This is a genomic window from Paucibacter sp. JuS9 (assembly GCF_044043925.2).
GTDB lineage: Bacteria > Pseudomonadota > Gammaproteobacteria > Burkholderiales > Burkholderiaceae_C > JAUASW01.
Window position 1 is genome coordinate 1,245,236 of record NZ_CP194172.1, and the last position, 55,702, is coordinate 1,300,937.

At 65.4% G+C, this 55,702-nt stretch carries 51 protein-coding genes (2 of these 51 cut by a window edge); 29 read left to right on the forward strand and 22 right to left on the reverse strand.

The genetic code is table 11. From position 1 onward, the window contains the following. The 4 genes from ABT392_RS05500 to ABT392_RS05515 form a co-directional block, all read left to right on the forward strand. Positions 1 to 610 carry the 3' portion of a TonB-dependent receptor gene (locus ABT392_RS05500; protein ID WP_334277228.1) on the forward strand. Its footprint begins 2,264 nt before the window's first position, so only the last 610 of its 2,874 coding nucleotides appear in the window; the start codon falls outside the window, past its left edge; its stop codon occupies positions 608 to 610. Between the two features lie 80 nt (positions 611 to 690). Continuing rightward, on the forward strand, positions 691 to 2,205 hold the full coding sequence (locus ABT392_RS05505; protein WP_334277227.1) for a tryptophan halogenase family protein: 1,515 nt from the start codon (positions 691 to 693) through the stop codon (positions 2,203 to 2,205). Between the two features lie 111 nt (positions 2,206 to 2,316). Next, on the forward strand, positions 2,317 to 3,588 hold the full coding sequence (locus tag ABT392_RS05510; RefSeq protein ID WP_395386383.1) for an alpha-amylase family glycosyl hydrolase: 1,272 nt from the start codon (positions 2,317 to 2,319) through the stop codon (positions 3,586 to 3,588). Next, positions 3,588 to 4,358, forward strand: a complete 771-nt coding sequence (locus ABT392_RS05515) for a sugar nucleotide-binding protein (RefSeq protein ID WP_395386382.1) — start codon at positions 3,588 to 3,590, stop codon at positions 4,356 to 4,358. The genes ABT392_RS05510 and ABT392_RS05515 overlap by 1 nt, the downstream gene beginning before the upstream one ends. Here ABT392_RS05515 and ABT392_RS05520 read toward each other — a convergent pair. From ABT392_RS05520 to ABT392_RS05540, 5 genes are all read right to left on the reverse strand, one after another. Then, a complete protein-coding gene (locus ABT392_RS05520; RefSeq protein WP_334277224.1) occupies positions 4,346 to 5,104 on the reverse strand; it encodes a substrate-binding periplasmic protein in 759 nt (252 codons plus the stop codon). The two genes, ABT392_RS05515 and ABT392_RS05520, sit on opposite strands and share 13 nt — an antisense overlap. Before the next feature lie 81 nt (positions 5,105 to 5,185). Continuing rightward, the gene (locus ABT392_RS05525) at positions 5,186 to 6,181 is read right to left on the reverse strand and encodes a cytochrome d ubiquinol oxidase subunit II (RefSeq protein WP_395386381.1); all 996 of its coding nucleotides are present in this window, start codon (positions 6,179 to 6,181) and stop codon (positions 5,186 to 5,188) included. Next, entirely contained in the window at positions 6,178 to 7,521 is a 1,344-nt protein-coding gene (locus ABT392_RS05530) for a cytochrome ubiquinol oxidase subunit I (protein ID WP_334277222.1), read from the reverse strand. Before ABT392_RS05530 ends, ABT392_RS05525 begins: the two co-directional genes overlap by 4 nt. Positions 7,522 to 7,524: 3 nt before the next feature. Further along, positions 7,525 to 8,091: a GbsR/MarR family transcriptional regulator gene (locus ABT392_RS05535; RefSeq protein WP_334277221.1), complete on the reverse strand. Its 567-nt coding sequence runs from the start codon at positions 8,089 to 8,091 to the stop codon at positions 7,525 to 7,527. A gap of 112 nt (positions 8,092 to 8,203) precedes the next feature. Next, the gene (locus ABT392_RS05540; RefSeq protein WP_334277220.1) at positions 8,204 to 9,112 is read right to left on the reverse strand and encodes a LysR family transcriptional regulator; all 909 of its coding nucleotides are present in this window, start codon (positions 9,110 to 9,112) and stop codon (positions 8,204 to 8,206) included. A 130-nt stretch (positions 9,113 to 9,242) separates the two neighbouring features. On the opposite strand from ABT392_RS05540, the gene ABT392_RS05545 reads away from it, so the two are divergent. Then, positions 9,243 to 10,241: a zinc-dependent alcohol dehydrogenase family protein gene (locus ABT392_RS05545; RefSeq protein ID WP_395386380.1), complete on the forward strand. Its 999-nt coding sequence runs from the start codon at positions 9,243 to 9,245 to the stop codon at positions 10,239 to 10,241. Positions 10,242 to 10,247: 6 nt separating this feature from the next. Here ABT392_RS05545 and ABT392_RS05550 read toward each other — a convergent pair whose 3' ends face one another. From ABT392_RS05550 to ABT392_RS05585, 8 genes are all read right to left on the reverse strand, one after another. Then, entirely contained in the window at positions 10,248 to 10,490 is a 243-nt protein-coding gene (locus ABT392_RS05550) for a glutaredoxin family protein (RefSeq protein WP_334277217.1), read from the reverse strand. A 9-nt stretch (positions 10,491 to 10,499) separates the two neighbouring features. Next, entirely contained in the window at positions 10,500 to 11,387 is an 888-nt protein-coding gene (locus ABT392_RS05555) for an aldo/keto reductase (RefSeq protein ID WP_395386379.1), read from the reverse strand. Further along, the gene (locus ABT392_RS05560; RefSeq protein WP_395386378.1) at positions 11,384 to 13,786 is read right to left on the reverse strand and encodes an alpha-amylase family glycosyl hydrolase; all 2,403 of its coding nucleotides are present in this window, start codon (positions 13,784 to 13,786) and stop codon (positions 11,384 to 11,386) included. Before ABT392_RS05560 ends, ABT392_RS05555 begins: the two co-directional genes overlap by 4 nt. Then, the gene (locus tag ABT392_RS05565; protein ID WP_395386377.1) at positions 13,783 to 15,354 is read right to left on the reverse strand and encodes a glycoside hydrolase family 13 protein; all 1,572 of its coding nucleotides are present in this window, start codon (positions 15,352 to 15,354) and stop codon (positions 13,783 to 13,785) included. The genes ABT392_RS05560 and ABT392_RS05565 overlap by 4 nt, the downstream gene beginning before the upstream one ends. Beyond that, entirely contained in the window at positions 15,351 to 16,241 is an 891-nt protein-coding gene (gene malG / locus ABT392_RS05570) for a maltose ABC transporter permease MalG (RefSeq protein WP_334277212.1), read from the reverse strand. The genes ABT392_RS05565 and malG overlap by 4 nt, the downstream gene beginning before the upstream one ends. Before the next feature lie 95 nt (positions 16,242 to 16,336). Then, a complete protein-coding gene (gene malF / locus ABT392_RS05575) occupies positions 16,337 to 17,953 on the reverse strand; it encodes a maltose ABC transporter permease MalF (protein ID WP_395386376.1) in 1,617 nt (538 codons plus the stop codon). Positions 17,954 to 17,967: 14 nt separating this feature from the next. Beyond that, positions 17,968 to 19,152 (reverse strand): maltose/maltodextrin ABC transporter substrate-binding protein MalE, encoded by a 1,185-nt coding sequence (gene malE, locus ABT392_RS05580; protein ID WP_395386375.1) that lies wholly within the window; start codon positions 19,150 to 19,152, stop codon positions 17,968 to 17,970. Next, positions 19,149 to 20,267 (reverse strand): ABC transporter ATP-binding protein, encoded by a 1,119-nt coding sequence (locus ABT392_RS05585; RefSeq protein WP_395386856.1) that lies wholly within the window; start codon positions 20,265 to 20,267, stop codon positions 19,149 to 19,151. The genes malE and ABT392_RS05585 overlap by 4 nt, the downstream gene beginning before the upstream one ends. A gap of 309 nt (positions 20,268 to 20,576) precedes the next feature. Between ABT392_RS05585 and ABT392_RS05590 the strand changes: the two genes are divergently transcribed. Genes ABT392_RS05590 through ABT392_RS05610 form a run of 5 tightly spaced genes read left to right on the forward strand, consistent with a single transcriptional unit; the run spans position 20,577 to position 29,467 of the window. After that, on the forward strand, positions 20,577 to 23,066 hold the full coding sequence (locus tag ABT392_RS05590; protein ID WP_395386374.1) for a glycogen/starch/alpha-glucan phosphorylase: 2,490 nt from the start codon (positions 20,577 to 20,579) through the stop codon (positions 23,064 to 23,066). 27 nt (positions 23,067 to 23,093) lie between these two features. Further along, a complete protein-coding gene (gene glgB, locus ABT392_RS05595; RefSeq protein ID WP_395386373.1) occupies positions 23,094 to 25,289 on the forward strand; it encodes a 1,4-alpha-glucan branching protein GlgB in 2,196 nt (731 codons plus the stop codon). Continuing rightward, positions 25,286 to 27,379 carry a glycogen debranching protein GlgX gene (gene glgX / locus ABT392_RS05600; protein WP_395386372.1) on the forward strand — a complete coding sequence of 698 codons (2,094 nt, stop codon included), beginning with the start codon at positions 25,286 to 25,288 and terminating at the stop codon, positions 27,377 to 27,379. Before glgB ends, glgX begins: the two co-directional genes overlap by 4 nt. Before the next feature lie 27 nt (positions 27,380 to 27,406). After that, positions 27,407 to 28,921 carry a 4-alpha-glucanotransferase gene (malQ, locus tag ABT392_RS05605; protein WP_395386371.1) on the forward strand — a complete coding sequence of 505 codons (1,515 nt, stop codon included), beginning with the start codon at positions 27,407 to 27,409 and terminating at the stop codon, positions 28,919 to 28,921. A gap of 60 nt (positions 28,922 to 28,981) precedes the next feature. Then, positions 28,982 to 29,467 (forward strand): carboxymuconolactone decarboxylase family protein, encoded by a 486-nt coding sequence (locus tag ABT392_RS05610; RefSeq protein WP_334277205.1) that lies wholly within the window; start codon positions 28,982 to 28,984, stop codon positions 29,465 to 29,467. On the opposite strand, the gene ABT392_RS05615 is transcribed toward ABT392_RS05610, so the two are convergent. Beyond that, positions 29,457 to 31,400 carry a glycoside hydrolase family 13 protein gene (locus ABT392_RS05615; RefSeq protein WP_464970930.1) on the reverse strand — a complete coding sequence of 648 codons (1,944 nt, stop codon included), beginning with the start codon at positions 31,398 to 31,400 and terminating at the stop codon, positions 29,457 to 29,459. The two genes, ABT392_RS05610 and ABT392_RS05615, sit on opposite strands and share 11 nt — an antisense overlap. Before the next feature lie 383 nt (positions 31,401 to 31,783). On the opposite strand from ABT392_RS05615, the gene ABT392_RS05620 reads away from it, so the two are divergent. Both ABT392_RS05620 and ABT392_RS05625 read left to right on the forward strand, forming a co-directional pair. Continuing rightward, a complete protein-coding gene (locus ABT392_RS05620; RefSeq protein WP_464970931.1) occupies positions 31,784 to 34,303 on the forward strand; it encodes an alpha-1,6-glucosidase domain-containing protein in 2,520 nt (839 codons plus the stop codon). Positions 34,304 to 34,424: 121 nt separating this feature from the next. Next, positions 34,425 to 35,603 (forward strand): tetratricopeptide repeat protein, encoded by a 1,179-nt coding sequence (locus ABT392_RS05625; protein ID WP_395386367.1) that lies wholly within the window; start codon positions 34,425 to 34,427, stop codon positions 35,601 to 35,603. Between the two features lie 14 nt (positions 35,604 to 35,617). On the opposite strand, the gene ABT392_RS05630 is transcribed toward ABT392_RS05625, so the two are convergent. Then, entirely contained in the window at positions 35,618 to 35,953 is a 336-nt protein-coding gene (locus tag ABT392_RS05630; RefSeq protein WP_334277201.1) for a YkgJ family cysteine cluster protein, read from the reverse strand. 53 nt (positions 35,954 to 36,006) lie between these two features. Between ABT392_RS05630 and ABT392_RS05635 the strand changes: the two genes are divergently transcribed. Next, positions 36,007 to 36,462, forward strand: a complete 456-nt coding sequence (locus tag ABT392_RS05635) for a copper chaperone PCu(A)C (RefSeq protein ID WP_334277200.1) — start codon at positions 36,007 to 36,009, stop codon at positions 36,460 to 36,462. Positions 36,463 to 36,474: 12 nt separating this feature from the next. After that, positions 36,475 to 37,143, forward strand: coding sequence for a cupredoxin domain-containing protein (locus ABT392_RS05640; protein WP_334277199.1), 669 nt, complete (start codon positions 36,475 to 36,477; stop codon positions 37,141 to 37,143). On the opposite strand, the gene ABT392_RS05645 is transcribed toward ABT392_RS05640, so the two are convergent. Both ABT392_RS05645 and ABT392_RS05650 read right to left on the reverse strand, forming a co-directional pair. Further along, positions 37,140 to 38,588 carry a serine/threonine protein kinase gene (locus ABT392_RS05645; RefSeq protein WP_395386366.1) on the reverse strand — a complete coding sequence of 483 codons (1,449 nt, stop codon included), beginning with the start codon at positions 38,586 to 38,588 and terminating at the stop codon, positions 37,140 to 37,142. The genes ABT392_RS05640 and ABT392_RS05645 overlap by 4 nt on opposite strands. Positions 38,589 to 38,593: 5 nt before the next feature. Next, positions 38,594 to 39,337, reverse strand: a complete 744-nt coding sequence (locus tag ABT392_RS05650; RefSeq protein WP_395386365.1) for a metallophosphoesterase family protein — start codon at positions 39,335 to 39,337, stop codon at positions 38,594 to 38,596. Between the two features lie 118 nt (positions 39,338 to 39,455). On the opposite strand from ABT392_RS05650, the gene ABT392_RS05655 reads away from it, so the two are divergent. Next, entirely contained in the window at positions 39,456 to 40,256 is an 801-nt protein-coding gene (locus ABT392_RS05655) for a substrate-binding periplasmic protein (protein WP_395386363.1), read from the forward strand. Positions 40,257 to 40,271: 15 nt separating this feature from the next. On the opposite strand, the gene argF is transcribed toward ABT392_RS05655, so the two are convergent. Both argF and ABT392_RS05665 read right to left on the reverse strand, forming a co-directional pair. Further along, positions 40,272 to 41,234: an ornithine carbamoyltransferase gene (argF, locus tag ABT392_RS05660; RefSeq protein ID WP_334277195.1), complete on the reverse strand. Its 963-nt coding sequence runs from the start codon at positions 41,232 to 41,234 to the stop codon at positions 40,272 to 40,274. Next, positions 41,231 to 42,445 carry an aspartate aminotransferase family protein gene (locus ABT392_RS05665; RefSeq protein WP_334277194.1) on the reverse strand — a complete coding sequence of 405 codons (1,215 nt, stop codon included), beginning with the start codon at positions 42,443 to 42,445 and terminating at the stop codon, positions 41,231 to 41,233. The genes argF and ABT392_RS05665 overlap by 4 nt, the downstream gene beginning before the upstream one ends. Positions 42,446 to 42,638: 193 nt before the next feature. Between ABT392_RS05665 and ABT392_RS05670 the strand changes: the two genes are divergently transcribed. Beyond that, positions 42,639 to 42,971, forward strand: a complete 333-nt coding sequence (locus tag ABT392_RS05670) for a DUF3579 domain-containing protein (protein WP_334277193.1) — start codon at positions 42,639 to 42,641, stop codon at positions 42,969 to 42,971. Between the two features lie 128 nt (positions 42,972 to 43,099). Then, complete coding sequence (locus ABT392_RS05675; RefSeq protein WP_464970932.1) at positions 43,100 to 43,825, forward strand: alpha/beta fold hydrolase; 726 nt, start codon at positions 43,100 to 43,102, stop codon at positions 43,823 to 43,825. A gap of 93 nt (positions 43,826 to 43,918) precedes the next feature. Here the strand turns inward: ABT392_RS05675 and rpsT are convergent, their stop codons facing one another. Then, entirely contained in the window at positions 43,919 to 44,215 is a 297-nt protein-coding gene (gene rpsT, locus ABT392_RS05680) for a 30S ribosomal protein S20 (RefSeq protein ID WP_334277191.1), read from the reverse strand. 137 nt (positions 44,216 to 44,352) lie between these two features. On the opposite strand from rpsT, the gene murJ reads away from it, so the two are divergent. From murJ to ABT392_RS05725, 9 genes are all read left to right on the forward strand, one after another. Then, positions 44,353 to 45,912 carry a murein biosynthesis integral membrane protein MurJ gene (gene murJ / locus ABT392_RS05685; protein ID WP_334277190.1) on the forward strand — a complete coding sequence of 520 codons (1,560 nt, stop codon included), beginning with the start codon at positions 44,353 to 44,355 and terminating at the stop codon, positions 45,910 to 45,912. A gap of 18 nt (positions 45,913 to 45,930) precedes the next feature. After that, complete coding sequence (locus ABT392_RS05690; protein WP_334277189.1) at positions 45,931 to 46,800, forward strand: SirB1 family protein; 870 nt, start codon at positions 45,931 to 45,933, stop codon at positions 46,798 to 46,800. Between the two features lie 64 nt (positions 46,801 to 46,864). Next, the gene (locus ABT392_RS05695) at positions 46,865 to 47,926 is read left to right on the forward strand and encodes an AI-2E family transporter (protein ID WP_395386361.1); all 1,062 of its coding nucleotides are present in this window, start codon (positions 46,865 to 46,867) and stop codon (positions 47,924 to 47,926) included. Positions 47,927 to 47,943: 17 nt separating this feature from the next. Then, positions 47,944 to 48,624: a DnaA regulatory inactivator Hda gene (hda, locus tag ABT392_RS05700; RefSeq protein ID WP_395386855.1), complete on the forward strand. Its 681-nt coding sequence runs from the start codon at positions 47,944 to 47,946 to the stop codon at positions 48,622 to 48,624. Further along, positions 48,621 to 49,289, forward strand: a complete 669-nt coding sequence (locus tag ABT392_RS05705) for a histidinol-phosphatase (protein ID WP_334277185.1) — start codon at positions 48,621 to 48,623, stop codon at positions 49,287 to 49,289. Before hda ends, ABT392_RS05705 begins: the two co-directional genes overlap by 4 nt. Next, on the forward strand, positions 49,286 to 50,845 hold the full coding sequence (gene pcnB / locus ABT392_RS05710; protein WP_334277184.1) for a polynucleotide adenylyltransferase PcnB: 1,560 nt from the start codon (positions 49,286 to 49,288) through the stop codon (positions 50,843 to 50,845). Before ABT392_RS05705 ends, pcnB begins: the two co-directional genes overlap by 4 nt. Position 50,846: 1 nt before the next feature. Next, entirely contained in the window at positions 50,847 to 51,359 is a 513-nt protein-coding gene (gene folK, locus ABT392_RS05715; protein ID WP_395386360.1) for a 2-amino-4-hydroxy-6-hydroxymethyldihydropteridine diphosphokinase, read from the forward strand. Between the two features lie 117 nt (positions 51,360 to 51,476). Beyond that, positions 51,477 to 52,124, forward strand: a complete 648-nt coding sequence (locus ABT392_RS05720; RefSeq protein WP_334277182.1) for a DUF47 domain-containing protein — start codon at positions 51,477 to 51,479, stop codon at positions 52,122 to 52,124. 10 nt (positions 52,125 to 52,134) lie between these two features. After that, complete coding sequence (locus ABT392_RS05725) at positions 52,135 to 53,148, forward strand: inorganic phosphate transporter (RefSeq protein WP_334277181.1); 1,014 nt, start codon at positions 52,135 to 52,137, stop codon at positions 53,146 to 53,148. 58 nt (positions 53,149 to 53,206) lie between these two features. Here the strand turns inward: ABT392_RS05725 and ABT392_RS05730 are convergent, their stop codons facing one another. Continuing rightward, the gene (locus ABT392_RS05730; RefSeq protein WP_395386359.1) at positions 53,207 to 53,650 is read right to left on the reverse strand and encodes a TM2 domain-containing protein; all 444 of its coding nucleotides are present in this window, start codon (positions 53,648 to 53,650) and stop codon (positions 53,207 to 53,209) included. Next, positions 53,647 to 54,222, reverse strand: coding sequence for a GNAT family N-acetyltransferase (locus tag ABT392_RS05735; protein ID WP_395386358.1), 576 nt, complete (start codon positions 54,220 to 54,222; stop codon positions 53,647 to 53,649). The genes ABT392_RS05730 and ABT392_RS05735 overlap by 4 nt, the downstream gene beginning before the upstream one ends. A 185-nt stretch (positions 54,223 to 54,407) precedes the next feature. Here ABT392_RS05735 and rpsP point away from each other — a divergent pair, with 185 nt between their 5' ends. The 3 genes in view from rpsP to trmD are tightly spaced (at most 28 nt apart) and all read left to right on the forward strand, a layout consistent with a single transcriptional unit that may run on beyond the window. Continuing rightward, positions 54,408 to 54,662 carry a 30S ribosomal protein S16 gene (rpsP, locus tag ABT392_RS05740; RefSeq protein ID WP_334277178.1) on the forward strand — a complete coding sequence of 85 codons (255 nt, stop codon included), beginning with the start codon at positions 54,408 to 54,410 and terminating at the stop codon, positions 54,660 to 54,662. Next, positions 54,663 to 55,271, forward strand: coding sequence for a ribosome maturation factor RimM (rimM, locus tag ABT392_RS05745; RefSeq protein ID WP_395386357.1), 609 nt, complete (start codon positions 54,663 to 54,665; stop codon positions 55,269 to 55,271). 28 nt (positions 55,272 to 55,299) lie between these two features. After that, a protein-coding gene (trmD, locus tag ABT392_RS05750) for a tRNA (guanosine(37)-N1)-methyltransferase TrmD (protein WP_334277371.1) crosses the window boundary here: on the forward strand, positions 55,300 to 55,702 show its 5' portion. Its footprint extends 392 nt past the window's final position; only the first 403 of its 795 coding nucleotides appear in the window; it begins with the start codon at positions 55,300 to 55,302; its stop codon lies off the right edge, out of view.

Genomic DNA, 55,702 nt, shown 5'->3' on the forward strand with positions numbered 1-55,702 from the left:
CTTCAAGCCCTACACCAGCTCGAAGACGCCGCTGCCGACCACCGGCCCGTACGCCGGTTCCACGCAGGGCTTGCTGACTCGCCCGATCAATGGCTCCGGCGGCAACATCAACGGAGTCGAGCTGGCTGTCAACGTGCCGCTGAACTTCGTCTCTTCGTGGCTTGATGGCTTCGGCGTGATGCTGAACCACTCGCACACCTCGAGTTCGATCGCACTTCCGAAGTCGGGCTTCAGCCTGGAAGACGGCGACCGCGTCCCGGACAGCATCCCGCTGCCTGGCTTGTCGAAGAACGTCACCAACCTGCGCTTCTACTACGAGAAGGCCGGCTTCCAGATCGCCGTGGCTCAGCGCCATCGCTCGGACTTCCTGGGCGAAGTCAGCAACTTCCAGGATGACCGTCAGCTCGCCTTCATCAAGGCCGAGTCCATCGTCGACCTGCAGTTGTCCTACGAGTTCCAGTCGGGCTGGCTGAAGGGCCTGTCCATCATGGCTCAGGGCAACAACATGACGAACTCCGAGTTCCAGCGCTACACGACCGACCGCAATGCCGTGACCGAGAAGATCAAGTACGGCAAGACCTATCTGTTCGGTATCAACTACAAGCTGTAAAAAGAGTCCTCGACTTGACCCCCGCCCGGCTCAGGCCCGCGGGGGTTTCTTTTTGTTCGAGGCAATAGCAGGAAGAGATCATGCAAACCCCCATCAAGACCGTCGTCATCGTGGGCGGCGGTACCGCCGGCTGGATGACGGCCGTGGCCATGGCAACCGTCTTGCGCGGCCGCTACAAGATCCGGCTGGTCGAGTCGGACGAGATCGGCATCGTTGGCGTCGGTGAGGCGACGATCCCGATGATCCAGCGCTTCAACAAGACCATCGGCCTTGATGAAAACGAATTTCTGCGTGAGACGCAGGGCACCTTCAAGCTGGGCATCGAGTTCGTCAACTGGGGGCAAGTGGGCGACCGCTACATGCACGGCTTCGGCCGTGTCGGGCAAGACCTCTGGACCGTGCCCTTCGAGCAGTACTGGCGCAAGATGCGCGCCGCCGGCAAGGCGCGACCGCTGGAGGAGTACTCGATCACGCGCATGGCCTCCAAGGCCAACAAGTTTCTGCCGGCGCAGACCGACCTGCCGAATTCGCCGCTGGGCGAGATCGCCTACGCCTATCACTTCGACGCCAGCCTCTATGCGCGCTACCTGCGCAAGCTGTCTGAAGCGCGGGGTGTCCTGCGCACCGAAGGCAAGATCTCGCATGCCACGCAGCGCGCTGCCGATGGCCACATCGATGCTGTGGTGCTGGAGAGTGGCGAGCGTGTGGAGGGTGACCTTTTCGTCGATTGCTCGGGCTTCCGTGGCCTCCTGATCGAGCAGACGCTCAAGACAGGCTATGAAGACTGGACCCACTGGCTGCCGTGCGACCGCGCGCTGGCCGTGCCATGCGAATCGGCCCCGGTGCTGACGCCCTACACCCGCTCCACGGCGCACAAGGCCGGCTGGCAATGGCGCATTCCGCTGCAGCACCGCATCGGCAACGGCCATGTCTATTGCAGCAATGCGATCAGCGACGACGAGGCAGCAGCCACGCTCCTGGCCAATCTCGACGGCAAGCCCCTTGCCGAGCCGCGCATGATCAAGTTCAAGACCGGCATGCGCAGCAAGAGCTGGAACAAGAACGTGGTTGCCATCGGCCTCTCAAGCGGCTTCATGGAGCCGCTGGAGTCCACCAGCATCCACATGATCCAGGCTGCGATCCAGCAACTGATCGACTTCTTCCCGGACGAGGGCTTCAGCGCCCGCGACACCGAAGAGTTCAATGCCCAAAGCCGCTTCCATTACGAGCGCATCCGCGACTTCATCATCCTGCACTACCACCTGAACCAGCGCAGCGATTCGGAGTTCTGGCGTGGCTGCGCCAACATGGCGATCCCGCAGACGCTGAAGGAGAAGATGGACCTCTACCGCACGCGCGGCCGCCTGTTCCGCTTCAACAACGAACTGTTCACCGAGGTGGGCTGGCTGCAGGTGATGGAAGGCCAGAACCTGGCGACCGATGGCTACCACCCGCTGGTCGATGTGCAGAACGAGGCCGGCATCGCTGAGTTCCTCGAAGGCGTGCGCGAAGTGATCGGCAAATGCGTGGACGTGATGCCCGATCACGCGGCCTATATCGCCCAGCATTGCAAGGCGATGCCGATCAAGATGTAGCCGGTGCCCGAGGCGCTGGCAGGCTGAGAGGTTGATTCGATGCTCCTGCGTTCCCTTCTTTCCCGCGGCCTGGTCGCGGCGTCCTTCCTTGCTCTCATCTCGCCCAACGCCATGAGCCAAGCATCTGCTGCTGCCGCGCCCGACATGCCCCATGTCGAGTGGTCTCGCCAGGCCAGCATCTACCAGGTCAATATCCGCCAGCACACGAAGGAGGGCACGCTGCGTGCCTTTGCGGCTGACCTGCCACGCATTCGCAAGATGGGCGTGGACATCCTCTGGTTCATGCCTCTGCAGCCGATTGGCAAGAAGGAGCGCAAGGGAGGACTTGGCAGCTACTACTCGATCAGCGACTACACGGCGGTGAACCCCGAGTTCGGCACGCTGGATGACGCCAAGGCGATGGTGAAAGAGGCGCATGCGCTGGGCTTCAAGCTCATCCTCGACTGGGTGCCCAACCACACGGCTTGGGATCATCCCTGGACCACCCAGCACAAGGATTGGTACAAGCTCAACGACAAGGGCGAGATCTTCCCGGTCACCTTTCTTGAGGGCGCCGAGCCTGAGTACTGGACCGACGTGGTGGCGCTGGATTACCGCAGCGAAGGTCTGCGCAAGGCCATGATCGCGGCGATGGCGTTCTGGCTGAAGGACGTGGGGCTGGACGGTTTCCGATGCGACGTGGCCAGCCTCGTCCCGACCGACTTCTGGGAACGCGCCCGAAGCGAGCTCGACAAGATCAAGCCCGTCTTCATGCTCGCCGAGTCCGACAAGCCCGAGCTGCACCGCCGTGCCTTCGACATGAGCTACAGCTGGGACCTTGCCGATGTCTTCAAGGACATCGGCAAGGGCAAGGCAGGTGCGCGTGAAATGCAGGCCTGGCTGAAGGCGCAGAACGAAGGCACGGCGGCCAAGGTCTATCCAGGCCATGCCTATCGTATGCGCTTCACCAGCAACCACGACTTCAACTCCTGGCATGGCACCGACGCGGAGCTGTACGGCGATGCCTATCAGGCGCTGGCCGTCTTGAGCTTCACCTTGCCCGGCATGCCCTTGATCTACGGCGGCCAGGAAGCGCGCCTGGGCAAGCGCCTGGCCTTCTTCGAGAAGGACCAGGTGGCGTGGCAGAACTATGAGCTGCAGGGCTTCTACACCGAGCTGCTGGCCTTGAAGAAGAACAACCCGGCTCTGGCCAACGGCCAGTACGGTGCCAAGGCCGAGCCGCTCGACACCGGCAACGACAAGGTCTTCGCCTTCCGTCGCCAGCAGGGCGGCAATGTGGTGACCGTGGCTGTCAATCTTTCGGCGGCCGAGCAAACCTACCGTCTGGATGGCGCGATTGAGAAGCTGGCGCCCTGGCGCTGGGCCATCGCAGCCAAGCGCTGATGCCAGGCCGCCTGCTGATCACCGGCCTTGGCGGCACGCTGGCGCCGCACCTGGCGCAAGCTGCAACCGCGGCTGGTTGGCAGGTGCTGGGCTGGGATCGAAACCGGATACCGGTGGACGATGAAGTGGCCGTGGCCGCACATCTGCAAGCCAGCCGGCCCGATGCCATCGCTCATTTGGCGCTCGGCGCTGTGAGCTGGGGTGCGATGCTGGCTGGACATGCGGCGAGGCAATCGCTGCCGTTCCTGTTCACCAGCACGGCCATGGTCTTTCATCATGAGCCTGATGGCCCGCATGGGCCTGGTGACGAGCGCACGGCGCAGGATGAATACGGCCGCTACAAGATCGAAGCCGAAGACGCGATCCGCGCCGCCTGTCCCGCCGCCCGCATCGCCCGCATCGGCTGGCAGATCCATGAAGTGAGCGAGGGCAACAACATGCTCGCGACGCTGGACGGCTGGCAGCGCGAGCAGGGCCGCATCGCAGCCAGCAGTGCCTGGGTGCCGGCCTGTTCATTCATGCCAGACACGGCGGTGGCCTTGCTCCAGTTGCTGCAGGACGACGACGGCGCCGGCCAGACGGTGCATCTGGACAGCAATGCCGAAGAAGGCATGAGCTTCGACAGGCTGGTCGCTGCGCTCGCTCGCCGCTTTGATCGCCAGCACTGGCGCATCGAGGTCAACGAGGACTACCGGCATGACCAGCGCCTGGCCGACCCACGCCCCGGCCGCATGCCCGGCCTGTCGCAGCGCCTCGATCAGAAGCCGTAGCGCTTGCGTATCGCCGGCAGGGTGCCATCGGCTTCAAGTGCAGCCAGCGACGCGTTGATCTGCGCGAGCAGGTCTGCCGATACCGTCTTGCGGCTCAGCATCAGGCTGACCGGCAAGCGCTGCTCGGGCAGCGGCGTGCGAGTCACGGGCGTGCCTTCAAGTCTGCCGATGTGGATCAAGGTGGGAATGTCGCCAATGATCAGGCTGGCGCGGCCCCGCTGCAGCATGGCCAGGCCACGCTTCGCGCTGTCGTAGGGCTCGGCCAGGCCGGCGGGCCGCAGCCTTTCGATCAGCCCATCCAGCTCGCCGCCGGTGCGGAACTTGGGCACCAGCACCGGAATGCGGCGCGTGATCAAGTCGCTGAACGCCTGCAGCGTTGCGAACTGCTCGCGCTGCGCTTCCAGGCTCATCAGGCCGATCAGCTCGTGGCGGTAGGTGCTGGTGAACCAGGCCTGCTCCTGGGCATGCTCGGGAACGCTAGCGGCCGGTACCAGGTCCAGCTCGCCGGCCGCCATCATCTGCGGGCGCCGCCGCCGTGGCGTTTCGGGCACCAGCTCCAGCTGATAGCCGATGCGCCGCAAGACGGCCTCGATCAGCTCCACGTCCAGGCCGACGCCGCGCTCGCCCTCCATGTAGACATACGGCGGCCACGCGGAACGCACCATGCGCAGGCGGCGCGCCTGGGCGAGGCCGATGGCCGGCATGCCCGGAATCAGGAGGCTGGCAAGGAGCTGGCGGCGGAGCATGGTGATGCGCGCTCAGGATGGCAGGGACGCGCCCATTGTGAGCCCGCCCCGGCGCCACGACCAGGGCCTTGCATCACCTGTTCAGGCGTAGCTGAGTTCGCTGGCCTTGCCCCAGAAAACGCGGTAGGCAAACACGGTGTATCCGAGGATGGCTGGCACCGTGAAGGCGCAGCCCCAGAGGATGAAGGCCAGCGACTTGGGCGCAGCTGCGGCCTGCCAGACCGTCATCTGGTCTATCAGCACGTAGGGATAGAGGCTGTAGGCCAGGCCCAGCGAACCGAGCAGCATCACCAGCACCATCAGCGCGAATGGCAGCCAGCAGAGCGTGCCCAGCACGCGGTGCGAGTTGAGCAGGGCGCGCAGGCCCAGGAGCGAAAGGCCGGTCGTCAGCGGAATCGGCAGCAGCGCGATCAGTTCGGGCATGCGGAACCAGCGTGCCGAGACCGTGGGGCTCACCAGCGGCGTGGCCAGCGAGATCAGCGCCAGGCCGATCACCACGGCCGGCCACGCCAGCTTGGCCCGTTTCACCGCCAACGCCTGCAGCTCACCCTCGGCCTTCATGATCAGCCATCCGGCGCCCAGCAGAGCGTAGGCGGCAGACAAGGCCAGGGCGATCACCGCGGCGAAGGCGGTATAGGTCCTGCCCTCCTGGAAGCCGGTAATGTAGCGCGCCAGCATCCAGCCCTGCGCCAAGGAAGCCATCAAGGAGCCGGCCATGAAGAGGCGGTTCCACAAGGGCTTCCATTGCGCATGGGCCTTGACGCGGAAATCGAAGGCCACGCCGCGCAGCGTCAGGCCGATCAGCATCACTGCTACCGGCAGGTAGAGCGCACCGATGATCAAGCCGTGTGCCTTCGGAAAGGCCACCAGCAAGATGCCCACGCCCAGCACCAGCCAGGTTTCATTGGCATCCCAGAACGGGCCGATGGAGGCGACCATGCGGTCCTTGTGCTCGTCGTTTGCGCCCACCATCAGGAGGCCCACGCCGAGGTCGTAGCCGTCGAGCACCACGTAGATGAGCAGGGCCAGGCCCATCAGGCCCATGAATACAAGCGGCATCCATTCAGCGGCGTTCATGCGGGGCTGCTCCCAGTCGCGAGGTCGACCTTCTTCTCGGCCATGTACTTGATGACCGACACGTAGGCCACGATGAGTCCGAGGTAGAGGACCAGATAGCCGGCGAGCGACAAGGCAATGGTCGGCGCTGGCGTCTTGGAGGCCACGTCCGCGGTGCGCAGCAGGCCGTAGACAATGAAGGGCTGGCGGCCGATCTCGGTCACATACCAGCCGGCCAGGGTGGCCAGCCAGCCCGAGAAGCTCATCAGCGCCAGGCCGCGCAGGAGCCAGCGGGGCAGGTCGTGCGCAACCCACTGTCGACGCTTGTAGAGCCACAAGCCCACCCAGCTGAAGGCCAGCATCAGGAGGCCGGTGCCCACCATCACGCGGAAGCCGAAGAACAGCGGCTTGACCGGCGGATGCGCGTCCTTGAATTCATCGAGGCCGCGGATCTCGCCCTCGGCGTCGTGAGTGAGGATCAGGCTGGCGAGCTTGGGCACCGGAATCTCCAGATGGTTGCTGCGCGTCTTTTCATCCGGCCAGGCGAACAGCAGCAGGGGCGCGCCGCGCTCGGTCTGCCACACGCCTTCCATCGCGGCGATCTTGGCGGGCTGGTGCTTCAAGGTGTTGAGGCCGTGCATGTCGCCGACCCAGATCTGCAAGGGGATGAGGATTGCACCCAGTGTGAGCCCCACGCGCAGCACGCTGGCCGTCCAGACCTGCGGCTTCTTCTTCAGCAGCTGCCAGGCACTGACGCCGGCCAGAAGAAAAGACACCGTCAGGCCCGAAGCCAGCAGCTTGTGCGAGAGGCGGTAAGGGAAGGAGGGGTTGAAGATGACCTCCGACCAGTCCAGCACGTGGAACTCGCCGTTGATGATCTCGAAGCCCTGCGGCGTCTGCATCCAGGAGTTCAGGCTCAGGATCCAGAAGGCCGACAGCGTGGTGCCGAAGGCGACCAGGAAGGTGGCGGCGAGATGCACCCGCTCGCCAACGCGGCCATGGCCGAACAGCATCACGCCGAGAAAGCTCGCTTCCAGGAAGAAGGCGGTCAGCACTTCGTAGCCCAGCAGCGGCCCGGCGATATTGCCGGCCTTCTCCATGAAGCCCGGCCAGTTGGTGCCGAACTGGAAGCTCATCGTGATGCCGCTGACCACGCCCAGCGCGAAGGAGAGCGCGAAGACCTTGGTCCAGAAGCGGTAGGCCGTGAGCCAGATATCGCTGTCGGTCTTCAGCCAGCGCCAGCGGAAGAACAGCAGCACCCAGGCCAGCGCGATATTGATCGTGGGAAAGAGGATGTGGAAGGAGATGTTGGCGGCAAACTGCATGCGCGCCAGGACGAGTGCGTCCAGGGCATCGAGCATGGTTCAGCCCTCCCTGTCGGTCTTGGCTGCGGGCTTGATGCGGCCGGTGAACTCCAGCAGCTTCTGCACCTTGGAGCCCATCTTCATCAGCTGTCCGAGCGTCTGCGAGTCGAGCCGCTGCATGTCGTCGAACCAGCTGCTCATCAGCTCGATCAGGTCGTGCATGCCGCGCATGCGTTCCTGCGCGATGCGGTCTTCCTCGGTATTGGGGGACTCGAGCAGCGCATTGCGCAGCATCGACAGGGTGGGCTCGATCTCGCGGCGGCGGCGCTCCTCGGCCAGCGTGCGAAAGATCTCCCAGGCGTCACTGGGCGCCTCGAAATACTCGCGCCGGTCGCCGGCCAGGTGCTTGAGCCGCACCAGGCGCCAGGCCTGCAGTTCCTTCAGCCCCATGCTCACATTGGAGCGACTGAATTCCAGTGACTCGGCCAATTCGTCCGCGTTCAGCGGTCGGGGCGAAACGAAGATGAGGGCATAGATCTGCCCCACCGTGCGGTTGATGCCCCAGCGGCTGCCCATCTCGCCAAAATGCGCGACAAAGCTGCGGACCAGGGGGCTCAGGGCTTCCATGACGGCCTCTCGTTCAATTTGCGTCAACTCAAGATTTTGCTGAATTTTCAGGAATTTCTGAAAGTTCAGCAAGCTCAAGCTGAATCGCCCGATCAAGGCAAGGGTTGTCGGCTCAGGCCGAGCTGGCGCTCAGCCGCTCGACCAGGAACTCCACCGCCACCCGTACCTTGGGTATTCGGTAGCGGGTCTGCAGGTAGAGCAGGTAGATGCCGGCCTCGCCGCCGCGGCCGACAGACACGGGCTGGTCCAGCGTGATGGCCTGGAGCTCGCCGCGCCGGAAGTAGTCCACCAGCGCCCATTCCGACAACAGCACGATGCCCTGGTGCCGGCACGCCATGGCAATCAGGCTGGCGCCGTCGTTGCTGATGAAGGCAGGTGTGACCGGCACCTCGTGCCAGCCGTCATCGCCCAGCCCCTGCCACTTGATCACGGCATTGGGGCCGCGGTACATCAGCGCGCGGTGGCCTGCGAGGTCGTCCAGCGTGCGGGGTGTGCCGGCCCGCTCCAGGTATTGCGGCGAGGCAGCCAGCACGAAACGGTTCGGGTCCAGCCGTCGCGCGACCACGCGGTCCTGCGGCTGGCGGCCACCGCGGATCGCGATGTCAATCTGGTCGCGCCCCAGCTCCACCAGGGCATCGCTCAGGTGCACGTCCAGCACGATGTCGGGATAGCGCTCGCCGAAGTCCTGCAGCGCTGGCATCAGGAGGCGCTGGCCATAGCCGGGCATGGCGCTGATGCGCAGGGTGCCGCTGGGCGTGCTGGAGTGCTGGCCCACCAGCTCATCGGCATCGTCCAGCTGCGCCAGGCCCGGCCGCACCTGCTCCAGGTAGAGCGCGCCGGCCTCGGTCAGGCGCACGGTGCGCGTCGTCCGGTGCAGCAGCTCGATGCCCAAGCTCGCTTCCAGGTCGGTGATGCGCCGCGAGATCGAGGAGGCCGGCACGCCGAAGGCCCGGGCCGCCCGCGAGAAGCTCAGGGTGTCGGCCACCTTGACCAGGTACTGAAGGGCGCGCAGCTTGTCCATCGTGGGCTCTTGATCATTGCCATTGCGACAAAAGATTTTGCCGAATATGACGGATTCCGTCTTGAGACCGGCAGGCCTAGCATTCGGTCATCGCAGTACAGACGCCGAAACCGGCTAGCAGGACCTCACCATGACAACGATGCTCAAAGCCCAGTACAACGAACGCGGCCCGGTGCCGCAGGCCGTGATCGCGGCCGTGCCTTTCGAACGCCCGACCCTTTCGCAAGGCCAGGCCCTGGTGGCCGTGCTGGCCGCACCCATCAACCCGAGCGATGTGCTGACCCTGACCGGCCAGTACGGCATCCTGCCGCCGCTGCCTGCCGTCGGTGGCAGCGAGGGCGTGGGCCGGGTCGTCGAACTGGGCCCGGACACCCAAGGCCCGGCCATTGGCCAGACCGTGCTGCTGCCGGCCGGCTCGGGCACCTGGGCCACGCATCTGGTGGCACCGGCCGCGCGCCTGATTCCGCTGCCGAACGGCGCCGACCCGCAGCAGCTGGCCATGCTGACCGTCAACCCGCCGACGGCCTCGCTGCTGCTCAGCGACTTCGCCACCTTGCAGCCTGGCGACTGGGTGATCCAGAACAGCGCCAACTCAGGCGTGGGCAGCTACGTGGTGCAACTGGCCAAGCTGCGCGGACTGAAGACCGTGAATATCGTGCGCCGCGAGTCGGCCATCGCCGGCGTGCTGGCACAGGGCGGCGATGTGGTGCTGGTCGATGGCGACGACCTGGCCGAGCGGGTCAAGGCCGCCACCGCAGGCACGCCGATCAAGCTGGGCATTGATGCCGTCGGCGGCAAGGCGACGATGCGCCTGGCCGGCATGCTGGCCGAGAGCGCCGTGGTGGTGAACTACGGTGCCTTGAGCGGCGAGCCCTGCATCGTGTCGCCGCGCGAGCTGGTGTTCCGCGACGTGAGCTTGAAGGGCTTCTGGCTGGCGCGCTGGTTCCGCACCACGCCGCAGCCCCAGCAGTTCGCACTGCTGACCGAACTGGCCGGCCTGATTGCGGCCGGCAAGCTGAGCACGCCGATCCAGGCGAGCTACGACGTGGCGCAGATCAAGGAAGCGGTGGCTGCCGCTGCCGCTGGCGAGCGCCAGGGCAAGATCCTGATCGTGCCTGCCCAGGCCTGAATCAGCTCACAGCTTGAGCTGCGCAAACGCGGCCTGCAGCCCGGCCACGCCGCCCACGCGCTGGTCGTTGATGAAGACCTGGGGCATGGACCGGACCGAGGGACCGCATTTGGCGTAGAAGGCCATGCGCTGCTCCTCGTCCTCGATCCTGATTTCCTCGAAGCCAAGGTTCCGGGCCTTTAGAAGCATCTTGACGCTGTCGCATTGCGGGCAGGCTGACTTGGAGTAGACGACGATTTTGAGTTCCATGCGGACAGTCTAGATCAGGCCCTTCCAGCCCCGCTCCTGATGCAGAAAGGCCTGGCGCATCAGGTGCTGCTGGCTGGCCGGCAGCGGACCTTGTTCGATGGCCGCGAGGTTGTGCTTGAAATGCGCGAGCTTCCCGGTGCCGACGATGGTGCTGGAGATGCCGGGCAGGAAGGCGGTGAAGCGCAAGGCCAAGGCGTTCCAGTCTGCCTCCGGGATGGCCGTGGGCAGCCCCATCGCCTGCCAGCGGTCCCAGTAGATGCCTTCGGCATAGGCCTCGGGCCGCTCGCTCATGCGCCAGATCGCGCCGGCCACCGGCCGTTTGGCGATCACAGCCACGCCCAGGCGTTGCGCTTCCGGCAGGCGCACCGGCAGGTTGACCTGGTCGCAGACGCTGACCGAGGTCTGCAGCGAGCCGAACTGGCCGCTGGCCAGCGCGAAATCGATCTCGGCGTTGTCGCCCGAGTAGGCCGCCACGCGCAGCTTGCCGGCTGACCTGCAGTCCTGCAGCGCGCGTGTCACCTCGCCTTGCTCAAGGGTGCCAAGCGGGCATGAGTGCAGATGGACGATGTCCAGCACGTCGGTGCGCATCAGGCGCAGCGCGCGCTCCACACCTTGCACGATGCAGTCGTAGGTCCAGTCGGGCACGCCTTCGACGCCGTAGCCCACCTTGGTTGACAGCACGAAGTCCCGGCGGCGATGGGCAATGTGACGGCCAATGCGCTCCTCCGACAGGCCGTAGCCGCGCGCGGTGTCGATCAGGTTGACACCCAGGTCCAGCACCTCATTGAGCAGGCGGCCCGCATCCTCTTCGCTGGTGCGCTCATCGTTGATGTGCATGGCGCCGAAGCCCAAGGGGCTGACACGCAGGCCGGTTTGGCCGAAGTCTTGGAGGTTCATGGCGCAGAGATCAGGACGGCACCGGACAGCGGCGCGAGAGTGAGAGTCAGCGAGTCATCGGCACCGACTTGGTAGGTTCTCTTGCTCAAGGCATCGCGCAGACGCTTGCCGTGCAGCTCGACTGGCAGCTTGAGCCTGACGCTGCGCGCCGCGGTGGCATTGTTCGTCGCGGTGACGGCCCAGCTCTCGCCATCCTGGCGGGCCAGCGCAATCACATGGGCATCAAGGTGGATGGGTGCGCTGATCGAGCCATGGCGCAGCACGGCGTGATCGTTGCGCATCGCGGTGAGGCGCTTGAAGTCTGCGAGCAAGGCTTCGTCGGGCTTGCCGCCTTCGTCGGCCCAGGGGTAGGCCGCGCGGTTCAGCGGGTCATCGCCGCCAGCCAGGCCCACTTCGTCGCCGTAGTAGATCGTCGGCGAGCCGGGGAAGCTCATCTGGAACAGCACGGCCAGCTTGAGGCGCTGCTTGGCCTCTTTGAGCTTTTGCGGATCATCATCGTTGTGATAGCCGAAGTGATGCAGCGCGCGGGCCTGGTCATGCGTTGAGAGGAGGTTCATCAAGGCATAGAAGGCCTGCGGCGGATACGCCTCGCGCATCAGCTCGATATTGGCGTAGAGCGCCTTTGCATCGCCGCCGGCTGCGTATTCCAGCAGCGCATTGCGGAAGATGTAGTTCATCGTCGAGTCGAAGGTGTCGCCGAGGAAGTACTTGCTGGCGTCGAACCAGGTCTCCGCAACCGTCAAGGCATCCGGCCTGTGGTTCTTGACCGCCTTGCGCCACTCGCGCCAGAAGTCGTCCGGCACCCAGGGTGCCACGTCCATGCGCCAGCCGGCCGCGCCGCGGTCCAGCCATTGCTTCATCACCGATTCGGGGTTGCCATAGGCGAATGCGCGGAAGGCCGGCGAAGCCTTGTCGATCTCTGGCAGGTCCAGCACGCCGACCCAGCCCTTGTATTGCTTGTCGGGGGCGGTCTGTTTGGCGTCGAAGGTGAACCAGCTGGCGTATGGTGAATCCGGATTGATCTTGCCGTTGTCGAAAGCACCGCCCGGCTTGAAGTTGCCGAAGCGGTTGAAGTAGGGCGAGTCCTGGCCAACGTGATTGAGCGATGTGTCCGGAATCACGCGGATGCCGCGCTTGGCGGCTTCGGCGCAGAGCCGCTCGAAGTCCGCGTTCGTGCCGAAGGCCGGGTCGATCTGTGTGTAGTCGCCGGTGTCGTACTTGTGGTTGCTGGCCGCTCGGAACACCGGCGTCATGTAGATCGCGTTGGCGCCCAGCGACTTGATGTAGTCGAGCTTGTCGATGATGCCGGCCAGGTCGCCACCGAAGAAGTCATTGTTGGGCAGCGCGTCGGAGCCGTCGCCCGAGGCCGGCTTCCAGGGTTTGTCGAGCCAGTTTTTGTGCAGCTCCACGGTCTTGTCGTGATAGCGGTCGCGGCCTGGCTGCGGGTCGTTGCTTCGGTCGCCGTTGCGGAAGCGCTCCGGGAAGACGTAGTAGTAGACGATGTCGCGTGCCCAGCCCGGCACCTTGAAGTCCGCCGCGTACACGGTCTGGCGATAACGACGAATGCGCTTGTCGTCGGCTGGCTTGTCTTCCGTCAGTCCGAGGCCCATCGTGCCCTTCTCGCGCGTCCAGAACACCTTGTCGCGGTTGTTGCCGTAGACGTAGGCGCGGCCGGCAATGCGGGCCTCGAAGTGATAGCCGTAGATGGCGGGCTCGGTGAAGCGATGGCGGACGGTCCAGCGCTCGCGCTTGCCCTCGGTCGCACGGCTCATCGGCAGGCGTGCGAGCGGCAGGTACTCCAGCACTTCCTGGTTGCCTTCCAGGCGACGCTTGGCCACGACCAGTTCAAGCTGCTCGACGCCGGGCAGGGCACTGATGGAGAAGGCCACTTCGCTGCCGGCGGTCACGGCGCCGAAGGGCTGCTTGTCGGCGATCGATCTTGAGTCGAAGCGCAGGCTGCGCGCCACTGAATTGCCTACGGCAGGCACGGGCTTGGTCGCAGGCAGCTTGCCGGCGAAGGGCAGGATCTGCAGGCTCGGAGCCAGGCCGTCCAGGCGCAGCGTCAGCTTGTAGCCGCCCTTGAAATGCTGGCTCATCGCCGGGCCCTTCAATTGCAGCTGCGCTGGCTTGCCGCCGAAGTCGGCGTCGGCCGACCAGTCTTCGTCGCCGACCTTGAACTGATGCTCGCCCTCCACGCGCACATGCAGCTCGTAGCGGTCGCAGACATAGCTGAAGCGTTGCGCATCTTCTGCGCTCCAGCCATTGAAGCTGCCGCGCAGGAAGAGTTCGCGCTGGCCCAGTGGCGAGGCCTGGCACTTGGCCGCCGCCATGGCTGGCCGAACGGGCAGGGTGGCAGAGGCGACCAGCATGGTCGCCAGCATCAACAGGAACTTGCTCATTGAACTCGCTTGTAGCGGTTGTAGCCACCCTGGGCCTTGGGCCTGGGTTGCAGCAGCAGCGCGCTGTGCGGTGGCATGTCGACGGTGATGAAGCCCGGGCCGATGGCCACGGTCGGTGCGGGCGACACCAGCCCCAGCAGGTCGACCATGGGCGTGTCGTCCATCAGGTGGGCGTTGGCAATCATCAGGCGCTCGCGCACTTGCTTGTCGCTTGGGTTGGCAATCACCACGCGGGTATCGAGCACCTTGTCGGTGTGGCGCTCGAAGGCGAAGAGCTGCTGCGAATCGATCAAGCGGAAGTCGCCGACGCGCAGCGCACGGTGCGTCTTGTGCAGCTGGATCAGCTTGCGGACCCAGACCAGCTCGGGGTTGTCGTCGCGCACCAGGTCCCAGCGCATCGGGCCGCGGTTCTCGGGGTCGGCGCCGCCTGTCATGCCGACCTCTGCGCCGTAGTACAGGTTCGGCGCACCGGGCAAGGTGAACTGCAGCGCCTGCACCATGCGGCGCTGCGCTGTGACCGGCAGCTGCGTGGCGATGCGCGGGATGTCGTGGTTGTCGATCACCACCCAGGACTTCAGCATCGCCTCGATGCCCGAGTCCTTCACCAGCCGCTCGGTCAGGCGGGCAGCGGCTGCCGGGGCAATGTCGCCGCGCGTCATGCTCAGCACAATGTCGCGCAGGGTGAAGTTCATCACCGCGTCCATGGACTTCAGCCATCGGTCCGGATAGTTGGCGATCTCTCCCACCACGAGCGACCCCGGTTTCTCCTTGTGGGCCGCATCCGTCAGCTCGCGAAGGTAGGCCTGGCCCAGCTCGAAGGCCGTATCCAGGCGCCAGCCATCTGCGCCATCACGGAGGTAGGAGCGAACGACCGAATCCTTGTCCAGCCAGAGATGCCGGCGCACCACCAGGTTCTCCAGCTTCAGCTCGGGCAGGTTCTGGTAGCCGGTCCAGACCAGGGCGCCGCCCTCGTACTGTGGGCCGATGGAGAACCAGTTTCGCCAAGGGCTGCTCGGGTTGGCGAAGGCGTCCTTGAAGACCGGCGCGTTGCGGCCCATGTGGTTGAACACGCCGTCCAGCACCACCTTCAGGCCGCGCTGGTGCGCGTCGGCCGCCAGGCGCTTGAAGTCTTCGCGGCTGCCGTACTCGGGGCTCACCTTCTGGAAGTCGAAGGCGTCGTACTTGTGGTTGGTCCAGGCCAGGTGGATCGGGTTCAGGTAGAGCACATCGGCACCCAGCTGCTGGATGTGTTCCAGCTTGCTTGCGGCGCTGGCGAGGTCGCCACCCCAGAACTCGAGTTCGGCCGAATTGAGCTTCTGGTCGGCCAGGTAGACGCCGGCCTTTGGCGCTTCGCTCCAGGGCTTCAGGACCTTGGGTGACGGGTAGAGCGCACGCTTGCCTTCCAGGTCTGCGGCGGGCACGAAGCGGTCCACGATGATCTGGTAGACAACGGCACCGTTGCGCCAGTCGCGCTCGCGCTTTTCAAAGGTGCCAGCCGCACCGGCCGGTGCAGCCTGGGCTGAGCTGGTAGCCGCCAGCAGCGCCAGTGCGGTGGCGAGCGCCTTCATCCCTTGACCCCACCGGCCGTGAGGCCGCTGACGATCCAGCGCTGAGCGAGCAGGAACACCGCCGTGATCGGCAGGCCCGAGAGCACGGCCGCGGCAGCGAAGTCGCCCCACAGGAAACGCTGGTCGTGCAGGAAGTACTTGGAGCCCACCGCCAGCGTGAGGTTGCCTTCTTCGCGAAGCAGGACCGAGGCCACCGGGTATTCGATGATGGTGCCGATGAAGGCCAGCACGAACACCACCATCAAGATCGGCACGGCCATTGGCAGGAGCACCATGCGGAAGGCCTGCCAATGCGTGGCGCCGTCGACCTTGGCGTTTTCCTCGATCTCGACGGGAATGGTCTCGAAATAGCCCTTGATGGTCCACACATGCGTGGCCACGCCGCCGAGGTAGGCCAGCACCAGGCCGGCGTGTGTCTCCAGGCCGATGGCCGGCACATAGGTGCCTATGGTCTCGAAGATCGCGTAGATGGCCACCAGCGCCAGCACGGCCGGGAACATCTGCAGGAGCAGCATGGAGTTGAGGATGGGCGTCTTGAAGCGGAATTTCAGGCGCGCGAAGCCATAGGCAGCCGTGGTCGAGATGGCCACGATCAGGAAGGCAGCCACGGTGGCCACCTTGATCGAATTCCATAGCCAGGTCAGCACCGGAAAGGGCGGCTGCACCAGGCTGCCGTCGGCGGCCTGGTAAGGGATGCCCAGCGCCAGCTTCCAGTGCTCCAGGCTGATCTCGGTCGGTATCAGGCTGCCGGTGGCGAAATTGCCGGGCCTGAGCGAAATCGACACCACCGCCAAGAGCGGGAACAGCGTCAGCGCCAGGAAGACCCAGAGCAGCGCGTGGGCGCCGAACACCCGCCAGCGGGCTTGCTTGCCTCGAACGATTGCCATGTCAATGCCCGCCCGGCCGCCCGAAGGGCATTGAGCGCCCCCTCGGGGGGCAGAGAACAGAGTGAACGTGGGGGCTCATTGCCGTGTTCCTTGCTTTACTGGTTGGCCTTTTTCATCAATCGGAGATTGATGAGCGACATCGCCGCGACGAGGACGAAGATCAGCGTCGAGATCGCTGCCGCCAGGCCGAAGTCGGTGCCCGAATCGCGGAAGGCGATGCGGTAGGTGTAGGACACCAGGATGTCGGTTTGGCCCGCCGGGATCTTGCTGCTGAGGTAGTCGGGCCGGCCGTCGGTCAGGAGCGCGATCAACACGAAGTTGTTGAAGTTGAAGGCGAAGGCGCTGACCAGCAGCGGCGCCAGCGGCTTGATGATCAAGGGCGCCGTGATCTTGAAGAAGTTGGTGAGCGGGCCGGCGCCGGCCAGGGCCGAGGCCTCGTACAGATCCGCGGGAATGGCCTTCAGGAGGCCCGAGCACAGGATCATGATGTAGGGGTAGCCCAGCCACACGTTCACGATCACCAGCATGATCTTGGCCAGCAGCGGGTCGGCAAACCATGCGGGCTTGATGCCGACAAGGGCATCAAGGATGGCGTTGATCTCGCCGAAGTTCTGGTTGAACAAGCCCTTGAACACCAGGATGGAGATGAAGCCCGGCACCGCATAGGGCAGGAACAGCAGGGTGCGGTAGGTGCCGCGCAAGCGCAGGTCCTCCCAGTTCAGCATCACGGCGAGCAGCATGCCGATCGCGGTGGAGAACAGCACGGTGCTGAGCGAGAAGATCACCGTCCAGCTGAAGATGGCGAGGAAGGGCCCGCGGAAGTCTTCGTTCAAGAGCATGCGGGCGTAGTTCTGCCCGCCGACCAGCACCTTGAAGCCGGGCTGCAGCTGCTCGCCCGCGGTGCTCTCGAAGAAGCCGGTGTCGCGATTGGGCTTGTAGAGCTGACCGTCGGCCAAGCGCTTCAGGCTGCCATCAGGCTGGGCTTCCCAGTAGCGCCGGATCGGGCCGAACTCGCGCAGGCCCAGGTAGTGCAGGGCGTCAGCCTGACCGGGCATCTGCAAGAGCAGTTGCGACAAGGCCTCGCGGTGCGTGATCAGCTCGCGCAGTGGCAGGGCGGCTTGCAAGGGGCTGCTCAGTGGCAGCGGCTCAGCCGCCACGTCGCGCATCTCGACCTTCAGCTCGCCCTTGGCCTTGCGCAATGCCAGCGGCGAGGAGACGAAGCGCGGCTCACCGCTGGCAGCGTCGCGCAGCACGAGCCGGAACTCTGCGCCATCGGCATGCAGGCTGAAGGGCTGGACCTGCTCTTCAACGGCATCGCGCTGCTCCAGCAGGTACTCGCGCACCCGCTCTTCGCTGAGCAGGTGGGCCGACGAATAGTTGGTGAAGCCGATCACCGCCGTGTAGACCAGCGGAAAGGCGATGAACACCAGCATGCCGGCGATGCCGGGGAACAGGTAGCGCGCAGCGAAAGCCACCTTGCTCACGTAGACGTAGAAGAAGGCGGCGAAAAGTGCCAGCAGACCCAGTGCCCAGAAGGTCTGGCCCGAGGCATGGACCATGAATACCAGGTAGAGCGAGGCCAGTATGGCCGCGAGGGTGAGCGGCCAGCGAAGGAGGCGGGCCGCCTTCTCCAGCGGGCCGGGTGGCAGCTGGCTGTAGGCGATGCGGTGCGCGGTGGTGGACATCGTGGCGGAAGTGGTGGAGGCGTTCATTGCGGACTCACTCCTCACTTCGCCGTCTTCAAGAGCATGCGGCCGGCGGCGCCGGCCAGTGCGTCCTGCGGGCTCTGCAGCCCGTTGGTGATGGCTTCCAGCGCGGCGTCCATCGCGGTCCAGAAGCGGCCCACTTCGGGGATGTTGGGGATCGGTTCGCCGGCGCGGGCGTTGTCCATGCTGGCCTTGATCAGGGGGTTCACGGCCAGCTCGGCATAGAAGGCCTTGTTGGCCGGCACGCCGATGGGCACATCGGCATCGAGGATCTTCAAGGCCTCGGGGCGCATCAGGTGGTTCTCGATGAACTCGACGGCGATGTCCTTGAGCTTGCTCGGTGCCGAGACCATGCAGCCCAGCACGCCCACGAAGGGCTTGGAGGGATGGCCCGGCACCACGGCAGGAATCGCGGCCACGCCGAAGTCGATCTTGGCGCGCCGCGCGTTGTCCCAGGCCCAGGGGCCGGAGATCATCATCGCCACCTGGCCGCGGGCAAAGCCGGTTTCCATCTCGGAGTAGCGGGCGCCCTTGGGCATGTGGCCCTGCTTGACCAGGTGCTCCAGCATCTGCGCGCCGGCCAGTGCACCGGCATTGGCCACGCCCACCTTCTCGGCGTCGTACTCGCCCTGCGCGTCACGGTCGAACACCCGGCCGCCAGCGCCGGCCAGCAGCGGCCAGCTGAAGAAGCTCTTGTTGTAGTCCCACAGGATGGCGCGCTTGCCCTGGGCTTGCAGCTGCTTGTCGAGGGCGATCAGCTCGTCGAACGTGGCAGGCGGCGTGGGCACCAGGGCCTTGTTGTAGATCAGGCCGGTGGTCTCGATGGCGATGGGGTAGGACCAGAGCTTGCCGCGGTAGGCCATCGCCTTCCAGGCGGCTTCCTCGTTTTCTTCGCGCAGTTTCTTGCCTGGGCGGATGGCCGTCAGGAGGCCGGCCTTGGCCCATTCGCCGATGCGGTCGTGCGGCCAGCAGAAGATGTCCGGGCCCTTGCCGGCGCCGGCCGCCTGCGTGAACTTCTCGGGGGCGTCGACCGGGTGCTCGACCACGACCTTGACGCCCGAGGCCTTCTCGAAGGCATTGCCGACCTTCTGCAGGCCGTTGTAGGCCTTGTCGCCATTGATCCAGACCAGCAGCTTGGGCGAGGACTCGGCGAGCACGTCGGCGCCCCAGCCCAGCAGGGCCAGCGAGAGCAGCGCGGCCTTCACTCCCCCAGCTCCGGCGCAGCCAGACGGCGGAAGGCCGTGCCCTCGGCGTCGAACAGATACAGCGCTTCTGCCGGAAACTGCAGCTCAAGCGCCTCGCCGGCATGCAGGCGGTCGCAACCGTTGCGGCCTTCGAACTGGCAGGTCAGGGGTTCTTCCAGGCCGGGGTAGGGGAAGTACGCGAAGGTCAGGCTGCCGAGCGACTCGACGAAGGCCAAGGTGCTCTGCATCAGGTTGCTGTCACCGCCCACACGGATGTGTTCGGGCCGCACGCCCAGGGTCACCTTGTCGCCGACTTTGGCCCGGCTGGCGTCCACCAGCGCTCGCATGGTTAGGCCGCCGGCCAGCTTGATCTCGGCTTCGCCCGCCGAGACCCTGGCCAGTTCGCCAGCGAGGAAGTTCATCTTGGGGCTGCCGATGAAGCCGGCCACGAAGAGATTGCGCGGATGTTCGTACAGCTCCAGCGGCGAGCCGACCTGCTCGATCTTGCCGGCCGAGAGCACCACGATGCGGTCTGCCAGCGTCATGGCCTCGACCTGGTCGTGGGTCACGTAGACCATGGTCGTCTTCAGGTCTTCGTGCAGCTTGGCGAACTCATAGCGCATGCGCACGCGCAAGGCGGCGTCGAGGTTGGAGAGCGGCTCGTCGAACAAAAAGACCTCGGGCTTGCGCACGATGGCGCGGCCGATGGCCACGCGCTGGCGCTGGCCGCCCGACAGGTCCTTGGGCTTGCGGTCCAGCAGATGCTCGATGTGCAGGATCTTGGCGGCGTTGCGCACGGCGCCGTCAATCTCGTTCTTCGGTACCTTGGCCAGCTTGAGACCGAAGGCCATGTTGTCGTACAGATTCATATGCGGGTAGAGCGCATAGGACTGGAACACCATGGCGATGCCGCGCTCGGCCGGCGGCACGTCGTTCACGAGGCGGCCGCCGATGCGCAGCTCGCCGCCGGTGATCTCTTCCAGGCCGGCGATGGTGCGCAGCAGCGTGGACTTGCCGCAACCTGAAGGGCCGACGAAGACCATGAACTCGCCATCGCGAATCTCGAGGTCGATCCCGTGCAGGATCTTCACATCGCCATAGGCCTTGGCTACACCGGAAAGCTGGACGTCCGCCACTGTTGTCTCCATGCCGGCGACTTGAGGCGCGGCTTGCTGTTCTGTTGACCCCGGTCGGATGCCCCGGGGTGGGAAGCTGGCTGGAATATACCGTTGAAAATGTAGTGTTACAACATGGCGACTACCCGAGGTTCGATGGCTGTTGGCCTAGAATTACTGTGTCAATTTCGGAATCGGGAATTCCCGATGTAGTGAAACTACACAAAATCCGACTCTTGGGCGATACTCCGCCCCAGTCGCCGGCCGCCGAGCCGGTTCTGCGCCCTCGCCAAAGCTCCGTTGCGGCCGGGCGCGCCTGATGGAAGACCCATGAAAGCAAGCACGATCTTCGCGACTCTCAAGACCGCTGCCATGAGCTCAAGCCCCACCCCGATTCAAGCCGCCTTCAAGACCGCCCTGCAGCGCGACCTGCGCGGCGCCGTAGACCCGTCCAGCCGGGAGGCGCTGATGCGTGCCGCCGCTGCCGCCTGTCGCGAGCAACTCGCCGAGCGCTGGGCTGCCACGCAAGCGGCAGATGCCAAGCGGGGCGTCGATGCACCTGTGCGTCGCGTGCACTACCTCTCGATGGAGTTCCTGATGGGCCGGGCCCTCGGGAATGCCATTGCCGCGCTCGGCCTCGACGAAACGCTGCGCGAAGCCTTTGCGGTGCAGGGTCAGGCCTTGCCCGATGTGCTGGAGCGCGAGAACGATGCCGCCCTGGGCAATGGCGGCCTCGGCCGCCTGGCCGCCTGCTTCCTGGATTCCTTCGCCGAGCTGGGCCTGCCGTCCTTCGGCTATGGCCTGCGCTATGAATACGGCATGTTTGCCCAAGGCATCCAGGACGGCCGACAGGTCGAGCGCCCGGACGACTGGCTGCGCCTGGGCAATGCCTGGGAGGTGCCGCGCGCCGACGTGCGCTACGCGGTCGGCTTCGGCGGCCGCGTCGAGGTCGACGCCGACGGCAGCCGCCGTTGGGTGCCGGCCGAAACGCTGGTGGCACAGGCCTATGACTTCATCGTGCCGGCCCACCACAGCGAACGCGTGTCCACGCTGCGCCAATGGCATGCCAGCGCCGCAGCGCCGATCGACTTCAATGCGTTCTGCCGTGGCAGCTATGCGCAAGCGGCCAAACATCGCGTGCAGGCTGATGCGATCAACTGGGTGCTCTATCCGGACGACTCGACCGACCCCGGCCGCGAGCTGCGCCTGAAGCAGGAAGCCTTCCTGGTCAGTGCCTCCCTGCAGGATCTGATTGCGCGTCATCTGCGCGAGTTCGGCTCTCTGCACAACCTGGGCAAGGCCAACGCGATCCATTTGAATGACACGCATCCGGCGCTGGCCCCGGCCGAGCTGATGCGCCTGCTGCTTGACGAGCACGGCATGGTCTGGGACGAAGCCTGGGCGATCACGCGCCAGGCGGTCTCGTATACCAACCACACGCTGATGCCCGAGGCGCTGGAGAAGTGGCCGCTGTATCTGTTTGAAGCGCTGTTGCCCCGTCATCTCGAGATCATTTACGAGATCAACCACCGCTTCATGGAAGAGCTGAAAGCCCGCTTCCCCGGCGATGAAGGGCTGATGAGCCGGGTCTCGCTGATCGAGGAAGACGGCGGCTTCGGCAGTGGCGGCGAGCGCCGTGTGCGCATGGCTCATCTGGCCATCGTGGCCTCGCATCGCGTCAATGGCGTGGCTGCGCTGCACAGCGAGCTGATGGTGCAAACCATCTTCGCCGACTACGCCCGCATCTGGCCCGAGCGCTTTCACAACGTCACCAACGGCGTGACGCCGCGCCGCTGGTTGCAGCAGGCCAATCCGGCGCTGTCTTCGCTGATCGACTCGCGCATCGGCAAGGGCTGGCGCAAGGACCTGGCGGAGCTGAGCAAGCTCAAGCCCCTCGCGGAAGATGCCGAGCTGGGTCGCCAGTTCCGTACGGTCAAGCGTGCGAACAAGGAGCGCCTGGCTGCCCTGATCCGCCGCGAGCTCGGCATTGCGGTCAACCCGGACAGCCTCTTCGATGTGCAGATCAAGCGCATCCACGAGTACAAGCGCCAGCTCCTCAACATCCTGCATGTGGTGGCGCGCTATCAGGCCATCGTGGCGAACCCGGACGCGAACTGGGTGCCACGCACCGTGGTGATCGCCGGCAAGGCGGCCTCGGCCTACCAGATGGCCAAGAGCATCATCCAGCTGGCGCATGACGTGGGCCGCGTGGTCAACAGCGACCCGCGCGTGGGCGACAAGTTGAAGCTTGTCTTCCTGCCCAACTACAGCGTCTCGCTGGCCGAGACCATCCTTCCGGCAGCGGAGTTGTCGGAGCAAATCTCGACGGCCGGCACCGAAGCTTCGGGCACCGGCAATATGAAATTCGCCCTGAACGGTGCGCTGACCATAGGCACCTGGGACGGCGCGAACATCGAGATGGCCGAGGCTTTCGGCGTCGAGAACATGTTCTCCTTCGGCCTGCGCACCGAGGCCGTGGCCAAGATCAAGTCGCTGGGCTATGACCCGCGCCTGTATGTCGAAGAGAACCGTCAGCTGAAGGCCGTGATCGACGCCATCGCTTCTGGCGAGTTCAGCGGCGGCGACACTTACCGCTACCGCGCCCTGGTCGACAAGCTCCTGGGCCACGACAGCTATCTCCTGATGGCGGACTTCGCCGACTACGTGGCGACCCAACTGCGGGTCGACGCGCTGTATCAGGACCCGGCGGCCTGGAACCGTCGCGCCATCCTCAATGTGGCCGGCATGGGCTGGTTCTCGTCGGACCGTACGATTGCGGACTACGTCGAGCGCGTCTGGTCGGTGAAGAGCCTGAGCTGACCTGGGCCCTACTGGAGAAGAGTCTGAATGCTGTCTGAATCGGAGTTGCAGGCGCTGCTCGCGGCGCGTCACCCGGACCCGTTCTCGGTGCTGGGCCTGCATGCCGATGCAGACGGCAAGCTCTGGCTGCGCGCGCTTTTGCCCGGTGCCGCCGGCGTGATGGTGCTGGAGGCCGGCACACGCAAGGTGGTGGCCAGCCTGCCGCACCGAGAGGGCGGCTTCTTCGAGGCGCCGATGGGCCGGCGTCGCAAGAAGTTCGAGTACCGCTTCCAGGTGCGCTGGGATGACGGCCATGAAGGCTGCCATGCCGACGCCTATGCATTCGGCCCGCAGCTGGAAGAGCAAGACCTGACCCTTCTGGCCCGGGGCGAGCATCCGCGGCCCTACACGCAGCTCGGTGCGCACCCTATGGAGCAGGGCGGCGAGCATCCGGTGGCTGGCGTGCGCTTCGCCGTCTGGGCGCCGAATGCGCGCCGCGTCAGCGTGGTCGGTACCTTCAACAACTGGGACGGCCGCCGCCATGTGATGCGCCTGCGCCATGGCGCCGGCATCTGGGAAATCTTCATTCCCCATATGCAGCCGGGCGATCTCTACAAGTTCGAGATCGTCGGGCCGGAGGGCAACCTCTTGCCGCCCAAGGCTGACCCTTATGCGCGTGCGTCGCAACTGCGACCCGAGACGGCCAGCATCGTGGCCGCGCCGCTGCGTGAGCCTCAGGCGCTGAGCGCCGAGCGCGTGGCGGCCAACCGCCGCGATGCGGCGATCAGCATCTATGAAGTGCATGCCTCCTCATGGCGCAAGCCGGAGGGTCGCTTCCCGACCTGGGACGAGCTGGCCGCCGAACTGCCGGCCTATGCCGCCGCGATGGGCTTCACTCATCTGGAGCTGATGCCGATCAGCGAGCATCCCTTCGATGGCTCCTGGGGCTACCAGACGCTCGGCCTGTTTGCGCCGAGTGCCCGTTTCGGCCCGCCCGAGGGCTTTGCGCGCTTCGTTGCGGCCTGCCACGAGCGTGGCCTGGGCCTGCTGCTGGACTGGGTGCCTGCGCATTTCCCGTCCGATGCATTCGGCATTGCGCAGTTCGACGGCACGCACCTTTACGACTACGCCGACCCGCGCGAGGGCTTTCATCGCGACTGGAACACGCTGATCTACAACTTCGGCCGCAATGAAGTGCGCCAGTTCCTGATCGGCAACGCCCTGTACTGGACCGAGCGCTGGGGCGTGGATGGCTTGCGGGTCGATGCCGTGGCCTCCATGCTTTACCGCGATTACTCGCGCCCGGCCGGCGAATGGGTTCCGAACTCGCAAGGGGGCCGCGAGAACTTCGAGGCGATCTCGCTGATGCAGCGCATGAACGAGCGCCTGGGGCTGGAGTCGCCTGGCGCGATCACGCTGGCTGAAGAATCCACCAGCTTTCCGGGCGTTTCGCGCCCCACCTCGGCCGGCGGCCTGGGCTTCCACTACAAATGGAATATGGGCTGGATGAACGACACCTTGCGCTACATGCACGAGGAGCCGATCCACCGCCAGTGGCACCACGACAAGATGACCTTCGGCCTGGTCTACGCCTTCAGCGAAAACTTCGTCTTGCCGATCTCGCATGACGAGGTGGTGCACGGCAAGGGCTCGATGCTGAACAAGATGCCTGGGGATGGTGATCCGAATGAATGGCAGAAGTTCGCCAACCTGCGTGCCTACTACGGCTTCATGTGGGGCCACCCGGGCAAGAAGCTGCTCTTCATGGGCCAGGAATTCGCGCAGCGCGATGAATGGAGCCATGAACGCCGCCTGCCCTGGGAGCTGCTGGAAGACGAGCGCCATGCCGGCGTGCAGCGGCTGGTGCGCGATCTGAACAGCATCTATCGCGAGCTGCCGGCCCTGCACAGGCTGGATTGCGAGCCGGCAGGCTTTGAGTGGCTGCAGCAGGAAGATCGCCTGCAGTCGGTGTTCGCCTGGCTGCGCCGCGACGATGCCGGCGGCGAGGTGATCGTCATCTGCAATTTCACGCCGGTGCCGCGGCCGGACTACCGGCTCGGCGTGCCGGCCGGCGCCCGGGCATGGCGCGAGCGGCTCAATACCGACTCGGCGCATTACGGCGGCAGCAATGTCGGCAATCTGGAGGGAACTTTGAAGGTCGAGAAGAAGGCCGCGAATGGCCGGCCGCAGTCGATCAGCGTCAGCCTGCCGCCGCTGGCCACACTCATCCTGGTACCTGCATGAATCTGCCAGCGCAAATCGAAGAAGGTCGGCACGAACCGCTTGGCGCTGTTGCGCGCGATGGTGGCGTCAACTTCGCCGTGGTGTCCGAGAACGCGAGCCAGATCGAGCTCTGCCTGTTCGACGGGGCTGGCCAGCGCGAGTTGCGCCGCTACAGCCTGCATGGCCCGCATGACGGTGTGTTCCACGGCTTCCTGCCGGGCGTGGGGCCAGGTCTTGTCTATGGCTTGCGGGCGCATGGCCCTTACGAGCCGCAGCACGGCCACCGCTTCAATCCGCACAAGCTCCTGCTCGACCCGTATGCGCGCGAGATCGTGGGCCATTTCTCCTGGGCGGCCGAGCATCATGGCTATGAACTCGGGCATCCGGACGGACCGCGTTCCTTTGATGCGCGCGACAACGCCGTGCAGGCGCTCAAGGGCAGGGTGGCCGAGCCCTTGAGTGGCCTATCGCCACGCGAGAGTGCGCCTCGCCATGCACCGAATGACGTGCTCTTGTATGAGGTGCATGTCAGAGGCTTCTCGAAACTGCACCCGGAGATTCCTGCCGAACTGCAAGGCAGCTATGCCGGTCTCGCCCACCCGGCGGCCATTGCGCATTTCAAGCAGTTGGGCGTGACCACGCTTTCGCTCCTGCCGGTGCAGTATTGCGTGGACGAGCCGCACCTGCATGGCAAGGGTCTGCGCAACTACTGGGGCTACAACACCCTTGGTTTCTTCGCGCCTGACCCGCGGCTGGCCACAGCGGCGAATCGTGACGACCCAACAGCGGTGACGGCCGAGTTCCGTGCCATGGTCGAGGCCTTGCATCAGGCGGGCCTGGAGGTGGTGCTGGACGTGGTCTACAACCACACGCCCGAAGGCAATGAGTTCGGGCCGACCTTGAGTTTCCGCGGTCTCGACAACCGCCTCTGGTACCGCCTCGCTGGCGACGACAAGAGCCGCAGCGAGAACCTCACCGGCTGTGGCAACACGCTCAATGCCCAGCATCCGCGCGTGGCGCAATTCGTGCTCGACTCCTTGCGCTACTGGGTGACGGAGATGGGCGTGGACGGCTTCCGTTTCGACCTGGCGCCGGTGCTCGGTCGTACCCACCATGGCTACGAACCGCAGGCAGCCTTCTTCGCGGCGCTGCGGCAAGACCCGGTGCTGGCCGGCGTGCACCTGATCGCCGAGCCCTGGGATGCGGCATACGACGGCTATCAGCTCGGTCGCTTCCCCGGCCGCTTCCTGGAATGGAACGACAAGTTCCGCGATGCGGTGCGCGGCTACTGGTTGCAGAGCGGCAAGGTGGGGCGCGGCGAGTTCGCTCGGCGCTTCACGGCGTCCAGCGACGTGTTCCACCACGGCCAGCGCCGCCCCACGGCCTCGGTCAACTTCGTGGCGGTGCATGACGGCTACATGCTGAACGATGTGGTCAGCTACAGCCACAAGCACAACGAGCCGAACGGCGAAGACAACCGCGATGGGCGCGACGGCGAGCTCAGCGCGAACTTCGGTGCCGAAGGTCCGAGTGACGATGCGTGCATCAACTCCACCCGCGAGCGCGTGCGCCGGGCGATGCTGGCCACGTTGATGCTGGCGCAAGGCACGCCGATGCTCAACGCCGGCGACGAGATCGCCAACAGCCAGCAAGGCAACAACAACGCCTACTGCCAGGACAACGAGATCGGCTGGCTGAACTGGGCCAGTGCCGATCTGGAGCTTGCGGCCTTCGTCGCCGACTTGGCGCGCCTGCGTCGCAGCGAACCGCTCTTGCGCCATGGGCGCTGGTTTGCCGGCCCTGGTGCCGAACGAGCTGGCGATGCCTGCATCGCCTGGTTCAGCCCGACGGGCCACGAGATGCAGGTGCACGATTGGCACCAGGCCGACCAGCATGCGTTTGCCTGCCTGCTGCGCGGCGCCAGCGAGGCTGCGCCGCGCCTGGCCATCGTGTTCAACCCCGATGCGCAGGCGCGCCCCTTCCATTTGAGCGCGCAGAGTTTTTCCGTGCTGCTGGACAGCAGCGGTGAGATCGAGAGTGGCCAGCGCATTGCCGCCGGCCAGGGATTCCAGGCACCGGCACGCAGCCTCCTGCTGCTGCGCGCTGGTTGAGATCAAAAGAGAGAGTAGAGAGACGTCATGGACCTCAACAATCGAAGCGCCGGCGTGCTGGCCCACATCACCTCGCTGCCTGGCCCAAACGGCATGGGTGACTTCGGCCCGGCCGCCTACCAGTTCGTCGATTGGCTCGCTTCGGCTGGCCAGGGCCTCTGGCAGCTCTTGCCGACCACGCCCATCGGCCCGGGTGATTCGCCCTACCAAGGCGTCTCGGCCTTCGCCGGCAGTCAGTGGATGGTGGCCTTAGAGCCGCTGGTGGAAAAGGGCTGGCTGGCCGCACCGGAATTGCCCGAAGCTGGCTTCGATGCCATGAAGGTGGACTACGGCCGCGTGCTGCCCTGGCGCGAGCAGCAGCTTCGCGCGGCCTCGGCCGGTTTCTTCGCCAAGGCCACGGCCGCTGACAGGCTGGCCTTCGCCGACTGGTGCGCCGGCCAGGCCGAGTGGCTCGACGACTACGCGCTCTTCATGGCGATCCGCTCTCCGCTGAACGGTCAGCCCTGGTGGGACTGGGCGGCGCCGCTAGCGCGCCGCGAAGCTGCTGCGATTGCCGAAGTGCGCAAGACCCACGCGGAAGAAATCGCCTTCTGGCAGTTCGTGCAATGGTGCTTCGACACGCAGATCACCGCGCTCAAGGCCTATGCGAACAGCAAGGGCGTGCACATCATGGGCGACCTGCCGATCTTTGTTGCGCACGACAGCGCCGATTGCTGGTCGCGCCCCGACCTGTACCACCTCGACAAGAATTTCCAGACCACGGTGGTGGCCGGCGTGCCGCCGGATGCGATGTCGCTGGATGGCCAGCGTTGGGGCAATCCGCTCTACCGATGGGACAAGATGGCAGCCGAGAACTACGCTTGGTGGACCGCCCGCGTGAAGCGCGCCCTGAGCCAGGCCGATGTGTTCCGCATCGACCATTTCCGCGGCTTCGCGGGCTATTACGAGATTCCGGCGAGCAGCCCGGACGCCAAAGAGGGCCGGTGGCTCAAAGGCCCGGGCCAGGCGCTGTTCGATGCCATCGAGGCGAGCCTGGGCAAGCTGCCCATCGTGGCCGAAGACCTGGGCTTCATCACCGACGACGTGCATGAACTGCGCGACGGCTGCGGTTTCCCGGGCATGAAGATCCTGCAGTTCGCCTTTGGTGGCGAGGCCGATCACGAATTCCTGCCGCACATGTGGCCCAAGGCCAGCGTGGCGTACACCGGCACGCATGACAACGACACGGTGCGCGGCTGGTGGAACAGCGCCTCGGCACGCGAGCGGGCTTTCGCCGGCTCCTACCTCGCTTGCGGCGACCACGATGTGCACTGGGCCATGATCCGCGCCTGCTGCAACTCGGTGGCCAATATCGCGGTCTTCCCGCTGCAGGACGTGCTGGGCCTGGGGGGCGAGCACCGCATGAATGTGCCGGGCATCTTGGGCGGCAACTGGGCCTGGCGATTCAAGTGGGACATGCTCGGCCAGGAGCCCGCACGCGTGCTGGGGCTGATCAGTGCGGCCAGTGGCCGTGCGCCGATTGGGCTCTTGCGCCTGCCTTGAAGCGCACCCCGGGCGCTGCTGCCAGAATTGCTGCCTTCATTCTCGAAGGCAGCTTCTCTCATGGCATTTCCACATCAAGCCCGCATGGACTGGGCCGAGTTCGAACAGGCGGCGCCCGGCGTGGTGCTGGCGATGCGCGCCCTTGGCAAGGCCGTCGATGAATCGGGGCTGGACAAGCAGATCACCGAGCTGATCAAGATCCGCGCCTCCCAGCTCAATGGCTGCGCGTTCTGCCTGCAGTTCCACCTGAACATGGCGCGCAAGCTGAAGGTCGTGCCGGCCAAGATCGACCTCGTGGCCACCTGGGCCGAGGCGCCAGGGCTGTTCACGCCGAAGGAGCGGGCTGCCTTGGCCTGGACCGAGGCGCTGACACAAATGACCGAGCACCGCCCGACCGGTGCCCTCTATGCCGAGCTGCAGGCGCAGTTCACGACTGTCGAGATTGCCGGCCTGACCGCCGCCATCGGCGCGATCAATGCCTGGAACCGCATGGCCGGCAGCCTGTCGTTCACGCCGCCGGTGCCGGAGTCGCAGCTCAGCGCCTGAGCTCGACGATCAGCGGCGAGCGTGCGGGCACGGTGATGGTGTCCCCGAGGGTGATGGCCTGACCGGTCATCGCATCGACGGCCGACTTGGCTCCCGGCAGCATTTCGGCAAAGCGGCGCAGGTCGACCTTGGCTTCCTTGCTGCCCTTGTTGAGCAACAGCATCACGCGCGGCGCATTGGGCTCGCTCTTCAGATAGCGGAAGAGGGCGTAGACGCCGTGCTCCGGCGAGTAGTGCATCAGCTCGCCGTCGTGCACCACGCGGCTGCTCTTGCGCCACGTGAAGAGCTTGCGCAGGAAGTCTTGTGCCTCGCGCTGCTTGTCTTTCAAGCCCTGGCCGGTGAAGCCGTTCACCGCATCGCCGGCCCAGCCGCCGGGGAAGTCGGAGCGCACGGCGCCGTCGTCGCGCTCCCTCGGGCTCTGCATCAGCAGCTCGGTGCCGTAGAAGACCTGCGGAATGCGGCGCGTGGTGGCCAGGTAGGCCAGGGCCAATTTCCAGGCGCCCAGGTCTTCCTTCAGCAGCGAGTAGAGGCGCGGCGTGTCGTGATTGCCTTCGAACAGGACGAGCTGTTCCGGCGCCGGATAGACGAAGTCGTGCGCCAGCGCCTCGTAGAGCTTGGTGAGGCCGCTGTCGTGACCATCTGCTTCCCCCAATGCGGCGAGCAGGGCGCCATGCAACGGGAAGTCCATCATGCTCGGTGTGCTGGAAACATAGCCGTCGTGGTTGCGCTTGCCGCGCTGCCAGTACGACACCACGGCCGGATGCGGGCTCCATTCCTCGCCAACGATATTGAGCTTCGGATACTCCTGCATCACGCGCTCGGACCAGCGTGCGAGGAACTCGCGGTCGGAGTAGGAATAGGTGTCGGTGCGGATGCCTGAAAGAGAGGCGTACTCGATCCACCAGATCGTCATCTGCGTCAGATAGGTGGCCAGCTGCGGATTGCGCTGGTTGAGGTCCGGCATGTTGCGGGTGAACCAGCCGTCGGTGAATCGCTTGCGGTCGCTCTCTGACGCATAGCGGTCCTGCAGCGTCATGCGTGCATGCTGGGTCTCCACGTACTTGTAGCCCCCAGGCTTGACCAAATTGGTCACCCCCCCCCCCGAGGGGGCCGACGAGGCTTGGGGGCGGCCCTGCGCCTCGTCTGCTGGCCACTGATTGAGCCAGTCTGGCGCCGGCATATCGCGCATCCACCAGTGGCTGGCGCCGATGTGGTTGAGCACGATGTCCTGGATCATGCCGATGCCTTTGGTGCGGGCTTCGCGACTCAGCTCGCGGAACTCTTCGTTCGTGCCGAAGCGGGCGTCGATCTTGTAGAAGTCGCTGGCGGCGTAGCCGTGATAGCTGTACTTCTCGGCGTTGTTTTCGGTCAGTGGCGTAGGCCAGATCTGCGTGAAACCGAGGCCTGCGATGTAGTCCAGACGCTGTCGCAGGCCGGCGATATCGCCGCCGTGGCGGCCGCCGGGGCTGCGTCGGTCATTGCGTTCCAGCAGGCCGGCGGGCTGAGCGCGATCTGCCTGACCCTGGGCGAAGCGGTCGGGCACGACGAGGTAGATTGCATCCTTGGAGCCGAAGCCCTGTCGGTCCGCAGAGCCGGGCTCGCGCTGCAGCAGCTGGTAGCGCTGCTTGAGGTGGGTCTTGCCGCCGCTGAACAGGATCTCGAACTCGCCAGCCTTGGCTTGCGGGTCGATCTGCAGGTCCAGGAACAGGTAGTTGGGATTGGCGGTGCGGGTGGTCTTCTTCAACGTGATACCTGGCGCCAGGACCTGTGCCTGCAAGTCACCGATGCGATCGCCATGCACCATCAGCTGCAGCTCCGGGCTGCGCATGCCGACCCACCAGAACGCGGGTTCGATACGGGAGATGGTCTGGGCTTGGCTCATCAGGCTGGTGCACAGCGCCAAGGCGCCGCCGAGATTGCGGATCACGTTCATCAACACGTCCCCATCGGCGCATTGTGGCGCCTTGCTGTAGCTAAATTACTGATCAATCATTCGCTCACGGAGGCAAGCATAGCGGCATGGTTCCTGTAGTGCAAAGCTGATTTGTTTTGATGAATGTAGTTTTGCTACCATTAAGAAAACGAGCGCGGAGACAGGCATGAGATCGAGATCGCGGATGAGCGGCGGCTGGCTGCTGGGCTTGGCCGTGCTGGCCTGGAGTGGGCAGGCGCGGGCCGGCGGATGTGATGTTGATGACTTCCAGGCACTGCTGCATCCCAATGGTCTTGTGGCCGAGGCGCAGGCCTACTGGCTGGATCGCCAACTCGTGCAATGGCCCGGTCAGATGGCCGAGCCAGGCCAGCGCTGGCGCTTGCATGTTCTCGATGGCGGGTTCGCTGTCGGTGCAGGCAGGTCAAGCCGTTCGGGGCGCAGACAGCAGCTTCGACCTGCAGCCTGATTCGCAGGGCCTTTCGCCAGCAACGGCCGAGCGTTTCAGGTTTGTCGGAGCCGGCCCGAGGCTGCGTCTGTCCATCGATGATCCGGCTCGCCTGCATCGCGCTCAATTGATACTCACGCGCGAAAACGAAGCTGGTCAGGTGCTGGCCTTCACGCGCATCCAGAGCCCCGGCGCGCTCGACGATCTCTATGCCGCGGCTGGCGATATCGCGGACCTTGGCGTGGCTGTGCAGCCCGCAGCCAAATCCACCAGCTTCAAGCTCTGGGCGCCCACCGCGCGTGCGGTGAGCCTCTGCCTGTACGACAGCGATGCGAGCAAGGCCAGCGCCGAGCAAGCGATGCAGTTCGACGCGACCACGGGTGCCTGGTCCTGGCGCGCGCATGGGGACTTGTCGGGCCGCTATTTCAACTACCTGGTCGAGGTCTTCGTGCCCGGCAAGGGTTGGGTGCGCAATCGCGTCAGCGACCCGTACTCGATCAGTCATGGCACGGATTCCTGGCGCAGCTATATCGCCGACCTCAATGCCGCGAGGCTGAAACCGCGTGGCTGGGATCAACACCGCCGGCCCAAGCCCTTGGCAGCCGCCACCGACATGCTGATCTACGAACTGCATGTGCGCGACTTCTCCATCGCTGACGCGACGGTTCCAGTGGCCAGGCGCGGCCGCTACCAGGCCTTCACCGAGACCCGCTCGGCGGGCATGCGCCATCTGCGCTCGCTGGCTCAGGCGGGCATGACGGACGTGCACCTGCTGCCGGTGTTCGACATCGCCAGCATTCCCGAAGCCCAATGCGCCACACCGACCGTACCCACGGCCGCCGCAGACAGCCCGGACCAGCAAGCCAGGGTGATGGCGGTCGCCTCCAAGGATTGCTTCAACTGGGGCTACGACCCGCTGCACTACGGCTCGCCCGAGGGCAGCTATGCCAGCAGCGCGGCCGATGGCGCACGCCGCATCATCGAGTTTCGCCAGATGGTGCAGTCCCTGCATGAGGCTGGCTTGCGCGTGGGCATGGACGTGGTCTACAACCACACGCCGGCCTCGGGCCAGGATGCCAAGTCGGTGCTGGACCGCATCGTGCCGGGCTACTACCAGCGGCTGGATGCCAAAGGCCAGGTCGAGCGCTCGACCTGCTGCGACAACACGGCCACCGAGCATCGCATGATGGCCAAGCTGATGATCGACACGACGGTGCGCTGGGCGCGCGACTACCGCGTCGATTCCTTCCGCTTCGATCTGATGGCCCATCAGCCGCGAGCTGCGATGGAGATGCTGCAAGCGGCGGTCGACAAGGCGGCTGGCAGGCATGTCGAGCTGATTGGCGAGGGCTGGAATTTTGGCGAGATCGCCAATGGCTCGCGCTTCGTCCAGGCGTCGCAACTGTCCTTGAATGGCAGCGGCATCGGCACCTTCAGCGACCGGGGCCGCGATGCGGCGCGCGGCGGCAGTGCGGGCGACAGCGGCGAGGCGCTGCGCAAGAACCAGGGCTGGCTCAACGGCCTGGTCTATGCGCCCAATGACGCGGCACCGAAGCGCGAGCCCGTCGAGCTGTTCCGCGCGGCCGACATGACCCGTGTCGGCCTGGCCGGCTCCCTGCGCGACTTCGAGCTCGAGACCTTTGAAGGCAAGCGCCGCAAGCTCTCCGAGATTCCCTATGGCGACCAGCCTGCGGGCTATGTTTCGCAGCCGGGCGAGGTGGTCAACTACGTGGAGAACCACGACAACCAGACGCTGTTCGACATCAACGTGATGCGATTGCCTCGCGACACTTCGCGCGAGGACCGGTTGCGGGTGCAGATGCTCGGCGCGGCACTGACCGCCTTCAGCCAGGGCATTGCCTACTTCCATGCCGGGCTTGAGGTGCTGCGATCCAAATCGCTGGACCGCAACAGCTACGACTCGGGCGACTGGTTCAACCGCCTGGACTGGAGCCTGCGCGACAACGGCTTTGCCGCCGGCCTGCCGCCCCAGGGTGACAACGGCCGTGACTGGCCGCTTCTGCAGCCGCTGCTGGCTGACGACTCGATCAAGCCGCGCCCGGTCGATATCGCCGGGGCCCGGGCGATGTTCCTGGACCTCCTGAAGATCCGCGCCAGCAGCAGCCTCTTGCGCCTTCGCTCCGCGGATGAGGTGAAGCGGCGTCTTCACTTCCTCAACACCGGCCCGCAGCAGAACCCGGTGGTGATGGCCGCCGTGCTGGATGGCCAAGGCCTGGCCGGTGCCGGCTTCAAGCGCCTGCTCTACCTGATCAATGTGTCGCCTCAGGCGCAGACGCTGCAGATCGAGAGTGAACGTGGGCACGCCTACCGGCTGCATCCGGTGCAGGCCAGCGCGGCTGCAGCGGACCAGCGCCCGCGCCGCGAGGCTCGTTACGAGCAGGGCAGCGGCGCCTTCGTAGTGCCCGCCCGGACCGCCGTCGTCTGGGTCCAGGAATAGCGCAAACACGGGGGCTTGACCTTCGGCACGCGAGGCAAAAGGGGACTAGCATCTGAGCAGGCAGGCGCCGCACGGACCCGTGGGATGCTGGTGGTCGCTTGCCGCCACTGCGAGGTGCGCGATGCAAAAAATCCTACATGCCAGCCTGTTGGCCCTGGCGGCTGCGCTCTCTGGTTGCGTGAGCGTGCCGCTCCTGGAGCCGCAGGAGATGTCAGCCCTGTTCAAGGACTCGGCGTTCAAGCCCCTGGCCCAGCCCATTGACGACAAAGCCGTCTTCGAGTTGAGCCCGGAGATGCGCCAATTCCTCAAGCGCGACGTGGCGGATCAAGTCGTCGCCCGCGGCCCTCGCTGGGCACTGATCGACGCGCTCTATACGAAGCGCAAGCTGATTCTTGACTACGACTCGGCCATCACGCGCAATGCCTCTGAGGCGTTCGAGTCGCGTGCCGGCAATTGCCTGTCGCTGGTCATCATGACGGCGGCCTTTGCCAAGGAGTTGGGCCTGGGGCTGCGCTATCAGCTGGTCCATACCGAAGGCAGCTGGAGCCGTTCCGGCAACGTGCTCTTTCTGGCGGGGCATGTCAATGTGAGCCTGGGTCGCCGGCTGCAGGAGAGCAGCAATGTCTTCGCGCTCGACATGGACATGATGACCGTCGACTTCATGCCGCCCGAACTGAACCGGGTGGAGCGCGTTCGCACCATCGACGAGGGCACCCTGGTCGCCATGTATTACAACAACCGCGCTGCCGAGTTCATGGTGGCCAATGACCTCGACCAGGCTTACTGGCTGGTTCGTGCCGCCATCGATCGCTCGCCGAACTATGTCAATGCCTACAACACGCTGGGCGTGATCTATCGGCGCCATGGTGACCTGGTGGCGGCCGAGAAAGTCCTGCGCCAGGTCGCGCGGCTGGAGCCCGACAACCCTCAGGCCCTGGGCAATCTGGTGATTGCCTTGCGGGACCTCGGTCAGCTTGCCGAGGCCGAGCAGGTGCAGCGCCGGCTCAACGAGCTGCAGCCTGACCCGCCCTATGCCTTCTTCGACCGTGGCGTCGAGGCCATGAATGCGGGCGACTATGTGAGAGCGCGGGGGCTGTTCGAGAAGGAAATCAAGCGCGCCGCCTACGTGCCCGAGTTCCATTTCTGGATGGCCTTGGCCGACCTGCGCCTGGGCGATCTGGCCAGCGCCAGCAAGCACATGGCGATTGCCAAGGACTACAGCACGACCATCAAGGACCGCGACATCTACGCCACCAAGCTGAACAAGATCAACAGCTACATGACCGGCGCCAAGCCCTAGCGCGAAAGGTTCGGCTAGAGCGGCGGCAGGCCGTGCCGCGCGCGGGCCCGCGCGCAGGCGTCGTCGCCCAGGCCCAGTGGCGCGCGCAGGCCGAATTCACGGCAGGGCGAGGGCCGCCATTCATAGATGCCGCAGCTGGCCTTGACGCCGACCGTGCCCACCAGGGCGGCGCAGCGCGGGCTGGCGTGGTCGGTGCCGCGCATGCGGGCCAGGCTGTGGTTGAGTTCACCGCACAGGCCGTCAGGCACGCTGCCGCCTTCGCTCATCATTTCCTCGCGGGCGAAGTCGACCCGGAAGCTGGCGCAGCAGGCGCCACAGCGCGTGCAAGGGTTGTCTGCGGTCGAGCTCATGCGCTCAGTGTAGGGCTGGCTATGATGGTGGCCAGTTCTCAGGAGTCGCTTGCATGCGTTTGGTTTCCATCGCCCTTGTCGCCGCTTCCATCGCCCTGTTCAGCGTCGCCGCCCAGGCCCAGGCACCTCAATTGCAGGTCAAGGACGCCTGGGTGCGCACGACCGTGGCGCAGCAGAAGGCGACCGGTGCGTTCTTTCAGCTGCGCGCTGACAGCGATTTGCAGCTCGTTGAGGCCAGCTCGCCCGTGGCATCCATGGTCGAGATCCATGAGATGGCCATGGAAGGCAGCGTGATGCGCATGCGTGCGGTCGAGAGCCTGCCGCTGCCCGCCGGCAAGAGCGTCGAGTTCAAGCCGGGTGGCCTGCATGTGATGCTGATGGGCCTGAATCGCCCGCTGGCCGCTGGCGACAAGATCCCGCTGACGCTGGTCTACCTGGACAAGAACAAGAAGCGCCACCAGGTCGAAGTGCAGGCCGAGGCGCGCGCGCCGCAAGCCGCCAAGCCCTGAGGAGCCGCCGCCATGCTGAAGCCTCTCGCTCTCTCCCTGTTGCTGACCAGCATGGCCGCTACTGCCGCCGATCTCAGTATCGCGGTGCTGGACAAGCAGGGCCAGCCCCTCGCTGACGCCGTGGTGATGGTGGACAGCACGATGGCCGGCCCGCGCCCGGTGCCTCCGGCCGAAGTGCTGGTTGCTCAGGAGAAGCAGCGCTTTGTGCCAGCCATCAGCATCGTGGCGCCGGGCACGCGCATCGTGTTCAGCAACAAGGACAGCTTTGACCACCATGTGATTGCCGGCTTGATGGGGCCGGGCGGCGTCTATCTGGACCCCGGCCAGACCATCCAGTTGCGCCTGTCGGGTCGATCGGGCAACCGCACGCCCGGCACCGAAACCCGCAGCTTCAACCATAGCGGCCCTTATCTGCTTGGCTGCCATCTGCACAGCTCGATGCGTGGCCATCTGTACGTGGCCGACTCGCCTTGGGCCAAGCTCAGCGGCAGCGACGGCAGGCTGGTGGTCGAGGGCCTGCCGGAAGGTGCAGTGAGGGTGCGCGTCTGGCATGCAGACCAACTGCTTGAAAACGAGCCGGTCTCAGCCCAGCTTCAAGCCGGCAGCAACAAGCTGACGGTCAAGACTCAGGTGGTGGCACGCGCCAGCAAGGCGACGCCGAGCTCGGTCTATCCCTACTAGCGTTCCCTGACGACAGTCACGGTGCAGTCCGATTCGGCCAGCACCTGGGAAGAAACGCTGCCGAGGTAGCGCCGCAGCGCGGAAGCGCCTCGCGCCCCCATCACGATGTGGTCGATGCCATTGCGGCTGGCAAATTCGATGATGGCCGTGGCCGCGTCAGGCGCTTCCAGGACATGGAAGGTCAGGCGGCCGTCCTGCAGGTCCAGCGCCTTGCTGATCGGGCGTGCCCAGGACTTCAGGGCGATCAGCTGCTTCACGTGCAGGCTCTGACCCTGGCTGTCGGTGAGTTCGTCCATGCCGAGCCGGGCCGTCTTCATCACGCTGACGCAGGCCAGGCGCGCGCCGACCTCGGCCTGCACAACGCGGCGCACATGCTCACTCAGTTGCTCCAGCAGTGCCGGCGTGGCGCTCTCGATGTCGATGGCCGCCATGATGATGGGGCTGCGGCCCAGTTGTTCGCTCGGCCGGGTCGGCGCGGTCGGCTCGCTACCGATGGCGAAGAACCAGCGCTTCAAGGTCTTCAGGCTGTTGCTGCCTTGTGTCTTCTCGGACCGCCGTGTCAGCGCTACGCTTTGCGGGCTCTTCAGGTCCAGCAACAGCTGCGCGGCACTCTGGTAGCGGCGCTCGGGCTTGACCTCCAGGCAGTGCAGCACGATCTCCTGGAACCAGGGCGGCAGCTTCGCGTCTATGGCGCGCAGCGGCACCGGCTCCACATAGAGCCGGCGACGCAGGCCGCGCACCGAACTTGGCTGGCCGAATGGCCGCTCGCCGGTAGCCAGGTGATAAAGCATCACGCCCAGGGCGAACAGGTCGCTGCGCGGGTCGTTGCGGATGAATTGCACCTGCTCGGGCGACATGTAGGGCCCGGTGCCCATGGGCAGCGAGAATTCCTCCTCGAGCAGGTCGGGCAGGTGGTCATGCCGCGAGAGGCCGAAGTCGACCAGGACCGCGCGGCCATCCGGCCGGAACATGATGTTGCTGGGCTTGATGTCCAGATGCACGACGTGCTGGCGATGCAGGTCCTGCAAGGCTGTGGCGACGCGGATGCCGATGTCCACCACCTCCTCCAGTGGCAGGGGCGCGTCATCCAGGCGTGGCCTCAGCGACACGCCTTCGATGCGCTCCATCACGATATAGGCCTGGCGGGTCCAGTCGCCACGAGCGACGAAGCGCGGCACATGCGGACCCTTGAGTGCGGGCATCAACATCTGCTCGACCTCGAAGCCGACGATGGTGGCCGGGTCTTCGCCGCCCTTGATGCGCGGCACCTTCATCATCAGCCGGAAATCCTCGCCCTCGACCGCCTCGACGCGCGTCACGCTCCACAGATTGGCCATGCCGCCCTGGTGCAGCCGCGCCTCCAGCCGGAAGCCGTCGATCACCTGGCCCTCCTGCAAGGGCGAGGGCGGCAGGGCGGCGCCGAAGGTGCTGGTCGGGCTTGTCATCTGCTCTACTCGCCTGCCAGCAAGCGATCGGCCAGCCGTGCTGGCAGGCCGGCCGCGCGCACACTGGCGGCCGCCGCGTCGGCGTCGTAGGGGACGCGCTGGAAGCTCAGGACGCTTTGTTCGCTGTCAAAGATCGCGTAGCAGGCCGCCGGATTGCCGTCCCGTGGCTGGCCGCAGGAGCCGGGAATCGCCAGCCATTGGCGATTGGTCAGGAGCGGAATGCCGACGCCGGCTTGCGGCGTGAATTCACCGGCCTTGCCGGTGCCGCTGAGATGGAACAGCATGGGCTCATGCATATGTCCGCAGAAGGTGTAGCGCGCCTTCGTGGCATGCATGCTGCGGATGGCCTCGAGCCGGCCCTGGATGTATTCGTAGCTCGCCGGGTCATAGGCATTGGCATGGACGAAAAGCATCTCGCCACGCTCGACCGTCATGGGCAGCTGCTTCACAAAGGCCAGTTGGTAGGGTTGCAGTTGGCTGCGCGTCCATTCGGCGACCTCGCGGGCCTCTTCGCGCATGCCGGGGAGGGCGACGCGGGCCACTGCGCTGTCATGGTTGCCCATCACGGCGACCGCGCCTTCATCGACCAGCTCCATCACCCGGTCCAGCACCCAGGCCGGATCGCCGCCATAGCCGAGATAGTCGCCCAGCAGCGCATGCTGCTGCACGCCGCGCGCGGCAGCATGCTCGAGGACAGCAGTGAGTGCCTGGCGGTTGGCATGCAGGTCGGAGATAAGCGCGAGTTTCATTTGCCAGATAGGCTGCCACAGGGGGCTGACAGCATGCTGAACAGAGCCCTGCATGTGTACCGGCGGATACCGCCGAGTTCAAGCACAATCGTCGCGAGTCTTGATTGACGAAATCTGAATGAGCCAAGCCTGCAGATTGCTGTTGACCGGCCTGCTTTGCCTGCCAATGCTGGCCTGGGGCGAATGCTCCCGCCCCTTGAAGGTGCCGGTGTCGCCCATCGGCCTGAGCGTGACGGTGGATGGCGAAACCATTGGTGGCGTCTATCCCGACGTCCTGCGCGGATTGGGCGACGCCTGCCGCTTCGAGTTTTCCAGCGTGCCGCGGGCCCGGCTGGAGCTCATGTTCGAGGCCGGTCAGGCCGACCTCCTGATTCCGGCGACCCGCACGCCGCGGCGTGACGAGCTGGGCCTTTTCGTTCCCATGGTGCGCAGCCGCGCGACGCTGATTTCCCTGCTCGACAAGGACAGGCCGGCGCTGCGTTCGCTGGACGAGCTCTTGCGGCGGCGCGAGTTGCGCGTGGTGCTGGTGCGCGGCTTCGACTACGGCGAGGCCTATCTGGCCATGGCGCGCGAGCTGGGCAGCCAGGCCCGGCTGGTCCAGGCGGTGGATCCGCTCGAAGCGGCGCGCATGCTGAGCATGGGCATGGCCGACCTGACCGTGATGTCGCCCAGCATCATTGCCGGCGCGATCCACAACGACTCTCGCTACAAGCCTCTGCTGGCCAAGCTCAGGATCGAGTCGGTGGAAGAGATGCCGTGGGGGGAATCCGGCGCCTACCTGTCCAAGTCGCTGCCTGGCGCTGACCGCGCGATGCTGCGCGACATGCTCGAGAAGAGCACCCGCAGCGGCGAGGTCTGGAAGACCTTTCAGCGCTACTACCCGGCGAATGTGCTGGTGGACGGCTTGAGGCCGCGCTGAAAGGCAATCCGGCCCTCAGCCGATCCGGCCGAGCAAAAGGTACTCCATCAGTGCCTTCTGCACGTGCATCCGGTTCTCTGCTTCGTCCCACACCACAGACTGCGGCCCATCGATCACATCGGCCGACACCTCCTCGCCGCGATGTGCCGGCAGGCAGTGCATGAAGAGGGCATCGCGCTTGGCGACCGACATCATCTCGGCGTCGACACACCAGTCGGCGAACGCCGCCCGGCGGGCTTCGTTCTCGGCTTCGTAGCCCATGCTGGTCCACACATCGGTGGTGACCAGGTCGGCACCTCGGCAGGCTTCCAGCGGGTCGGCGAAGACCTTGTAGCAGGCGGTGTTCTTGATGCCGGCCACCGTCGGATCGACTTCGTAGCCGCTCGGTGTGCTGACATGGACCGTGAACCCGAGGATCTCGGCGGCCTGCAGCCAGGTGTTGGCCATGTTGTTGCCGTCACCCACCCAGGCCACGACCCGGCCCTTCAGGCAATCGACATCCACCACGCCGCGCTGGTTCATGCCGCGCGCCTCGATGAAGGTGAACAGGTCCGCGAGGATCTGGCAGGGGTGGTACTCGTTGGTGAGGCCATTGATCACCGGCACTCGCGAGTGCGCGGCGAAACGCTCGATCTTGGTCTGCTCGAAGGTGCGGATCATCACGATGTCGACCATGCGGCTGATCACGCGGGCGCTGTCTTCGATCGGCTCGGCGCGGCCCAGCTGGCTGTCGCCGGTGGTCAGGTGCACCACCGAACCGCCCATCTGGTACATGCCGGCCTCGAAGCTCACGCGCGTGCGCGTGCTGGCCTTCTCGAAGATCATGGCCAGCGTGCGGTCCTGCAGCGGCTGGTATTTCTCGTAGTTCTTGAAGCGGCGCTTGATGGTGGCGGCGCGCTCGAACAGATGCGCATACTCCTCGGCGCGCAGGTCCTTGAACTGCAGGTAGTGGCGGATCAGGCTGGAGCCGGGCTTCATGGCTTGGGCGTGGCCACGAAGGCCTTGATCAGCGGCACCAGAATCGCGGCGAGTTGAGCCGCCTCATCGCTGCTCATGATCAGCGCGGGAACTAGGCGCACGACCTTGTCGGCGGTGACGCTGATCATCAGGCCGGCATCGGCCGCTTGCTGCAGCAGCGCTGCGGCGGATCGGTCGAGCTCGATGCCCAGCATCAGGCCCTGGCCGCGCACCTCGACCACACCGGGCACACCGGCGAGTTGCTCGGTCAGGGCGGCCTTGAGCTCGCCGCCGACCTTGGCGGCGTTTGCCAGCAGGCCATCTTCTTCCATGATGCTCAGCGTCTCGACGCCTGCCCGCATGGCCAGCGGGTTGCCGCCGAAGGTGGTGCCGTGGTTGCCAGGCTGCAGCACCTTGGCCGCACGCGGACCGCAGACCACAGCGCCGACCGGCACGCCCGAACCCAGGCCCTTGGCCAGCGGCATCACGTCCGGCGTGATGCCAGCCCATTGGTGGGCAAACCACTTGCCGGTGCGGCCGATGCCGCATTGCACCTCGTCCAGCATCAGCAGGATGTCATGCTCGTCGCAGACGCGGCGCAGGCCTTGCAGGAACTCGATGCGGGCCGGGTTGACGCCACCTTCGCCCTGGATGGTTTCCAGGAAGATGCCGGTGACGTTGGGGTGCGCCTTCAGGGCCGCCTCGACCGCGGCGATATTGTTCAGCGGCACGCGCACGAAGCCGCCCACCAGCGGGCCGAAGCCGGCATGGATCTTGGGGTTGGCTGTGGCAGACAGCGTGGCGATCGAGCGGCCATGGAATGCGCCCTCGAACACGATCAGCTCAGGGTTGGTGTTGCCGCGGTCATGGCCGAACTTGCGGGCAATCTTCAATGCCGCCTCGTTGGCTTCCAGACCCGAGTTGCAGAAGAAGGCGTTGGTCATGCCGGAGATCTCGACCAGTTTGGCGGCGAGCTTCTCCTGCAGTGGCACGTGGTAGTAATTGCTGGTGTGGATCAGCTTGGCGACCTGCTCCTGCAGGGCTGGCACCAGGCGCGGATGGGCGTGGCCGAGTGTGTTGACCGCGATCCCGCCCAGGCCGTCCAGGTATCGTCGCCCGGCGGTGTCCCAGACCCAGCAGCCCTGACCATGCGACAAGGCGATGGGCAGGCGGCCGTAGGTCTGCATCACATGCGGCTCGGTGGGCGGAACGGGCGGAACGGGGGCGTTCATCAACTCTCCAGTGCAAGCGAAAACGAAAGGGTCGTTGATTCTACGGGTCGCCCCCAGGTCGGGTTGGCCGGCGTGCGCTATGCCAACCACGCAGCGGAACTTTGTTGCACGCTTGCTGCGCCGCAACAAGGCACAATACCGGCTTTGCCTCGACGGCCTGACGCCGCGAGTTGTCTGTCCCGCTAGCGAGCCCATGAGTCTGCCGCCCAAACCGCGCGAAGTGTTCATCCAGGGATTGACCCTGGAAGGGCGCACGTTCCGGCCCAGTGACTGGGCCGAGCGCTTGGCCGGCGCCATGTCCTGCTTTCGCCCCGGCGGCAACACGGGGCGCATCGGCGACCACATCGGTTATTCGCCCTACTGCGTGCCTCGCGTGATCAACGGCGTCAAATGCGTGATCGTCAACGAGGAACTGAAGGCACTCGAGCCGATGGCCTGGGACTTCGTCATGAACTTTGCTCGTGACAACCAGCTTCAGGTGGCCGAGGCCTGCCTGTTGCCCGAGCGGCCCGCGAGCAGGGACTGAGTCGCACTGCGCGCAAGGGTTTGCCTGTAGCGCCAATTGCGGCGAAGGGCGCATTCCGGGGGTGTGGTTTCCTGGCTTGTTGATATACGCTTGCAGCAATGTTGTTACATGCTGGTTCTGACCTTGCCATGACTCCGCCGGAGCCTGTCACCTGGGTGTTGCTGCGGGGCTTGACCCGAGCGGCAGGGACTTGGGGCGAGTTTCCCCATATCTTCGTCAATCAGCTGGCCAAGTTGCAGCCGGACGTGCGTGTCTTGCTGCTCGATCTGCCAGGTCATGGTGAGTTGCATGACCGGTCCAGCCCCAGCTCCATTGCTGCTCTTGTCGATGCCTGCCGGTCGGAGTTGCAAAGGCGGGGCGTGAAGACGCCCGTTCATCTGCTGGCCATGTCACTGGGCGCTTTGGTCGCCAGCGATTGGGCGGCGCGCTATCCCGCGGAGGTCAGTGCGGCGGTCTTGATCAACACGAGCCTGCGACCCTTCAGCCCGGTCATCCGACGCTTGCGCCCCGCGGTGCCATTCCAGTTGCTGCGTTTCAGCCTGACGACACAGGCCGGGGCCGCGAAAAGGGCCCGGGTCCGATTGACCAATATCTGGCGCCAGGTCCTGGCTGTCGTCCGCTTCCAGGCCAGCCGCGCACGGCCGGAGCCTCCCATGCTGCTCTTGTGCAGCCTGGGAGATGGCCTGGTGGACTGGCGTTGTTCGCAGACGCTGAGTCGCGCCTGGGGTGTGCCGCTGCGCATGCACACGGCAGCGGGGCATGACCTGCCCCGCGAGGATCCGCCCTGGGTGGCCAGCGCGGTGTCGGAGTGGATGACCTTGCGCGATCGGAATCCCGCAGTGAAATCGCGGTAATTGCTCGGGCGGTCAATCAGGAAGCCCGCAAGAGTGGCAGGCAAACAAAAAGCCCGCCGAAGCGGGCTTTGAGCTTTGCACCAGCGCTGGAAGTTAGGCGGCCAGCGCCTTGATCTTCGCGGACAGGCGGCTCTTGTGGCGAGCTGCCTTGTTCTTGTGGAAGATGCCCTTGTCAGCAACCGAGTCGATCACGGCTTGAGCAGCCTTGAACAGTTCGGCGGCCTTCGGCTTGTCGCCAGCGACAACGGCCTTTTGCACGTTCTTGACGACCGTGCGGAATTTGGAGCGCAGTGCCGTGTTGGCTGCGTTGAGCTTGACGTCCTGGCGGGCGCGCTTGCGGCCCGATGCCAAACGGACGGTCTTCTTCTTGGCTTTGGAAGAGGTTGCCATGCTGTGAATCTACCCAGTTGGTGCAAAGACCGCGAGTATAGCAGTTTTAGTGGGCTGGAGAAGGGTTTGCCGCATTGCGCAAGCCAAACAGCCCGTCGTCGCATAGATAATGCGGCGCCCCGACCGACATCTGAGTGATGAATCTACTCCGCGCTGCCTCCTTTGTTTCCGTCCTGACGCTGGCATCGCGGATCACCGGTTTGGTGCGGGAAAGCCTGGTGGCCGCGCTGTTCGGGGCGTCTGCCTTGACTGACGCTTTCCAGGTCGCGTTCCGGATACCCAACCTCTTGCGTCGGCTGTTTGCCGAGGGCGCATTTTCGCAGGCCTTCGTGCCGGTGCTGGCGGCCACGCGCGCCAAGGAGGGAGATCAGGCTACCCATGAGCTGATCGATGCCGTGGCCACGGTGCTGACCTGGGCCTTGGTCCTCACCTGCGTGCTGGGTGTGATTGGCGCGCCCCTGCTGGTCTGGATGCTGGGAGCCGGCCTGAATGAAGGGCGCGATGCCGCCGTCGTGATGACGCGCTGGATGTTCCCCTATATCGGCTGCATGTCCCTGGTCGCCTTGTCGGCCGGCATCCTGAATACCTGGAAGAAGTTCATGGTGCCGGCGGCCACGCCGGTGCTGCTCAATCTGTCGGTGATTGCTTCGGCCTGGTTGCTGGTGCCGCGCCTGCAAGCCTGGGGCTGGCAGCCCATTTACGCACTGGCGATCGGCGTGATGCTCGGTGGTGTCTTGCAACTGGCGGTGCAGATCCCGGCGCTGAAGAAGCTCGGCGCGCTGCCGCGCATCGGCTTGTCGCCCTCGGCGCTGCGTCGCTCCTGGAGGCAGGCGGGCGTGCAGCGCGTGCTGACCCAGATGGCGCCGGCGCTGCTGGGAGTGGGCGTGGCCCAGCTCTCCTTGATGATCAATACGCAGATCTCGACCTTCATTGGCGCTGGCGTGGCCACCTGGGTCAGCCTGGCGGACCGGCTGATGGAGTTCCCGATTGCCCTGCTGGGCGTGGCCTTGGGCGTGGTCCTGACGCCGCAGCTCTCCGCTGCCCAGGCCAAGGGGGAGGGGCAGGACTATTCCGACCTGCTGGACTGGGGCCTGCGCCTGGTCGTGCTGTTCGGCCTGCCTTGCGCCGTGGCCTTGCTGGTGTTTCCCGAGCCCATGGTGGCCGTGCTCTATCACTACAAGAAGTTTCTGGCGATCGACGTCGTCAACACCAGCCGGGCGGTGATGGGCTATGGCGCCGGCCTGATGGGCCTGGTGGCGATCAAGGTGCTGGCGCCAGGCTATTACGCCAAGCAGGACACCCGCACGCCGGTGAAGATCGCCGTGGGCGTGCTGGTCCTGACCCAGCTGCTCAATGCGCTCTTCGTGCCGATGTTCGGCGCGGCCGGGCTGACCCTGTCCATTGGCATCGGCGCCCTGCTGAATGCAGGCCTGCTGCTCTGGGGCCTGCGCCGCCGCGGCAGCTATCAGCCCCTGCCGGGTTGGCTGATGTTTGCATTGCGGGTGCTGTTGGCCAGTGCAGCCATGGGCGGTTTGCAGTACTACCTGGCCACCCGGATTGACTGGATCGAGCTCGGCCAGCATGGCCTCTTGCGCGCCATTGCCATGGCCGGCTGCCTGGTCGCCTCGGCTGTGCTGTACTTTGCTGTGCTGCTCTTGTGCGGATTGAAGCTGCGCCAGTTTGTCCGGCGTGGCTGAGATCAATAAACTCGGGGCATGAGTTCCTCGTTGCGCTTGCATGCCCCGTCGGCGCTGGAGTATTTCGCCAGCCTGGTGGCGGAGGACATGAGCATCAACCTGCTCGAGGCGGCGATTGCCATCGGCCAGGATGAGTTCCCCAGGCTCGATGTGCAGTCCGTGCAAGCGGAGGTCGATACCCTGGCCCGCCGCCTGCTTCAGCGCCTGCCGGCCGATGCACCGAGTGCTCACCGCCTGCGTGCCTTGAACCGCTATTTCCACACCGAGCTGGGCTTTGCCGGCAACGTCAACAACTACTACGAGGCCGGCAACAGCTATGTGCACCACGTGCTGGCCACCCGGCGCGGCATTCCGATCACGCTGGCGGTGATCTACCTGGAGCTGGCGAGCCAGATCGGCCTGCAGGCGCGGGGCGTGGCGTTTCCGGGGCACTTCCTGATCAAGCTGCACCTGTCCCAGGGTGAGGTGATGCTGGACCCCTTCAGTGGCCGGTCGCTCTCGCGCAGCGAGCTGGACGAAGCGCTGCAGCCGTATCGGCAGAGCGCGGGCCTTGCAGGCGATGTGGACCTGCCGCTGGAGCTGTTCCTGCAGGCTGCCACGCCGCGCCAGGTGCTGGCTCGCATGCTGCGCAACCTGAAAGAGATCCATCGCGCCCAATCCGACTGGGACCGCCTGCTGCCAGTGCAGCAACGCCTGGTGCTGCTGCTGCCGGATGACTTGAATGAGCGCCGTGACCGGTCGCTGGTGCTGGAGGCCCTGGGGCACTGGAGCGCCGCGGCGGCCGACATCGAGTTCTACCTGGATCGGGCCGAGCAGGCGCCAGACCGAGTGGCGCAGCAGCTGCGCCTGGACGATCTGCGCGGCCGAGATGGTCCGGCCTTGCATTGAGTTGCATGCCCGGGCGCGCACATAGAATCGCCGCGCCCCTCCACCCATTCCCAGTCAAGCCGCCATGAAGCTCAGTCACCGTCAACGCCTGGCCCTGGCCTGGACCGGTCTGGCCCTCGGTGCCCTGGCGCTGATCTGGTTGCTCAAGCCGGTGCTCGCGCCTTTCATCGCGGCCGGCGTGCTGGCCTATGCCTTGCATCCCATGGTGGAGCGCCTGACGCGTCGCCATGTGCCGCGCCTGCTGGCCGTGGTGCTGGTGGAGCTGCTGGCGGTCCTGGTGCTGCTGGCCCTGGTGCTCTTGATCGTGCCCATCCTCAGCAAGGAGCTGCCGCTGCTGCGCGAGCAGATCCCCATTCTGGCGGCCAAGGCCAACACCCATCTGGCGCCGCTGCTCAAGCAGTTCGGCGTCGATGTGGCGCTGGACATCAGCAGCATCAAGTCCTTCGTCCTGAAGTACCTGGATGCCAATCTGGAAGACTGGCTGGGCACGGCGCTCAGCTCGGCCCGCATCGGCGGCAGCCTGCTCTTGACCCTGGTCGGCAATCTGGTGCTCTTGCCTGTGGTGCTGTTCTACCTGCTGCACGACTGGCCGAAGCTGCTGGAACGCGGCTGGAGCCTGGTGCCTCCGCGCATGCATGAGCCGGTGGGTGGCTTCCTGGAGGAATGCGACCAGATGCTGGGCCAGTACCTGCGCGGCCAGCTGCTGGTGATGGGCGCGCTGGCGATCTTCTACAGCGTTGGCCTGGCACTGGCCGGCTTCGACCTGGCCATGCCGATCGGTGTGTTCACCGGCATGGCGGTCTTCATTCCCTACCTGGGCTTCGGCCTCGGGTTGCTCCTGGCGCTGCTGGCCGGCTTGCTGCAGTTCGCCAGTCTCTATGGCCTCCTGGCCGTGGCGGTGGTGTTCGGCCTCGGCCAGCTGATCGAAGGTTTCTTCCTGACTCCGCGCCTCGTGGGCGAGCGCATCGGCCTGTCGCCGCTGATGGTGATTTTTGCGCTGCTGGCCTTTGGTCATCTGTTCGGTTTCGTCGGCGTGCTGATCGCGCTGCCCTTGAGTGCCCTGGGCGTGGTGGCCTTGCGCCGCGCCCGCGCTGCCTACCTGGACAGCCCGCTTTACCAGGGTTGATGAGTGAGTTTTTCTTGTTGAAGCAGATACCGCTGGCCATCGGGCCCGACCCCGAATACACATTCGACAACTTCGTGCCCGGTGCCAACAGCGCCTTGCTGGCCCAGTTGCGCCAGCTGAGTCTTGGTGCGCCGCCGCTTTTCATCTGGGGCCCGCCGGGCAGCGGCAAGACGCATTGCCTGCGCGCCCTGGCGCAGGCCTGGCAGGCGGGCGGCGCCCAGGTCGGCTGGTACGACGCCGACACCGTCCTGCCCTGGGACTTGCCCGCCCAGCCTTCGCTGCTGCTGATGGACGACTGCCAGCGCTTCGACGCCGGTCAGCAGCATGCCGCTTTCACACTTTTTGTCGAGGCGGCCACGCATGGCCTGGCCGTCGTGGCCAGCGGCACCGCACCGCCGGTCGACCTGGCACTGCGCGAGGACCTGCGCACCCGCCTCGGCTGGGGGCCGACCTTTGCCCTGCAGCCTCTGTCGGAGGCCGAAACCCGCTCGGCCCTGCGCCGGGAGGCCGACCGCCGCGGCATCTTTCTCGGCGACGAGGTGATGGACTACCTGCTCACCCGCTTCGCCCGTGACCTGAAACACCTGATGCGGCTGCTGGACCGGCTGGACGAGTTCGCGCTGGCCCACAAGCGCGCCGTCACCGTGCCGTTGCTGCGCCAGATGCTGGCCGACGAATCACCACAAGAATCCCCATGAACCTGACCCTGTTCGACCTTGACGGCACCCTGATACCGCAGGACTCCGACCATTCCTTCGGCGAGTACATGGTGAAGATCGGCTGGGCCGACGGCGCCGCCTGGGCCGAGCGCAACGACGAGTTCTACGCCCAGTACCAGCGCGGCGAGCTGGACGTCGATGCGTACATAGACTTCGCCACTTCCGTCTGGCGCTCGCGCCCGCCCGCCGAGGCCGAGGCGACCCGGGCCCGGTTCATGGAAGAAGTGATGTCGCCGCTGATGCGCGACAATGCCCGCGCCCTGGTGCGCCAGCACCAAGACGCAGGGGACCTGGTGGCCATCGTCACCGCGACCAACGAGTTCGTCACCGCACCGATTGCGGCCGCCTTTGGCGTCGAACATCTGATCGCGGTGAAGTTGCAGCGCGATGCGGCAGGCCGGTATACCGGCCAGATCGACGGCGTGCCTTCGTTCCAGGCCGGCAAGATCAGCCGGGTGCGGGATTGGCTGGCTAGCGAGGGGCGACAATGGCAGGACTTTGAGCGGACCACCTTCTACAGTGATTCGGTCAACGACCTGCCGCTCTTGGAGCAGGTCAGCCACGCGGTGGCGACCAATCCGACGCCGGCTCTGGCGGACATCGCCGCCAAGCGCGGCTGGACCATTTTGAAACTCTTCGAATGATCAAGAAATTCATCGACAAGCTGTTCGGCAAGGCTGCCGGCGCCACCTCGCTCGGCAAGCGGGTCGAGGTGCAGGCGGCCGAGCACGGCATCGACCCGACGTTGCTCGACGAGCGCGCCGTGCGCGTGGTGCAGACGCTGACCGATGCAGGCTTCGAGGCCTATATCGTCGGCGGCGCGGTGCGCGACCTGCTGCTGGGCTGGCGCCCGAAGGACTTCGACGTGGCAACCAACGCCACGCCCGAACAGGTCAAGAGCCTGTTCCGCCGCGCATTCATCATCGGCCGGCGCTTCCGCATCGTGCACGTGGTCTACGGCCGCGGCCGCGAGCATGAGGTGATCGAGGTCTCGACCTTCCGGGCGCTGCCCACGGCCGAAGGCGCCGAGCAGGTCAGCGGCAACGAGAAGACGTCCAAAGCCGAGCTGGCCGGCAAGTCGCATGTGGTGGACGCGGAAGGCCGCGTGCTGCGCGACAACGTGTGGGGCCCGCAGATCGAAGATGCGGCCCGCCGCGACTTCACGGTCAACGCCATGTACTACGACCCGCAACGCCAGCTGGTGGTTGACTATCACGGTGGCCTGGCGGACGCCAAGAAGCGCGTGCTGCGCATGATCGGCGACCCGGAAACACGCTACCGCGAAGACCCGGTGCGCATCGTCCGGGCCGTGCGCTTTGCCGCCAAGCTCGGCTTCGAGCTGGAGCCCAAGACGCGCGCGCCGGTCAAGGCCAGCGCGGCCTTGCTGGCCAACGTGCCGGCTTCGCGCCTGTTCGACGAAATGATCAAGCTGCTGCAGACCGGTCATTCCCTGGCCAGCCTGGAGCAGTTGCGCAAGCAGGGCCTGGCCCGCGGCGTGTTCCCCATCCTCGATGCAATGCTGGACAGCAAGGGCGAGCTGTACGAAGGCGCCCGCGGCCAGTTTGTGCGTCTGGCGTTCGAGGACACCGACCGCCGAGTCAAGGAAGGCCGTGGCGTGTCGCCGAGCTTCATGCTGGCTTGCATGCTCTGGCACGAGGTGCTGGACCGCTGGACCAAGATCCGCGAATCGGGCGAGCCGACCATTCCTGCGCTGCAGCAAGCGATTGATGCGGTCTTCGACGCCCGGATTGGCGACATCTCCGGTCGCGGCAAGTTGGCTGCCGACATGCGCGAGATCTGGATGATGCAGCCGCGCTTCGAGCGCCGCAGTGGCAGCAGCGTGTTCAGCCTGATCGAGCAGCCGCGTTACCGCGCCGGCTTCGACTTCCTGCGTCTGCGTGCGGACGTTGGCGAGGTCGACGGCGCCCTGGCCGACTGGTGGGAAGACTTCGCCCTGGGTACCGACGACGAGCGCGAAGCGCTGCTGGAAGACGCCCGCGAGAAGGACAAGCGCCGCGCGCCCAAGGCTCACGCCCAGCCGCGCAAGCCGGCTGCCGCCGCAGCCCCCAGGGCCGAGGCCGAAGGGGAGGAGGGCGGCGAGCTGGACGGCGCCGCGCCGGCCAAGAAGCGCCGCCGTCGTCGCAAGCCGGGTGGTGCTCGCAAGGCCGAGGGCGGTGCCACGTCCACGCCCCAGGAGTGAAATGAAGGTGCTCGCCTATGTTGGCCTGGGCGCCAATCTGGGCGACATGCGGCAATCCCTGGAGCATGCCCTGGCTGAGCTGGCGGCCTTGCCGGCGAGCCGGCTGGGCGCCGTGTCCGGCGCCTACCGCAGTGCCCCGGTCGATGCCGAGGGGCCGGATTACCTCAATGCGGTGGCCGCCCTGGAAACCGAGCTGGCACCCCTGGCCCTGCTGGACGCCCTGCAGGCCATCGAGTTGGGCCTGGGCCGCGAGCGACCGTTCTGGCATGCACCGCGCACCCTGGACCTGGACCTTCTGCTCTACGGCCAGCAAGTGATTGCCAGCGCGCGGCTGACGGTGCCCCATCCCGAGCTGCATCGGCGAGCTTTCGTGCTGCAACCGCTGCTGGAACTGGCTCCAGACCTGCAGGCGCCCGGTCTGGGTGCCTTGCAGCCCCTGCTGCAGGGGACGCGAGAGCAGGCAATCGAGCGCCTCCCGATTACACTCTCGCCCTTGCCGCGCATGACGCGGTGATGAAAATCGAAAGATTTCAAGAGAATCCCGAAGTTTTCGAGAAAATCCTCAAGATTTCAAACAGTCGTTGATGTGAAGGTGGGCCGTATCGGCCCCGTCCGCACCCCAGGAGTCCCCATGTTTTTTGGCAAGCTGCTGCCCCGCGAGGGCAATTTTTTCGAGTTGTTCAATGAACATGGCGCACAGATCGTTGAGGGCGCGCGCGCCTTCATGCTGATGATCCAGAACTACAACGACCTCGACCTGCGCGAGAAATATGCGGCCGAGGTCGACAAGGCTGAGCATGCCGCCGACCGCATCACGGCCGAGGTCAACCGCCTCCTGCACCGCACCTTCATCACGCCTATCGACCGCGAGCAGATTCACGGCCTGATCAACGCCATGGACGACATCCTCGACCTGCTGCAGGACTCGAGCGAAACCATGTCGCTGTACGACGTGCGTTCCATCCCCGAAGAAGTGCTGCGCCTGGGCGACCTCTCGGCAAAGTGCTGCGAGCGCGTCCAGCATGCCGTGACCCTGCTGCCCAAGCTGAGCCATCCCAAGACCGCAGAAGCAGCGATCAAGACCTGCGAAGAGATCGACAAGCTGGAAAGCGACGCTGACCGCGTGATGCGCGCCGCGATGTCCAAGCTGTTCCGCGAGCAGGATGATGTTCGCGAGTTGATCAAGCTCAAGGCGATCTATGAGCAGCTCGAGTCGATCTCAGATCGTTGTGAGGACGTGGCCAACCTGATCGAGGGCATCGTCCTCGAAAATTCCTGAGCCCCGCGCAATGCAGTCAGCACAAGTAGCCCTCTGGGTTGTCGCATTGCTGGTCGTACTGGCCGTGATGTTCGACTTCATGAACGGCTTCCACGACGCGGCCAATTCGATCGCGACTGTGGTTTCCACCGGTGTCCTGAAGCCGCAGCAGGCCGTGCTCTTTGCGGCCTTCTTCAACTTCGTGGTCATCTTCGGGATGAGCAATTTCGGCGTCGCCACGACGGTGGGCAAGGGCTTTGTCCAGCCGGGCGTCGTCGACCATCACGTGGTTTTCGGCGCCCTGGTGGGCGCGTTGACCTGGAACATCATCACCTGGTGGTACGGCATTCCGTCGAGCTCCTCGCATGCGCTGATGGGCGGCATCGTCGGCGCCGTCATCGCCAAGGCCGGCGCCGGTGCGCTGGTGGCTTCTGGTGTCATGCGCACGGTGGCGTTCATTCTCGTGTCGCCGCTGCTAGGTTACCTGCTCGGTTCGCTACTGATGGTGATCGTGGCCTGGGTGTTTCGTCGCACCGCGCCGCTCAAGGTCGACGGCTGGTTCCGGCGCCTGCAGCTGGTATCTGCCGGTCTCTATAGCGCCGGTCACGGAAGCAACGATGCGCAAAAGACCATCGGCATCATCTGGATGCTGCTGATTGCCACCGGGCATGTGGCCGCTGATGACAAGGCACCGCCGTCCTGGGTGATCTGGATCTGCTTCGCAGCCATTGGCGCGGGCACGATGTTCGGCGGCTGGCGCATTGTCAAGACGATGGGTCAGAAGATCACCAAGCTGAAGCCGGTCCACGGCTTCTGTGCGGAAACGGGCGGCGCAATGACACTGTTCCTGGCCTCGGCGCTTGGCATTCCGGTATCGACCACGCACACGATCACCGGCGCCATCGTTGGTGTTGGTTCCGTGCAGCGGGCTTCTGCCGTTCGCTGGGGCGTTGCGGGCAATATCGTCTGGGCCTGGATCTTCACGATTCCGGCCTCGGCCTTTGTTGCCGGAGTCTGCTACTGGCTCAGTTTCACGCTGTTCTGATCGCGGTCAGTGGCAGTAGAAGGGCCCGCCACGTGCGGGCCTTTTCCTTTGCTGGAGCCTACTGGCTGATAGCCTGGGCCGCCTCGGCCTGCGTCTCGTAGTAGCGCTGAGCGCTGAAGGCAATCGTCGTCATCAAGGCAGTGCCACCCAGCAAGAGGCTCAACACCACGCCGATCACAGCTGGCCATCCAGTCTTGCGGCCGGCCTGACCGGGGTTGCGCTGCTCATCCCATTGCTCGTCAGGCGTGAGGCCGTAGATGATGGCGTTCAGCATGGCGTAGCTCAGCATCAGACCCAGCAGAGGCATCAAGAGCCAGCTCAGCCGGTCGTCCTGGCCCAGCAGGTCCATGCGCTGCAGGCCGTACAGGCCGGCCAGCGTGGGCCAGGGATGCAGCCAGAACCACTTGTCCTTGAAGCCGTGCAAATAGAGCCGGTGCAGGCCGAAGACGCCGAGGCCCATCGCCAGCCAGGTGGCCAGCGTCTTCGATTTGTAGCTGTTCATGGCGTGGCTTCCGGCGAGCTCTGGTCACCCTGGCCGAGCTGGCGCTGCATCAGCACCACATCCAGCCAGCGGCCGAACTTCCAGCCGGCGCTCTTCAGCGTTCCGGTGTCTTCAAAGCCCATGGCGCTGTGAACGCCGATGGAGCCCTTGTTCCCGGCATCGCCGATCACCGCAAGCATCTGGCGGGCGCCCAGCGCCTCGCAGCGCGCCATCAGTTCGGCCAAGAGCAGCTTGCCAAGGCCCTGGCCGTGGCTGTCGGGATGCAGGTAGATCGAGTCTTCCAGGCAGAAGCGGTAGGCCAGGCGGGGGCGGAAGTAGTTGGCATACGCATAGCCCAGCACCTGCTCGCCACGCTGGACGACCAGCCAGGGCAGCTTGCGGCCCAAGACTTCGGCGCGGCGGCGGGTCATCTCGGCCAGGTCCGGGACTTCGGTCTCGAAAGTGCCGGTGCCGTGAAGCACGGCATGCTCGTAGATGGCCTGGATCGCAGGCAGATCGGCCTCGGTGCTGGGGCGGATTTGCAGTGATGGGGACGGGGTGGGAGTGGGGGAAGAGGAGATTTCTGCGCTCATATGGGGATTCTCTCCGGCGCGAGTCTATAATGCCGGGTTTTGGTGCTGGTCAGCCGAGGGGCTGGCGTATCTACAGCGGCCAACAACGGTGCGGGGTGATGCAATTGTGTCAGCTCGCATCACCCGAACTGCTTGCCCTGAGTGTCTCCTCGTGCGGTAGTTGCTCTGAATATTTTGGAACAATCATGGTTGTGATTCGTCTGGCACGTGGCGGCTCTAAGAAGCGCCCCTTCTACAACATCGTCGTGGCTAACAGCCAGAACCGCCGTGACGGCCGCTTCATCGAGAAGGTGGGTTTCTACAACCCCATCGCTTCCGGTGCTGCCGAGCCGCTGCGCGTTGCTCTGGACCGCGTCAGCTACTGGACCGGTGTCGGCGCTCAGCTGTCGCCCGCCGTTGCTCGCCTGGTTGGCGAAGCAAGCAAGAAGGTCGCCGCCTAAGTGACGGCTTCGTCCGACCTGCAAACTAGCGTCACCGAGCCCGCTTGGCCCGATGATGCGATTGAGGTCGGGCGCCTTCTGGACGCCTGGGGCGTCAAGGGCTGGATCAAGGTGCAAGCCTATTCACCCGACGCCCAGGCGCTGTTCTCGTCGCGCCGCTGGTTCCTGAAACCGGCCGACGACAACAAGCCCGCAGTGGCGGGCAAGGCCAAGGCCTTGCCCACCCTGCTCAAGATCCTTGCGGTCCGCGACCATGGTGACGGCATTGTTGCCAACATCGAAGGCGTGACCGACCGCAGCGGCGCCGAGGCTCTCGGCGGTGCGCGCATCTTCCTGTCGCGCAGCAGCTTCCCCAAGCCTGAGACCGACGAGTACTACTGGGTCGACCTGATCGGCCTCGCCGTGGTCAATCGTCAGGGCGAAGAGCTCGGCACCGTGGCTGGGCTGATGGACACCGGCCCGCACAGCGTGCTGCGCATCACGCCGCCTGGTCTGCAAGCGCCGGTCAAGCCCGACCAGGAACGCCTGATTCCTTTCGTGGCTGCCTTCATCGACGATGTGGATCTGGCCGAGCGTCGCATCAGCGTCGACTGGGGCCTTGATTACTGAACCCCGGCTCGCTGCCGGCGAGTTCGCGATGCGCTTCGACTGCATCACCCTTTTTCCCGAACTGTTTGCGCCGCACCTGAGCAGCGGCGTGACCCGGCGTGCCTTCGAGAGCGGCCAGGTGAACGTCAGGCTCTGGCAGTTGCGCGACTTCGCCGAGGACAACTACCGCCGCGTGGACGACCGCCCCTTTGGCGGAGGGCCCGGCATGGTGATGCTGGTCGAGCCGCTAGAGCGTGCGCTGGCCGCTGTGAAGGCCGCGCGTGCAGCCGCTGCCGTGGATGCGGGTGCGCCGGCCATTATCCATTTCAGCCCCACCGGCCGTCGCATCGACCAGGCCCTGGTGCAGGAGCTGGCGGCGGGGCAGGGCGGCGTGCTGCTGTGTGGCCGTTACGAAGGCATCGACCAGCGCTTTCTCGACCGTCACGTGACGC

Excerpts from the sequence above, each read along its gene's own strand:
- ABT392_RS05505 (WP_334277227.1), top strand. The coding sequence starts at position 691 with ATGCAAACCCCCATCAAGACCGTCGTCATCGTGGGCGGCGGTACCGCC.
- ABT392_RS05510 (WP_395386383.1), top strand. The coding sequence starts at position 2,317 with ATGAGCCAAGCATCTGCTGCTGCCGCGCCCGACATGCCCCATGTCGAG.
- ABT392_RS05515 (WP_395386382.1), top strand. The coding sequence starts at position 3,588 with ATGCCAGGCCGCCTGCTGATCACCGGCCTTGGCGGCACGCTGGCGCCG.
- ABT392_RS05520 (WP_334277224.1), bottom strand. The coding sequence starts at position 5,104 with ATGCTCCGCCGCCAGCTCCTTGCCAGCCTCCTGATTCCGGGCATGCCG.
- ABT392_RS05525 (WP_395386381.1), bottom strand. The coding sequence starts at position 6,181 with ATGAACGCCGCTGAATGGATGCCGCTTGTATTCATGGGCCTGATGGGC.
- ABT392_RS05530 (WP_334277222.1), bottom strand. The coding sequence starts at position 7,521 with ATGCTCGATGCCCTGGACGCACTCGTCCTGGCGCGCATGCAGTTTGCC.
- ABT392_RS05535 (WP_334277221.1), bottom strand. The coding sequence starts at position 8,091 with ATGGAAGCCCTGAGCCCCCTGGTCCGCAGCTTTGTCGCGCATTTTGGC.
- ABT392_RS05540 (WP_334277220.1), bottom strand. The coding sequence starts at position 9,112 with ATGGACAAGCTGCGCGCCCTTCAGTACCTGGTCAAGGTGGCCGACACC.
- ABT392_RS05545 (WP_395386380.1), top strand. The coding sequence starts at position 9,243 with ATGACAACGATGCTCAAAGCCCAGTACAACGAACGCGGCCCGGTGCCG.
- ABT392_RS05550 (WP_334277217.1), bottom strand. The coding sequence starts at position 10,490 with ATGGAACTCAAAATCGTCGTCTACTCCAAGTCAGCCTGCCCGCAATGC.
- ABT392_RS05555 (WP_395386379.1), bottom strand. The coding sequence starts at position 11,387 with ATGAACCTCCAAGACTTCGGCCAAACCGGCCTGCGTGTCAGCCCCTTG.
- ABT392_RS05560 (WP_395386378.1), bottom strand. The coding sequence starts at position 13,786 with ATGAGCAAGTTCCTGTTGATGCTGGCGACCATGCTGGTCGCCTCTGCC.
- ABT392_RS05565 (WP_395386377.1), bottom strand. The coding sequence starts at position 15,354 with ATGAAGGCGCTCGCCACCGCACTGGCGCTGCTGGCGGCTACCAGCTCA.
- malG (WP_334277212.1), bottom strand. The coding sequence starts at position 16,241 with ATGGCAATCGTTCGAGGCAAGCAAGCCCGCTGGCGGGTGTTCGGCGCC.
- malF (WP_395386376.1), bottom strand. The coding sequence starts at position 17,953 with ATGAACGCCTCCACCACTTCCGCCACGATGTCCACCACCGCGCACCGC.
- ABT392_RS05590 (WP_395386374.1), top strand. The coding sequence starts at position 20,577 with ATGAAAGCAAGCACGATCTTCGCGACTCTCAAGACCGCTGCCATGAGC.
- glgB (WP_395386373.1), top strand. The coding sequence starts at position 23,094 with ATGCTGTCTGAATCGGAGTTGCAGGCGCTGCTCGCGGCGCGTCACCCG.
- glgX (WP_395386372.1), top strand. The coding sequence starts at position 25,286 with ATGAATCTGCCAGCGCAAATCGAAGAAGGTCGGCACGAACCGCTTGGC.
- malQ (WP_395386371.1), top strand. The coding sequence starts at position 27,407 with ATGGACCTCAACAATCGAAGCGCCGGCGTGCTGGCCCACATCACCTCG.
- ABT392_RS05610 (WP_334277205.1), top strand. The coding sequence starts at position 28,982 with ATGGCATTTCCACATCAAGCCCGCATGGACTGGGCCGAGTTCGAACAG.
- ABT392_RS05615 (WP_464970930.1), bottom strand. The coding sequence starts at position 31,400 with ATGAACGTGATCCGCAATCTCGGCGGCGCCTTGGCGCTGTGCACCAGC.
- ABT392_RS05620 (WP_464970931.1), top strand. The coding sequence starts at position 31,784 with ATGTTCTCGATGGCGGGTTCGCTGTCGGTGCAGGCAGGTCAAGCCGTT.
- ABT392_RS05625 (WP_395386367.1), top strand. The coding sequence starts at position 34,425 with ATGCAAAAAATCCTACATGCCAGCCTGTTGGCCCTGGCGGCTGCGCTC.
- ABT392_RS05630 (WP_334277201.1), bottom strand. The coding sequence starts at position 35,953 with ATGAGCTCGACCGCAGACAACCCTTGCACGCGCTGTGGCGCCTGCTGC.
- ABT392_RS05635 (WP_334277200.1), top strand. The coding sequence starts at position 36,007 with ATGCGTTTGGTTTCCATCGCCCTTGTCGCCGCTTCCATCGCCCTGTTC.
- ABT392_RS05640 (WP_334277199.1), top strand. The coding sequence starts at position 36,475 with ATGCTGAAGCCTCTCGCTCTCTCCCTGTTGCTGACCAGCATGGCCGCT.
- ABT392_RS05645 (WP_395386366.1), bottom strand. The coding sequence starts at position 38,588 with ATGACAAGCCCGACCAGCACCTTCGGCGCCGCCCTGCCGCCCTCGCCC.
- ABT392_RS05650 (WP_395386365.1), bottom strand. The coding sequence starts at position 39,337 with ATGAAACTCGCGCTTATCTCCGACCTGCATGCCAACCGCCAGGCACTC.
- ABT392_RS05655 (WP_395386363.1), top strand. The coding sequence starts at position 39,456 with ATGAGCCAAGCCTGCAGATTGCTGTTGACCGGCCTGCTTTGCCTGCCA.
- argF (WP_334277195.1), bottom strand. The coding sequence starts at position 41,234 with ATGAAGCCCGGCTCCAGCCTGATCCGCCACTACCTGCAGTTCAAGGAC.
- ABT392_RS05665 (WP_334277194.1), bottom strand. The coding sequence starts at position 42,445 with ATGAACGCCCCCGTTCCGCCCGTTCCGCCCACCGAGCCGCATGTGATG.
- ABT392_RS05670 (WP_334277193.1), top strand. The coding sequence starts at position 42,639 with ATGAGTCTGCCGCCCAAACCGCGCGAAGTGTTCATCCAGGGATTGACC.
- ABT392_RS05675 (WP_464970932.1), top strand. The coding sequence starts at position 43,100 with ATGACTCCGCCGGAGCCTGTCACCTGGGTGTTGCTGCGGGGCTTGACC.
- rpsT (WP_334277191.1), bottom strand. The coding sequence starts at position 44,215 with ATGGCAACCTCTTCCAAAGCCAAGAAGAAGACCGTCCGTTTGGCATCG.
- murJ (WP_334277190.1), top strand. The coding sequence starts at position 44,353 with ATGAATCTACTCCGCGCTGCCTCCTTTGTTTCCGTCCTGACGCTGGCA.
- ABT392_RS05690 (WP_334277189.1), top strand. The coding sequence starts at position 45,931 with ATGAGTTCCTCGTTGCGCTTGCATGCCCCGTCGGCGCTGGAGTATTTC.
- ABT392_RS05695 (WP_395386361.1), top strand. The coding sequence starts at position 46,865 with ATGAAGCTCAGTCACCGTCAACGCCTGGCCCTGGCCTGGACCGGTCTG.
- ABT392_RS05705 (WP_334277185.1), top strand. The coding sequence starts at position 48,621 with ATGAACCTGACCCTGTTCGACCTTGACGGCACCCTGATACCGCAGGAC.
- pcnB (WP_334277184.1), top strand. The coding sequence starts at position 49,286 with ATGATCAAGAAATTCATCGACAAGCTGTTCGGCAAGGCTGCCGGCGCC.
- folK (WP_395386360.1), top strand. The coding sequence starts at position 50,847 with ATGAAGGTGCTCGCCTATGTTGGCCTGGGCGCCAATCTGGGCGACATG.
- ABT392_RS05720 (WP_334277182.1), top strand. The coding sequence starts at position 51,477 with ATGTTTTTTGGCAAGCTGCTGCCCCGCGAGGGCAATTTTTTCGAGTTG.
- ABT392_RS05725 (WP_334277181.1), top strand. The coding sequence starts at position 52,135 with ATGCAGTCAGCACAAGTAGCCCTCTGGGTTGTCGCATTGCTGGTCGTA.
- ABT392_RS05730 (WP_395386359.1), bottom strand. The coding sequence starts at position 53,650 with ATGAACAGCTACAAATCGAAGACGCTGGCCACCTGGCTGGCGATGGGC.
- ABT392_RS05735 (WP_395386358.1), bottom strand. The coding sequence starts at position 54,222 with ATGAGCGCAGAAATCTCCTCTTCCCCCACTCCCACCCCGTCCCCATCA.
- rpsP (WP_334277178.1), top strand. The coding sequence starts at position 54,408 with ATGGTTGTGATTCGTCTGGCACGTGGCGGCTCTAAGAAGCGCCCCTTC.